The organism is Lysinibacillus sp. EB271-A1-10B (assembly GCF_058791335.1).
Window position 1 is genome coordinate 230,686 of the sequence record NZ_JBYTDL010000004.1, and the last position, 57,671, is coordinate 288,356.

53 protein-coding genes, 7 pseudogenes and 1 riboswitch (2 of these 61 only partly in view) are annotated in these 57,671 nt (G+C 36.9%); of the genes and pseudogenes, 6 read left to right on the forward strand and 54 right to left on the reverse strand.

The features are described from left to right. The 12 genes from spo0A to nusB all read right to left on the reverse strand — a co-directional run. Window positions 1-218 carry the beginning of a sporulation transcription factor Spo0A gene (gene spo0A / locus AC3WSK_RS08460; RefSeq protein ID WP_079561794.1) on the reverse strand. The gene continues 574 nt to the left of window position 1, outside the view, so 218 of the gene's 792 nt are visible here — the first part of the coding sequence; its start codon is at window positions 216-218; its stop codon lies off the left edge, out of view. A 340-nt stretch (window positions 219-558) separates the two neighbouring features. After that, window positions 559-1,506 (reverse strand): SpoIVB peptidase S55 domain-containing protein, encoded by a 948-nt coding sequence (locus AC3WSK_RS08465; RefSeq protein ID WP_079561795.1) that lies wholly within the window; start codon window positions 1,504-1,506, stop codon window positions 559-561. 121 nt (window positions 1,507-1,627) lie between these two features. Continuing rightward, window positions 1,628-3,319, reverse strand: a complete 1,692-nt coding sequence (recN, locus tag AC3WSK_RS08470) for a DNA repair protein RecN (RefSeq protein ID WP_427484164.1) — start codon at window positions 3,317-3,319, stop codon at window positions 1,628-1,630. 35 nt (window positions 3,320-3,354) lie between these two features. Then, window positions 3,355-3,804 (reverse strand): transcriptional regulator AhrC/ArgR, encoded by a 450-nt coding sequence (gene ahrC, locus AC3WSK_RS08475; protein ID WP_427484163.1) that lies wholly within the window; start codon window positions 3,802-3,804, stop codon window positions 3,355-3,357. A gap of 100 nt (window positions 3,805-3,904) precedes the next feature. Further along, entirely contained in the window at window positions 3,905-4,723 is an 819-nt protein-coding gene (locus tag AC3WSK_RS08480) for a TlyA family RNA methyltransferase (RefSeq protein WP_079561798.1), read from the reverse strand. Then, window positions 4,723-6,624, reverse strand: coding sequence for a 1-deoxy-D-xylulose-5-phosphate synthase (dxs, locus tag AC3WSK_RS08485; RefSeq protein WP_492412052.1), 1,902 nt, complete (start codon window positions 6,622-6,624; stop codon window positions 4,723-4,725). Before dxs ends, AC3WSK_RS08480 begins: the two co-directional genes overlap by 1 nt. Before the next feature lie 164 nt (window positions 6,625-6,788). Then, window positions 6,789-7,670: a polyprenyl synthetase family protein gene (locus AC3WSK_RS08490; protein ID WP_079561800.1), complete on the reverse strand. Its 882-nt coding sequence runs from the start codon at window positions 7,668-7,670 to the stop codon at window positions 6,789-6,791. A gap of 3 nt (window positions 7,671-7,673) precedes the next feature. After that, a complete protein-coding gene (gene xseB / locus AC3WSK_RS08495; RefSeq protein ID WP_427484160.1) occupies window positions 7,674-7,907 on the reverse strand; it encodes an exodeoxyribonuclease VII small subunit in 234 nt (77 codons plus the stop codon). Window positions 7,908-7,909: 2 nt separating this feature from the next. Continuing rightward, window positions 7,910-9,262 (reverse strand): exodeoxyribonuclease VII large subunit, encoded by a 1,353-nt coding sequence (gene xseA, locus AC3WSK_RS08500; RefSeq protein WP_427484159.1) that lies wholly within the window; start codon window positions 9,260-9,262, stop codon window positions 7,910-7,912. A 472-nt stretch (window positions 9,263-9,734) separates the two neighbouring features. Then, complete coding sequence (locus tag AC3WSK_RS08505; RefSeq protein ID WP_427484158.1) at window positions 9,735-10,550, reverse strand: undecaprenyl-diphosphate phosphatase; 816 nt, start codon at window positions 10,548-10,550, stop codon at window positions 9,735-9,737. Between the two features lie 139 nt (window positions 10,551-10,689). After that, window positions 10,690-11,556, reverse strand: a complete 867-nt coding sequence (gene folD, locus AC3WSK_RS08510) for a bifunctional methylenetetrahydrofolate dehydrogenase/methenyltetrahydrofolate cyclohydrolase FolD (RefSeq protein WP_492412049.1) — start codon at window positions 11,554-11,556, stop codon at window positions 10,690-10,692. Window positions 11,557-11,589: 33 nt separating this feature from the next. Further along, window positions 11,590-11,970 (reverse strand): transcription antitermination factor NusB, encoded by a 381-nt coding sequence (nusB, locus tag AC3WSK_RS08515; RefSeq protein ID WP_492412047.1) that lies wholly within the window; start codon window positions 11,968-11,970, stop codon window positions 11,590-11,592. A 668-nt stretch (window positions 11,971-12,638) separates the two neighbouring features. Between nusB and AC3WSK_RS08520 the strand changes: the two genes are divergently transcribed. Next, window positions 12,639-13,808 (forward strand): MFS transporter, encoded by a 1,170-nt coding sequence (locus AC3WSK_RS08520; RefSeq protein WP_079561805.1) that lies wholly within the window; start codon window positions 12,639-12,641, stop codon window positions 13,806-13,808. An 86-nt stretch (window positions 13,809-13,894) separates the two neighbouring features. Here the strand turns inward: AC3WSK_RS08520 and AC3WSK_RS08525 are convergent, their stop codons facing one another. The 18 genes from AC3WSK_RS08525 to AC3WSK_RS08610 form a co-directional block, all read right to left on the reverse strand. After that, on the reverse strand, window positions 13,895-14,305 hold the full coding sequence (locus tag AC3WSK_RS08525; RefSeq protein ID WP_079561806.1) for an Asp23/Gls24 family envelope stress response protein: 411 nt from the start codon (window positions 14,303-14,305) through the stop codon (window positions 13,895-13,897). Window positions 14,306-14,520: 215 nt separating this feature from the next. After that, window positions 14,521-14,721 (reverse strand): hypothetical protein, encoded by a 201-nt coding sequence (locus tag AC3WSK_RS08530; RefSeq protein ID WP_079561807.1) that lies wholly within the window; start codon window positions 14,719-14,721, stop codon window positions 14,521-14,523. A gap of 70 nt (window positions 14,722-14,791) precedes the next feature. After that, window positions 14,792-15,184, reverse strand: a complete 393-nt coding sequence (locus AC3WSK_RS08535) for a peptidylprolyl isomerase (RefSeq protein ID WP_492412044.1) — start codon at window positions 15,182-15,184, stop codon at window positions 14,792-14,794. A gap of 333 nt (window positions 15,185-15,517) precedes the next feature. After that, entirely contained in the window at window positions 15,518-15,676 is a 159-nt protein-coding gene (locus tag AC3WSK_RS08540) for a hypothetical protein (RefSeq protein ID WP_170938972.1), read from the reverse strand. Between the two features lie 190 nt (window positions 15,677-15,866). After that, complete coding sequence (locus tag AC3WSK_RS08545) at window positions 15,867-15,989, reverse strand: hypothetical protein (RefSeq protein WP_276207755.1); 123 nt, start codon at window positions 15,987-15,989, stop codon at window positions 15,867-15,869. Window positions 15,990-16,072: 83 nt separating this feature from the next. Continuing rightward, complete coding sequence (gene accC / locus AC3WSK_RS08550; RefSeq protein WP_427484155.1) at window positions 16,073-17,431, reverse strand: acetyl-CoA carboxylase biotin carboxylase subunit; 1,359 nt, start codon at window positions 17,429-17,431, stop codon at window positions 16,073-16,075. 13 nt (window positions 17,432-17,444) lie between these two features. Next, the gene (accB, locus tag AC3WSK_RS08555; protein WP_427484154.1) at window positions 17,445-17,945 is read right to left on the reverse strand and encodes an acetyl-CoA carboxylase biotin carboxyl carrier protein; all 501 of its coding nucleotides are present in this window, start codon (window positions 17,943-17,945) and stop codon (window positions 17,445-17,447) included. 202 nt (window positions 17,946-18,147) lie between these two features. Next, window positions 18,148-18,708, reverse strand: coding sequence for a SpoIIIAH-like family protein (locus AC3WSK_RS08560; protein ID WP_079561812.1), 561 nt, complete (start codon window positions 18,706-18,708; stop codon window positions 18,148-18,150). After that, window positions 18,709-19,170 (reverse strand): SpoIIIAG-related protein, encoded by a 462-nt coding sequence (locus AC3WSK_RS08565; protein WP_386827323.1) that lies wholly within the window; start codon window positions 19,168-19,170, stop codon window positions 18,709-18,711. A gap of 22 nt (window positions 19,171-19,192) precedes the next feature. Beyond that, window positions 19,193-19,336, reverse strand: coding sequence for a hypothetical protein (locus tag AC3WSK_RS08570; protein WP_170938973.1), 144 nt, complete (start codon window positions 19,334-19,336; stop codon window positions 19,193-19,195). Between the two features lies 1 nt (window position 19,337). Next, window positions 19,338-20,249, reverse strand: coding sequence for a stage III sporulation protein AE (locus tag AC3WSK_RS08575; RefSeq protein ID WP_079561814.1), 912 nt, complete (start codon window positions 20,247-20,249; stop codon window positions 19,338-19,340). Window positions 20,250-20,261: 12 nt separating this feature from the next. Further along, entirely contained in the window at window positions 20,262-20,639 is a 378-nt protein-coding gene (locus tag AC3WSK_RS08580) for a hypothetical protein (RefSeq protein WP_079561815.1), read from the reverse strand. 4 nt (window positions 20,640-20,643) lie between these two features. After that, window positions 20,644-20,853 carry a hypothetical protein gene (locus tag AC3WSK_RS08585; protein ID WP_012295089.1) on the reverse strand — a complete coding sequence of 70 codons (210 nt, stop codon included), beginning with the start codon at window positions 20,851-20,853 and terminating at the stop codon, window positions 20,644-20,646. A gap of 292 nt (window positions 20,854-21,145) precedes the next feature. Continuing rightward, the gene (locus AC3WSK_RS08590; protein WP_427484153.1) at window positions 21,146-22,150 is read right to left on the reverse strand and encodes an NAD(P)H-dependent flavin oxidoreductase; all 1,005 of its coding nucleotides are present in this window, start codon (window positions 22,148-22,150) and stop codon (window positions 21,146-21,148) included. Window positions 22,151-22,314: 164 nt separating this feature from the next. After that, window positions 22,315-22,872 (reverse strand): elongation factor P, encoded by a 558-nt coding sequence (gene efp, locus AC3WSK_RS08595; protein WP_079561818.1) that lies wholly within the window; start codon window positions 22,870-22,872, stop codon window positions 22,315-22,317. A 17-nt stretch (window positions 22,873-22,889) separates the two neighbouring features. Continuing rightward, on the reverse strand, window positions 22,890-23,951 hold the full coding sequence (locus tag AC3WSK_RS08600) for a M24 family metallopeptidase (RefSeq protein ID WP_492412040.1): 1,062 nt from the start codon (window positions 23,949-23,951) through the stop codon (window positions 22,890-22,892). A 2-nt stretch (window positions 23,952-23,953) separates the two neighbouring features. After that, a complete protein-coding gene (aroQ, locus tag AC3WSK_RS08605) occupies window positions 23,954-24,388 on the reverse strand; it encodes a type II 3-dehydroquinate dehydratase (RefSeq protein ID WP_079561820.1) in 435 nt (144 codons plus the stop codon). A 60-nt stretch (window positions 24,389-24,448) separates the two neighbouring features. Continuing rightward, window positions 24,449-24,874, reverse strand: a complete 426-nt coding sequence (locus AC3WSK_RS08610; RefSeq protein ID WP_079561821.1) for a hypothetical protein — start codon at window positions 24,872-24,874, stop codon at window positions 24,449-24,451. A 131-nt stretch (window positions 24,875-25,005) separates the two neighbouring features. Between AC3WSK_RS08610 and AC3WSK_RS08615 the strand changes: the two genes are divergently transcribed. Both AC3WSK_RS08615 and AC3WSK_RS08620 read left to right on the forward strand, forming a co-directional pair. Then, on the forward strand, window positions 25,006-25,977 hold the full coding sequence (locus tag AC3WSK_RS08615; RefSeq protein ID WP_170938974.1) for a DUF1385 domain-containing protein: 972 nt from the start codon (window positions 25,006-25,008) through the stop codon (window positions 25,975-25,977). 140 nt (window positions 25,978-26,117) lie between these two features. Continuing rightward, window positions 26,118-26,315, forward strand: a complete 198-nt coding sequence (locus AC3WSK_RS08620; protein WP_079561823.1) for a hypothetical protein — start codon at window positions 26,118-26,120, stop codon at window positions 26,313-26,315. Window positions 26,316-26,395: 80 nt separating this feature from the next. On the opposite strand, the gene AC3WSK_RS08625 is transcribed toward AC3WSK_RS08620, so the two are convergent. The 12 genes and pseudogenes from AC3WSK_RS08625 to AC3WSK_RS08680 form a co-directional block, all read right to left on the reverse strand. Beyond that, entirely contained in the window at window positions 26,396-27,304 is a 909-nt protein-coding gene (locus AC3WSK_RS08625; protein WP_079561824.1) for an NAD(P)H-dependent flavin oxidoreductase, read from the reverse strand. A gap of 70 nt (window positions 27,305-27,374) precedes the next feature. Beyond that, the gene (locus AC3WSK_RS08630) at window positions 27,375-27,686 is read right to left on the reverse strand and encodes a hypothetical protein (protein WP_492412037.1); all 312 of its coding nucleotides are present in this window, start codon (window positions 27,684-27,686) and stop codon (window positions 27,375-27,377) included. A gap of 202 nt (window positions 27,687-27,888) precedes the next feature. Beyond that, window positions 27,889-29,325: an Msr family ABC-F type ribosomal protection protein gene (locus AC3WSK_RS08635; protein ID WP_492412035.1), complete on the reverse strand. Its 1,437-nt coding sequence runs from the start codon at window positions 29,323-29,325 to the stop codon at window positions 27,889-27,891. A gap of 694 nt (window positions 29,326-30,019) precedes the next feature. Further along, window positions 30,020-30,763, reverse strand: coding sequence for a LytR/AlgR family response regulator transcription factor (locus AC3WSK_RS08640; protein WP_079561827.1), 744 nt, complete (start codon window positions 30,761-30,763; stop codon window positions 30,020-30,022). Between the two features lie 9 nt (window positions 30,764-30,772). Then, complete coding sequence (locus AC3WSK_RS08645) at window positions 30,773-32,074, reverse strand: sensor histidine kinase (protein WP_139376971.1); 1,302 nt, start codon at window positions 32,072-32,074, stop codon at window positions 30,773-30,775. A gap of 264 nt (window positions 32,075-32,338) precedes the next feature. Then, window positions 32,339-33,076, reverse strand: a complete 738-nt coding sequence (locus AC3WSK_RS08650; RefSeq protein ID WP_079561828.1) for an ABC transporter permease — start codon at window positions 33,074-33,076, stop codon at window positions 32,339-32,341. Window positions 33,077-33,088: 12 nt separating this feature from the next. Beyond that, window positions 33,089-33,814 carry an ABC transporter ATP-binding protein gene (locus AC3WSK_RS08655; RefSeq protein ID WP_079561829.1) on the reverse strand — a complete coding sequence of 242 codons (726 nt, stop codon included), beginning with the start codon at window positions 33,812-33,814 and terminating at the stop codon, window positions 33,089-33,091. Window positions 33,815-34,550: 736 nt separating this feature from the next. Then, window positions 34,551-35,369 (reverse strand): SPL family radical SAM protein, encoded by an 819-nt coding sequence (locus AC3WSK_RS08660; RefSeq protein WP_079561830.1) that lies wholly within the window; start codon window positions 35,367-35,369, stop codon window positions 34,551-34,553. A 31-nt stretch (window positions 35,370-35,400) separates the two neighbouring features. Further along, window positions 35,401-35,934 carry a methylated-DNA--[protein]-cysteine S-methyltransferase gene (gene adaB / locus AC3WSK_RS08665; RefSeq protein ID WP_079561831.1) on the reverse strand — a complete coding sequence of 178 codons (534 nt, stop codon included), beginning with the start codon at window positions 35,932-35,934 and terminating at the stop codon, window positions 35,401-35,403. Continuing rightward, the gene (locus AC3WSK_RS08670; RefSeq protein ID WP_079561832.1) at window positions 35,918-36,538 is read right to left on the reverse strand and encodes a bifunctional transcriptional activator/DNA repair enzyme AdaA; all 621 of its coding nucleotides are present in this window, start codon (window positions 36,536-36,538) and stop codon (window positions 35,918-35,920) included. Before AC3WSK_RS08670 ends, adaB begins: the two co-directional genes overlap by 17 nt. 89 nt (window positions 36,539-36,627) lie before the next feature. After that, window positions 36,628-36,909: pseudogene (locus tag AC3WSK_RS08675) on the reverse strand (2OG-Fe(II) oxygenase); the annotation flags it as partial. 190 nt (window positions 36,910-37,099) lie between these two features. Beyond that, window positions 37,100-37,531 (reverse strand): annotated as a pseudogene (locus AC3WSK_RS08680) (2OG-Fe(II) oxygenase); the annotation flags it as partial. 191 nt (window positions 37,532-37,722) lie between these two features. Between AC3WSK_RS08680 and AC3WSK_RS08685 the strand changes: the two are divergent. Then, entirely contained in the window at window positions 37,723-38,634 is a 912-nt protein-coding gene (locus AC3WSK_RS08685; RefSeq protein ID WP_079561833.1) for a DNA glycosylase, read from the forward strand. Window positions 38,635-38,792: 158 nt separating this feature from the next. On the opposite strand, the pseudogene AC3WSK_RS08690 reads toward AC3WSK_RS08685, so the two are convergent. The 5 genes and pseudogenes from AC3WSK_RS08690 to AC3WSK_RS08710 form a co-directional block, all read right to left on the reverse strand. Further along, window positions 38,793-39,920 (reverse strand): annotated as a pseudogene (locus AC3WSK_RS08690) (ribonucleotide reductase barrel domain-containing protein); the annotation flags it as partial. A gap of 61 nt (window positions 39,921-39,981) precedes the next feature. After that, complete coding sequence (locus AC3WSK_RS08695) at window positions 39,982-40,917, reverse strand: restriction endonuclease (RefSeq protein WP_492412031.1); 936 nt, start codon at window positions 40,915-40,917, stop codon at window positions 39,982-39,984. Between the two features lie 198 nt (window positions 40,918-41,115). Beyond that, window positions 41,116-41,763 (reverse strand): annotated as a pseudogene (locus AC3WSK_RS08700) (ribonucleotide reductase barrel domain-containing protein); the annotation flags it as partial. Between the two features lie 351 nt (window positions 41,764-42,114). Continuing rightward, window positions 42,115-42,906, reverse strand: a pseudogene (locus tag AC3WSK_RS08705) (ribonucleotide reductase barrel domain-containing protein); the annotation flags it as partial. A 202-nt stretch (window positions 42,907-43,108) separates the two neighbouring features. Continuing rightward, on the reverse strand, window positions 43,109-43,939 hold the full coding sequence (locus AC3WSK_RS08710) for a lipoate--protein ligase family protein (RefSeq protein WP_170939020.1): 831 nt from the start codon (window positions 43,937-43,939) through the stop codon (window positions 43,109-43,111). A gap of 613 nt (window positions 43,940-44,552) precedes the next feature. On the opposite strand from AC3WSK_RS08710, the gene AC3WSK_RS08715 reads away from it, so the two are divergent. Both AC3WSK_RS08715 and AC3WSK_RS08720 read left to right on the forward strand, forming a co-directional pair. Beyond that, entirely contained in the window at window positions 44,553-44,939 is a 387-nt protein-coding gene (locus tag AC3WSK_RS08715) for a rhodanese-like domain-containing protein (protein ID WP_079562970.1), read from the forward strand. A 533-nt stretch (window positions 44,940-45,472) separates the two neighbouring features. After that, window positions 45,473-45,549: riboswitch (glycine riboswitch) on the forward strand. Between the two features lie 161 nt (window positions 45,550-45,710). After that, window positions 45,711-47,051, forward strand: a complete 1,341-nt coding sequence (locus AC3WSK_RS08720; RefSeq protein ID WP_427484147.1) for an amino acid permease — start codon at window positions 45,711-45,713, stop codon at window positions 47,049-47,051. Between the two features lie 166 nt (window positions 47,052-47,217). Here the strand turns inward: AC3WSK_RS08720 and AC3WSK_RS08725 are convergent, their stop codons facing one another. From AC3WSK_RS08725 to AC3WSK_RS08755, 7 genes and pseudogenes are all read right to left on the reverse strand, one after another. After that, the gene (locus AC3WSK_RS08725) at window positions 47,218-48,189 is read right to left on the reverse strand and encodes a glutaminase (RefSeq protein ID WP_079562968.1); all 972 of its coding nucleotides are present in this window, start codon (window positions 48,187-48,189) and stop codon (window positions 47,218-47,220) included. A 140-nt stretch (window positions 48,190-48,329) separates the two neighbouring features. Beyond that, window positions 48,330-49,088: pseudogene (locus AC3WSK_RS08730) on the reverse strand (zinc-binding metallopeptidase family protein); the annotation flags it as partial. Window positions 49,089-50,027: 939 nt separating this feature from the next. Next, window positions 50,028-50,684: pseudogene (locus AC3WSK_RS08735) on the reverse strand (amidohydrolase); the annotation flags it as partial. A gap of 16 nt (window positions 50,685-50,700) precedes the next feature. Next, a complete protein-coding gene (locus AC3WSK_RS08740; RefSeq protein WP_492412028.1) occupies window positions 50,701-51,927 on the reverse strand; it encodes an MFS transporter in 1,227 nt (408 codons plus the stop codon). Between the two features lie 450 nt (window positions 51,928-52,377). After that, entirely contained in the window at window positions 52,378-53,682 is a 1,305-nt protein-coding gene (locus tag AC3WSK_RS08745; RefSeq protein ID WP_492412027.1) for a hypothetical protein, read from the reverse strand. A gap of 525 nt (window positions 53,683-54,207) precedes the next feature. Further along, the gene (locus AC3WSK_RS08750; RefSeq protein ID WP_492412026.1) at window positions 54,208-57,072 is read right to left on the reverse strand and encodes a hypothetical protein; all 2,865 of its coding nucleotides are present in this window, start codon (window positions 57,070-57,072) and stop codon (window positions 54,208-54,210) included. Window positions 57,073-57,296: 224 nt separating this feature from the next. Further along, window positions 57,297-57,671: the 3' portion of an SMI1/KNR4 family protein gene (locus AC3WSK_RS08755; RefSeq protein ID WP_492412277.1), read on the reverse strand. It continues 105 nt past the right edge of the window; the window shows 375 of its 480 coding nt (coding positions 106-480); the start codon falls outside the window, past its right edge; its stop codon occupies window positions 57,297-57,299.

The following is a 57,671-nucleotide window of genomic DNA, read 5'->3' on the forward strand; positions in this document are numbered from 1 at the left end:
TGATACATCGACTCTAAAACAGCTAACCCATCAAGATGTGGCATAATAATATCTAGCAGCAAAATATCTGGTGTGAATTCCTCAAGCATTTGTAAACAAACTTTCCCATTTGAAGCAGTTGCAATGATTTCAATTTCTGGATGTCCTTGAAAATACTGCTCCATCGTTTTTAATAACTCACGATTATCATCTGCAATTGCTACTTTAACCTTTGTCATTTAAAATTCCTCCTTCTGAACTGTGCTTCGAATATCCCGTTACCTACCCCAATGCTTTTTTTGCACACTGTGGAATTTTCGACATTATTGTTTTAAAAACCTTTTCAATTTCCAAAAATGAGTATGTAGTCCGATACTTTCATTTAATATCGACAAGTTATGATAAATAACTGACAAAGCTTCGAATGCTTATACCATTTATTTTAGTGAAAAAATGGAGATAAAACTACAGTTTTTCTTAAGTATCGCTAATCGCTTCATAAATAAACGAAATACTTGATGAACATTATATTTTTATGAAGGAATGAAGAATGGAGCCACCTCTTGGCAGCTCCTTCGTTTAAGATGATTTTTTTAACATTTCCGCTACAGTTATTGCTGCTCCTTTTTTCGGCTCCTCCACAAACATATGCGTAACGGCACCTACAAAACGACCGTCTTGAATGATAGGACTGCCACTCATCCCCTGCAAAATACCACCTGTTTTTTCAATGAGCTTTTTGTCAGTGACTATGAATTCAAGGCGTTCATTTTCAACCTTTGTAATTTCAATTGAAAAAGTTTCCACCTTACTGCCCTTGATCGCCGTAGAGATTTCCGCTTTTCCTGTTTTTATATCCTTTTCATGCATAATTTCAATTGCTTTAGGCAAACTTTGTTGATAACCGTCTTCCCAACGGCCAAAAATTCCATAAACTGTATTTTTATCTATACTCCCTAATCGATCCTGATGTTTTTCAATGGAGGATATTTTATAGCCAGGTTGCCCAGGTATACTTTTACGAATTTGTTGAATCGAAGCTAAAAAAATGGAGCCAGCATGGAAATTAGGGGCTTCTTGTAAAGTTGAATCAACGATTTGGTGGCCTAACGCACCGTAATTTTTTGTCTCTGGATCAATGTATGTCAATGTTCCTACTCCATCTGTTTCATCTTTTAGAAAGGAAATAACATGTTCAGCTTCTTGCTCCTGTAACTCAAGTGTCACTTCTTTTCCTTCATTTTTTATCGTCCATTTCTGTTGTCCTTGTCGAGCAACAGCTTTTTTGGCATCTGCAAGTGTTTTTACTGTAATATCATTTATTTTTTCAATCACAGCGCCTCCTTTCATCCACTGATTGGAAGCTAATAGCACATCATGTGCTACAAATACATGTGATAGCTGAAGTTGAATACCAATTGCTTCGCCCATCGGAATTAGCTTTTTTGCGGCAAAAGCCTTTACGGGCATGAATAATAAAACGATGAGCATAGGCAAAATGACAAATTGACGCCAACGACGATTCATACGACACCTCCTTTTTATTTTTGTCTTTATACTATGTGTTGTTGTGGCGTTCTTATAAGCGGTAAATATTTGTGCAAAAAGAAAAAACCCAGAAACAACGAGCTGTTTCTGGATTCTTTTGCTATCTCATTTGTTTTTTTCGTTCATTCGCCATTTTTAGAAGCTCTGTTGCGTGCTGCAATGTTAAATCTGTAATTTCCGCTCCAGATATCATGCGACTGACTTCTTCGATACGAGCATTCGTATCTATTTCCAGCAATGACGTAAATGTTCGATCATGCTCGACTTCTTTTTTAATAAAATAATGATGATCAGCCATCGCAGCTACTTGTGGTAAATGCGAAATACATAAAACTTGAGAGTTAATGGATACTGCTGCAATTTTTTCTGCGATTGCTTGCGCTACGCGACCACTTACACCTGTATCTACTTCATCAAAAATAATAGATGTAATGCCATTTGACGATGAGAAAATCGTCTTTAACGCAAGCATCATACGCGATAATTCTCCCCCAGAAGCAATTTTCGGCAAAGATTTTGGTGGCTCGCCTACATTCGTAGAAATATAAAAAATTACTTGATCTTTTCCGTTTGCATCAAAGAAAGATAATTCATCAAAATTAACAATAAATTTTGCTTTTTCCATATGTAATTCACGCAGCTCGGCCATAATAGCTTCACTTAAATTATGTGCAGCTTCTTTTCGAACAGTAGAAAGTTCTGCAGCAAGCTCCTCAAGTACCGTCTCCATTTCCAGCACTTTTCGTTCTTTCACTTGCAAAATTTCGTCTCGATTTAATAGTTCATTTAGCTCTGTTTTAATTTTATCGTAATACGCTAAAATCTCTTCAACTGTTGAGCCATATTTGCGCTTCAAATTTTGTAATAAGGCTAAACGTTGCTCAACCTCATTTAAACGGGCAGGATCGAATTCTAATTCGTCCAACACATTTTTAACCTGATACGCAGCATCTTGTAACGCATAAAATGCAGTAGTAACAGATTCGGATGCCTCTTTAAATTGTTCGTCAATAGTGGCAGCATCCTCTAAGGCTCCCATTGCATTGCCAATCCAGTCAAGGCCTTTCGATTCACCTTGAATGGCTTCATAAGCTGCACTGGAGCGTTCAAAAATCTTATTGAAATTCATTAGACGACGGCGTTCATCAAGAAGCTCATCTTCCTCGCCAAGCTTTAAATTGGCATCCTCCAGCTCTTTCATTTGGAATTGATACAAATCAATACGTTGCGCCATTAACTGCTCATCAATCGAAATCGAAGCTAATTCTTTTTTTAGTGAACGATATTCATCATATTGAGAACTGTATGCCTCTTGAATTGGTGTAAGTTGTTCCTCGGCAAAATGATCAAGTAAAGAGATATGCTGCTTCTCATCCATTAATTCTTGATTTTCATGCTGACCATGAATATCGATAAGGCTAGCCCCAATATCACGTAAAACAGATAATGGCACAAGTTTACCGTTTACTCGACAAACACTTTTTCCAGAATCATTTAAATCACGGCGTAAAATAATGGTATCTTCTTCAATTTCAATGCCTGCCTCTTCAAGTTTCTTATGAACAGGATGCCCAGAACTTGAAATTTGAAATAAACCACCTAATTCTGCCTTTTTAGCTCCATGACGAATAAATTCGGTATTTCCTCGTCCGCCAGCAAGTAAATGCACTGCATCGATAATAATGGATTTCCCTGCTCCTGTTTCACCTGTTAAAACAGTTAAACCACCTGAAAAACTAACAGTTAAATCCTCGATGATGGCAAAGTTTCTTATACTTAGCTCTCTTAACACAAAATGTCACCTCTGTATCAAATTACCCTGCTATTTTATAGCATTTCTAATAAGCGATTTTTAGTATTTTCACGCTCATCTTCATTACGACAAATAATTAATATAGTATCGTCTCCAGAAATAGTCCCTAAAATTTCAGGCCAATCTAAATGGTCTAGTAATGATGCAATAGCATTGGCATTACCAGGAAGAGCCTTCATAACTAAAAAGTGTGTTGCACCGTCAATACTGACAAAAGCATCAGCTAACGCACGATGTAATTTTTGTATAGGATTGAATCGTTGGTCTGCGGGTAGGCTATATTTATAGCGTCCATCTTGTAAAGGTACTTTAACAAGATGAAGTTCTTTAATATCACGTGATACTGTTGCTTGTGTCACATTATAGCCTGCATCTTTTAAAAAATCGACTAAATCATCTTGCGTTTCGATTTCATGATTGGCAATAATATCCCGAATTCGTATATGTCGTTGTCCTTTGTTCATCTCGGTCACCTCTTATAAATAGTTGAATATTTGTATATTTACACTACCATTTTAAACATAAAAGCACAAGAAAAAACACGGCTCTGTAAACGAGCACGTGTTATTTTAGTGCACTATGCGCTTCTTCAACGAGTGTATTAAAAGCTGTATATGCAGAGACATCTTCATCACCAATAGGATTCACTAAATGGAATAAAAATTCAATATTCCCCTCGCCTCCTGTAATTGGCGAAAACGAAGCATCCTTAACGACAAAGCCAACCTCTGTCGCCATTGCAGCTGTCTTTTCTAAAACATCTAAATGTACTTTTTTATCACGAACAATACCTTTTTTACCGACATTCTCTTTCCCAGCCTCAAACTGAGGCTTTACAAGTGCCATTACATCGCCACCTGGCATTAACAATGTTTTTAAGACAGGTAAAATAAGTGATAATGAAATAAAGCTGACATCAATTGTTGCAAAGTCTGGTAAGCCCTCTGTTAAATCTGGCGCTGTCGTATAACGGAAATTTGTTTTTTCCATGACAGTTACACGTTCATCAGAACGGATTTTCCATGCTAGTTGGTTGGAACCAACGTCCAATGCATAGCAATGTCTTGCACCATTTTGTAATGCACAATCGGTAAATCCTCCTGTAGAGGAGCCAATATCTAGCATTAGCTTCCCCTCTACAGACATATCAAAAATTTGTAGCGCTTTTTCTAGCTTCAAGCCGCCACGGCTAACATATTTTAAATCAGAGCCTTTTACTTGTAGCGGTGCATCAATAGCGATTTTTTCCCCCGCCTTATCGATACGAATTTCATTAGAAAAAACAAGCCCTGCCATAATAGAGCGCTTTGCTTTTTCTCGCGTTTCGCAAAGCCCACGCTCTACAAGTAAAATGTCTACACGTTCTTTTGGATGTTTTGTCATTATTTATTCAAACCTACTTGCTGTTTTTGTTGAAGTAACACATGCATTCGTGCCACTGTATCTTCAGCCGTCATATGAATTTCAGCGAGAAGCTGGTCTACATTACCATGCTCAATAAAATGATCCGGTATACCCATACGATCGATCAGTGCAGTTAAATAGCCATGGTCATGGGCAAATTCTAATACACCACTACCAAAACCACCTTTTAGAACCGCCTCTTCAATCGTTAATATTGGTTTACGGCTTGATAATATACGATGAAGCATATCCTCATCCATTGGTTTAATGAAGCGAGCATTGACTACTTCTATCTCTACACCTTGCTGTGCTAAAATACCGGCTGCTTCCATTGCCATTGGAATCGTTGTACCAAAGGTTAAGATCGTAGCATCCTTACCTTCACGTAACACTTCCCAGCTACCAATTGGTAACGTCTTAAGCTCATCGTCTAACGGAACGCCTATGCCATTACCTCGTGGATAACGTAACGCAATTGGACCACCATCATATTCAATGGCTGTTTTCACCATATGTTGGCCTTCATTTTCATCTTTTGGCATCATAATTGCCATATTTGGAATATGACGAAGGAATGCAATATCAAATACACCTTGATGGGTTTCACCGTCTGCGCCAACTAAGCCTGCACGGTCAATTCCTATAAAGACATTTAAGTTTGGACGTGCGATATCATGTAATACTTGGTCATAGGCACGTTGAAGGAACGTTGAGTAAATGGCTAAAAATGGTTTCATTTTTTGCGTCGCTAGACCTGCTGCCATCGTGGCTGCATGTTGTTCGGCAATCCCCACATCAAAGAAACGCTCTGGGAAATCCTTTTGGATACCTTGTAGTTTCGAGCCCACCGGCATTGCAGGTGTAATTGTGACAATTCGTTTATCTTCATGTGCAATTTTACGAACAGTCTCGGCAACCAAACTACTCCAAGCTGGACCTTTCGTCTCTGATTTTACAAAGGCACCATTTTCAATTTTATAAGGGCCTGTCCCATGCCAATTACCGATTGTATCATCTTCAGCTGGTTTATAACCTTTGCCCTTTTTCGTAATCACATGAACAAGCACTGGACCTTTTACTTTTTTAGCTTGTGATAAAGTTGCCTCAAGAGCTTCGAAATCATGTCCATCAATCGGCCCTAGATATTTAAAGCCTAACTCCTCAAAGAACACACCTGATACCACTAAATATTTTAAGCTATCCTTTAAGCGTTCAGCAGTTGAAGCAAGCTTACCGCCTAGCACAGGAATCTTATTCATAAGGGATTCCAGTTCTTCTTTTGCTTTTGAATATTCCTTGGCTGTACGAAGACGTCCCAGTACATTGTGTAACGCTCCGACGTTTGGAGCGATTGACATTTCATTATCATTTAAAATGACAATCATATTCGTTTCAGCATGACCGATATGGTTTAATGCCTCTAGTGCCATACCACCTGTTAAAGCTCCATCTCCAATAATTGGTATCACGAAGTTCTTTTCATTTTTAATATCACGTGCTGCAGCCATACCCATAGCTGCTGACAAAGATGTCGAGCTATGACCCGTCTCCCACTCATCATGTTCACTCTCCACATGCTTCGGAAAACCACAAAGTCCTTTGAACTGACGTAATGTGTCAAATTGACTTGCACGACCTGTCAAAATTTTGTGCACGTAAGCTTGGTGGCCAACATCCCATAAAAACTTATCTTGTGGACTGTCAAACATTTTATGGAGCATAATCGTTAACTCCACAACACCCAGGTTCGGCCCGATATGACCACCTGTGACAGAACATTTTTCGATTAAGAAGGCACGAATTTCTTGTGCAAGTCGCTCAAGCTCCTTCTTATCTAAGTTTTTTAAAAAGGCTGGACTAGTTATCTTATTTAAATCCACCTTTCTCACACACCTTTTCAATAAATTATTCACCGTAATTGTGTTTCCACCATTATAACAGTGTTATCAATATGCTAAAAGTACGAACACTTTATTGTTTGCACATTGGCAAACGCCCTCACCTATTCTAGCATACTCTATGCCTTTAACGCCTCGTTTTTATCCTAGTTTTTACGATGAACAATATAGGCTGCAAAATCACGTAATAAGCTGGCATCCACTTGCAATTTATCTAGTGCGTTATTGGCATGCTGATAATGCTCAGCAAGCTTTTCCTTTGCCCCATCTAAAGTTAGCAGAGCTGGGTATGTGCTTTTATCACTTGCTACATCTTTACCTGCAGTTTTCCCTAGTTCTTCTGTAGTTCCCTCAATATCTAAAATATCGTCTTGAATTTGGAAGGCAAGGCCGATATGATGCGCATATTCTTTTAAAGTTTCGCGCTCTTCTTGCGATACATCAGCTAACACCGCTCCCGCTTCAATACTAAATCGTAGTAAAGCACCCGTTTTATTAATATGGACATGCTCAAGCTCAGCTAAGTTCAGCTGACGCTTTTCACCTTCTATATCGAGTACTTGACCCCCAACCATACCTTCTGCACCAGCTGCTTTACTTAACAGACCGACAAGTTCAATACGTTTTTCAGCTGATACTTCCATGCGTGCTAAAATGCCAAACGCAAGTGTATTCAATGCATCACCTGCAAGTGTCGCTAATGCATCGCCATAAACTTTATGGTTTGTCGGCTTACCTCGACGGAAATCGTCATTATCCATACTTGGTAAATCATCATGGATTAACGAATACGTATGGATGATTTCAATGACTGATCCTACAGTTAAACCATTCTTTAAATTTTGTTTGTATAGTTCAAGAACAGCCAAAACGAAAAGAGGGCGAATACGTTTACCTCCAGCTTTTAATGAATAAAGCATTGACTCTTTTAAATTGGCTGGTGCGTCAATTTTCTCAACTAGTGTAAACATTTCAGCTTCAACTTGTGGTATGTTGCTTTCAATAAAATGCTTTAATTGCTCGTTCATTTCTTATTTCTCTCCCTTTAGTGGATCAAATGCTGTCGTTTCACCTGTCTCTTGGACAATTGAAATTAACTGCTCTTCAGCATTTTGTAGCTTGCTATGGCAAAATTGCGAAAGCTCCATGCCTTGTTTATATAAATCAATCGCATTTTCTAGCGGCACATCACCTTGCTCTAGCTGGCGGACAATTTCCTCAAGTGCCGTCATTGCTTCTGCGAAAGTTTGTTGTTTCTCTGCCACAATTATTCCCCCTCATTTTTAGGCAAGATCTTTACCACATCAGCAATTACCTTTCCATCATGGAAAGAAAGTGTTAATTGATCCTGTGGCTTAACATCAGCTGCTGATTTCAACATTTGTTGATCTTTATAAGCTACCGTAAAGCCCCTTGTTAATATGGCAAGCGGATTCAATGCTTCTAAAGTTCTGACGGTTGCCTCAAATTGTTGTTTTTGCTTCGTTACATAATGTGTTGTAGCACGAGTTAATTGTTGGACATGTGCTTCTAGCTCTCGTTGATGGAAAGCTAATGCTTTTTTCGGTGAGTGCTGCTCTACTGCACTACGTAATTGTTGAAACTGCGCTGTTTTCTTCATTAAATCGACCTGCATTGCTTTTTGCAATCCCGACTCAAGTTGTGCTAGCCTTTCCGTAAATGGTCGATATAGACGTTCTGGCATTGACAGCGGATAAGACTGTTGGAGCTTATTTAGACGTTGCCGTTCTGCAATAAGTTGCGCTCTTACAATTTGGTGGAGCTGTGATTTTTGTGTAAGTACCCGCTGAAATAAATCCTGTTGATCAGGTACAGCCATCTCAGCCGCTGCTGTTGGTGTCGGTGCACGCAAATCAGCTACATAATCCGCTATAGTTGTATCTGTTTCATGACCTACTGCACTAATAATAGGGATACGACTTTCAAAAATCGCTCTTGCGACAACTTCCTCATTAAATGCCCATAAATCCTCAATCGATCCTCCACCACGCCCAACAATCAGTACATCACAACTCGCATCAATATTTGCGCTCTCAATATTGCGAACAATATTTGGCGCTGCTTGCGCTCCCTGTACAAGGGTAGGATAAATAAAAATTTCAGCAAGTGGATAACGTCTCTTTAATGTTGTACAGATATCTCGAATGGCTGCACCTGTTGTCGACGTTAAAACCCCGATTTTTTCAGGAAATCTCGGAATTGGTTGTTTCCATTCAGGTTTAAAAAGCCCTTCTTTTTGTAACTGCTCTTTCAGCTGGTTAAAGGCAACAAACAAGCTACCGATTCCATCTGGTTGCATTTCCTGTACATATAGTTGATATGTACCGTAGCCTTCGTAAACGTTTACATCTCCACGAATAAATACTTGCATACCTTCCTTAGGTTCAAACGCCAACTTTCCGGCTGCTGATTTAAACATTGTAGCCGCAATCCGTGCTCCATCATCCTTTAATGTAAAGTAAATATGCCCCGATTGATGAATCTTGACATTGGATAACTCTCCCTTTACATAGACTTCACGTAAATGCGGATCAGCATCAAATTTCCGTTTAATATATTTTGTTAATGCTTTTACAGTTAAATAAGAAGCAGATGTCATTTTTCCGGCTCCTTTACTAAAATCAAGTTTTTCACAAAACTACACCTATCATAACATTTTTTATTGTGCCTGACGTGCCAAAATACAGTTTCGCTTGAAAAAACGACTGTCTTTTATAGAAATGAAAACCTTACTATAACATATCTTAAGATCTCGTATTAGATAAAGTATGTCTTTTCGACGAAATAAGGGGTGGAGTTGCGTTTCTACTGAGTGCTTTGCTGGGGAGCGAATAGAAGAGTCCGAGTGACGGTAAGAAGACGGAGTGAGGGAAAAAACAGCTTCGACGACGGATAAAACAGGCGAAGTGACGGATTGAAACGACGGATAAAACTGGCCTAGTGACGGTATGAACCGCCAGAACGACGGATAGAATCGTCGAAATGATGGATAGAAGTCAAAAACCTACCATTTCATTTTTTCAACTAACAAGAAAACCTCATAACTATTTAAAGTTATGAGGCATTTTAAATTAATAAAATATTAAAAGAAGCGTACCTACAAGAAAGCAATAATATGTAAAGTAGCTAAGCTTGCCACTTTTCATGATTCCCATAAACCAACGCATTGCAAAATAAGTCATAAATAATGTCGCAATAAATGTCGCAGCATAAGGAATTGCTAATGCACTTTTATTTGGCTCATCTAAAAAATCTGAAATTCCAAGGACAACCCCTCCAAGACTTACAGGAATATAAAGCATGAAGGAAAATCGTAAAGCGGTTTCCTGTTTCATACCAACTGCAATGGCTGAAATAATCGTTGCTCCTGAACGACTAATACCAGGAGTTAATGCTACAGCTTGACCAAGACCTACGATGATGGCGTCTTTCGCAGTCAAATCCGCATCCCTTTTCGTACCACGCATATTACGAATTAGCCATAGGGCAATACCTGTCACAAATAGCATAAGTGCAATCGTTGTCATACTAACATTATCCGCAATAACATCACTTAATAAAACACCTAAAATGCCCGCTGGAATAGAACCAATCACAATGAATATGGAAAAACGAAAATCCGCTTTATAACGATTCTCTCCTGTTTTAAGATAAAGGAAAAAATTTGTGATGAGTCGGATAATATCCTTTCGATAAATATAGACAATAGCTAGTAAAGATGCTGTGTTCGTTAAAATAGCAAAAGTAAATCCTTGCTCACCAAGACCAAGAATTTCACTTGCAATCATAACATGCCCGCTTGATGATACAGGAATTGGCTCGGTAAATCCTTGGACAAGACCGATAATAATATGTTTGATAATCAGTATTAAATCTATGTTTTCCATAAAAACCTCCCTATTCATATGTATGACCCAAACGTTATATTAGACGTTAAAAACAACGTGAAAGTTCTCGAAATACTTAATCATACAAAAAAGCTATCTCAAAAAATTGAGATAGCTTTTTATAAAGAGTCATTCAAAATTATAGCTTAACTGTATGTTCAAGCTTATTTTCTGCTGCTTGAACAGTGTTGAATAGTAACATCGTAATTGTCATTGGTCCTACACCGCCTGGTACAGGTGTTATATGAGACGCAATTCCATCAACCTCATTGAAGTTTACGTCACCACAAAGCTTGTTGTTTTCATCACGATTGATTCCAACATCTATCACAACTGCGCCTTCTTTAACATGCTCTTTTGTAATAAAGTTCGCACGTCCAACTGCCGCAATTAAAATATCTGCTTGTTTAGTGAACGAAGGTAAATTTGGTGTTTTGGAATGCGTATATGTCACAGTTGCATCCTTTTGTAGTAGAAGTTGTCCCATTGGCTTCCCAACGATATGACTACGCCCTACGATGACCGCATGCTTTCCTGCTATTTCGATTCCTGAAAATTCAAGAAGCTTCATTACGCCAAACGGTGTACAAGGCAAAAATGTTTCTTGGCCAAGCATCATTTTCCCAACACTTACCGGTGAGAAGCCATCAACGTCTTTTTCAACAGCAATTGTGGCAATAACAATATCCTCATCAATATGTTTTGGGAGTGGTAATTGTACTAAAATACCATGAATATCTTCACGATTATTTAATAATTCAATTTGTGCTAATAATGATTCTTGTGTAGTTTCTTCTGGTAGTTTGATTAGCTCTGAAAACATACCGATGGCTTCACAAGATTTTTGCTTATTTCTCACATATGTAGCTGAGGCTTGGTTGTCTCCAACTAAAACAACCGCTAAGCCTGGTGTTAATCCTTGCTCTTTTAAACGCGTTACTCGCTCTGCTACTGAATTACGAATTTCTTGACCAATTTCTTTACCATTAATAATTGCACTTGACATAGACCTTAGTTACTCCTTCCAATTCAACACATGTTATTGTTCTGTAAATTTAGAAAGTACGCCATTAACAAATTTAGACGAACCATTGTCGCCAAATGTTTTGCATAACTCGATTGCTTCATTAAGTACTACTCTTTTTGGTGTTTCTGGCATGTATAAAATTTCGTATACAGCTAGACGTAAAACCGTTCTTTCAATTTTAGGTAAACGGGCAAGCGACCACTTTTCAAGATGCTGTTCTAAAGCAGCATCGATTTCCTCCAAATGTTCAACTGTTCCAGTAACAATCTTTTCATAGAAGACATTTGTTGGTTGGCCTTTAATATGACCCATTGCTTCTTCTACTGTTAGATCGGTATTGTCTAGCTGAAACAAAACTTGCAACGCTTTTTCGCGTGCTTCATGTCGTTTCATGTAAAGCTCTCCTTCTTAAGTGGCATTAAGGTTTATAATAGCATAAATTCGTAAGAGAAACACGAATTCAAGCAAGTTTTCAATAATCTGATACCTTTTTCAAGCAACTTTTTGCTTATTTTAACACCCTGCAATTAACTTTACTAAGAAATATATTGAAATTAAAAAATCATCCTTTATTATTTAAATACCAAGAATGTTATAATTAAGGAAATTAATTATCATCTTTTGAGGTGTTTATTACATGTACAAGCTACAAAAGAACTTTCAAAGTATATGAAGGGGAGGAACAATATAAACAATTCAAAGAACGCAAATCGCACCTATTTTATTGCGATGATTGTAAACATAAAATTCGTTTTGATGCGATACGAAACTTCTTTAGCTCTTACTAGTAAAGGCATTTTATGAATGAACTTAGAAAAATAACTATGCCTGCCCCATTACCTTCGGAGCATTATAGAAATATAAAACACTTTGTATAACCGCGACGAATACTTCCACACTATAAAAATCAATTAAGCATAGGCATAATTGTGTCCGTAACAGGCCGAAAGAAGTTAAAACAAATCTTTTGACCCTATAGTTACTATAGGGTTTATTGTATTACGTGGAAATATTCTAGTAGATTTTGATTCATGTATCGTGAAAGATTGAAGGAGAACAATATGAATAAGAAACAACTTTTAACCTTAAGTATTTTATTATCGAATTTATTCATTGCCTTTTTAGGTATTGGTTTAGTTATACCTGTGCTACCGACACTCATGAATGAGCTGAAAATTTCAGGCTCTGTCGTTGGCTATATGGTGGCCGCATTTGCTATCACTCAGCTTATCTTCTCACCGATTTCTGGTAAAATGGTGGATAACATTGGCCGTAAAATTATGATCGTTGCGGGTCTATTTATATTTGGTTTTTCAGAGCTATTATTTGGTCTTGGACGCTCAGTTGAAATACTCTTTATCTCACGTATGTTAGGCGGTATCAGTGCTGCTTTCATCATGCCTGCGGTAACTGCATATATCGCTGATATTACAACCTTGTCACAACGTCCAAAGGCTTTGGGTTATATGAGTGCAGCGATTAGTACGGGCTTCATTATCGGACCTGGTATCGGTGGATTTTTAGCCGAATTCGGAACGCGCATACCATTTTATGCTGCTGGTATACTCGGATTTTTAGCAGCGCTCTTGTCATTTATTTTACTAAAAGAACCGACACGTGCTGATGATGATGAACAGTCTGCACCATCAATTTTAGGCAGCATGAAGCGTATTTTTAGCCCACTATACCTTATTCCATTCGTGCTTATTTTCGTACTATCATTTGGTTTAGCTGCATTTGAATCGTTATTTAGTTTATTTGTAGATCATAAATTCGCATTTACACCTTCAGATATCGCGATTATTATTACGGGAAGCGGAGTAGTTGGGGCTCTTGCTCAGCTAATATTATTTGATTGGCTGACAAAGAAAATGGGCGAGATTAATCTTATCCGTTATTCACTCGTCCTATCTGCTGTTTTAACATTGGCTATGACATTTGTAAGCCACTATTTCGCAATATTATTTGTCACATTCTTTATTTTCGTCGGCTTCGATTTAATTCGTCCTGCCGTTACCTCTTATTTATCTAAAATTGCTGGTAATGAACAAGGATTCGTTGGTGGCATGAACTCCATGTTTACAAGTCTCGGAAATATATTCGGTCCTATTTTAGGTGGGGTATTATTCGATATCAATTTGAACTATCCGTATTACTTTGCAACAATTGTTTTAACACTCGGCGTTATCCTTGCTTTGTTCTGGAGAAAGCCAAAGCATATTGAAATATAATAAAGTAGCTATACTTAATCACTGCTAAACAATTTCCGTAAACAACGTAAAAAGAAGGATTGCCCTGTATAAGGCAACCCTTCTTTTTATTCTTGTACAGCTACTTCTTCTTTTTCAAAGAGAATGCCAGTAATATGGACATTCACTTCAGCTGTTTCAAGTGCAGTCATATTAAAAATCGCTTGGCGAATTTGAGTTTGAACTTCCTTCGCCACTTTTGGGATTGTATAGCCGTATTTTACAGAGCAAAATACATCAATGGCAATCTCACCAGTTTCAGTAACACCCGATTTAATGCCTTTATTGTGAACTTTTTTACCGAAGCGTTCAACTACGCCCGTAGCAATATTACCGCGAGTTGCAGCAACCCCTTCTACCTCGTTCACTGCGATTCCAGCAACAACCTCGATTACTTCAGCTGCTACTTCAATTTTCCCAAGTTCTTCTTTACCAGAAGGCGTTGGTTGTACGAAAGATTGTCCTACTTTCTCTGCCATACAAATATCATCCTTTCCCTTACACATCACAAACAAATGCTGTACTTACGCTTATTATACTATAAAAAGGAAGGTTTGGCTTCGTAAAGACGCTTTAATTTATTTGGATCTGGTTTATGTCGATAAATTCAAGAAGTTAGGCGTTAAATCAAATAACCTCTCAATAAAAACAAAAAGCGAAGATATCTATGAAGATTTCTTCGCCATCTTATATATTATTTGCGTTTCTTTTTAGAATAAATCACAAACCAGACAAAGTATAAGATTGTAACTAGTGATAAACCTAATGAAACAAATCTACTTTGCTCATTAGGCAAAACAATATTAAGGACAATAGTTAAAATAATTGCTGGTAGCATCGTACAAAACCAAACTCGTACTGCTTTATTTTTAAATGAAAGTTCAAATCCCTCCATACAATCACCCTATTCATTATTTGTAAACGGCTCTTTATGTGAGATGGCTATTGAAAAGTCATTAATCGCCTTATTTTATCCCTGTTACATTATCAATAGGGGTAGATTTACCATTGATGTGAATATCAATCGTATCAAGGTCCGGATCTAACGTTAATTTATAAACATGTTGTTTTATTGCATTATCCTGTTGATTCGTAACATCTAACTTTATTATCAATGTATCACCTTGCGTTTCAAGGTCTGATGTAACTGTGCCTTTTGACCGAAAAACCACATAAGAAAAATCCTTATCTACTACATTGATTTTTTGAAGTGTATATTTTTCATCTATTACCTTTTGCACTTTATCTGGAACTATCTCAATTTCACTAATACTCAACGTCGATGAATTACATGCTGTTAAAATTAACATTGTCAAAAGCACTAAAAATAACAATTTTTTCAATACTTTTTCACCCACCCTTCAAATACCTGAAAATTCAATCTACAAAATATTGTAACATAGAAAATCATGGATTGGTGAAGGAAAGGGAATTGCTCAACAAATGAAATTGACTGCAGAAGTAATCTAAGCACAAAAAGCCATCAACTTTACCATAACGCTAATTAATTTCAGACAAGTAAAAAACCCCCTGACAGTAAAGTCAGAAGGTTTAAGTTATGGCACTATTAAATAAGCAGATCTATAATCGACTTACATTTATTAAACACCCAAATAGTTGAATAAGCGAGAGTCTACATGTCCACGCTTCTCCCTTGATTAACTTATATCAATTATCGTGAATATGTAGCGTTACTGTCTCTTTTCAACAAATAACAAAATTAGTGTTGCAAATGGACCTAATACAAGAGAAAGTAAAAACCAATTTAACCCTGTTCTATTCTTCCCTTGTGCAAGTGCAGCATTTATCAACGCCAATGTACCCCAACCGACGAAATATTCGTTATTCATCATCTGCCCCCTATCTCTTTTTAACAACACCGATAGTGTACATTTCTCCATAAATTTAATTATAACATATCCAAATGATGTGCTTCTAAAAGGGGTCGAAACTCTTAAGCTCTTATACCGAAGAATGCCGGAAACAAAAAATACCCACCCCATTTGAGATAAATACTTCTTATTTTTTTCTACTCCCATTTCAAAGCACATCTACCACAATACTTTCCCATGATAGCATCTTCCTCTTTAAACATACCCCCAAAACTTGGTAGCTGTATACATCCTCTAAATCAAAAACTGTACGCTGACCTTTTCTAGCCAAATAAAAAACCTCCTAACTAATAAAAGTTAGAAGGTATTTTTATTGGATATTTGGAATGTGTTCTATTCCTTAAATCAAATCAATTACTTGCTTGTCCCCAATACATCATTCTCTTCAAGGAACTTCGTATTGAATTGTGCTGATTTGAAAACATCATTGTTCATCAATGCTTGGTGGAATGGAATTGTTGTATTGATCCCAGGACCAGATACTTCGAATTCGCTAAGCGCACGATTCATTTTCGCAATCGCTTCTTCACGTGTATTTGCATGAACAATTAGTTTTGCAACCATAGAATCATAATATGGCGGGATTGTATAACCAGCATAAACTGCAGAGTCAATACGTACACCGTAGCCACCTGGAGTTACATAAGTATCTACAGTACCAGCTGATGGCATGAAGTTTTTATAAGCATTTTCTGCGTTAATACGGCATTCAATTGCCCATCCATTTAATTGAATATCATCTTGAGTGAAAGGAAGTTTTTCACCAGATGCAATTTTTAATTGTTGTTGCACAAGATCAACACCAGAAATCATTTCTGTTACTGGGTGTTCTACTTGGATACGAGTATTCATTTCCATGAAGTAGAATTTATCTTCTCTATAGTCATAAATAAACTCGATTGTTCCAGCACCTTCATAGTTACAAGCTTGTGCAGCTTTAACGGCAGCCGCACCCATCTCAGCACGACGCTCTGAAGATAGTGCTGGAGACGGAGCTTCCTCTACTAATTTCTGCATACGACGTTGAACTGTACAGTCACGTTCACCTAAATGTACAACGTTACCATAGCCATCCGCTAATACTTGGATTTCACAGTGACGGAAGTACTCGATGAATTTTTCTAAATATACGCCAGGGTTACCGAATGCTGCAGCAGCCTCTTTTTGCGTAATTTCAATGCCTTTTACAAGGTCTTCTTCTGTACGTGCTACACGGATACCTTTACCGCCACCACCAGCAGTTGCTTTGATGATAACTGGGTACCCAATTTTAGCAGCCCATTCTTTACCTGTTTCGATATCTGGAACAATACCAGTACCCGGAACAAGTGGAACATCTGCTGCTTCCATTGTTGTACGTGCAACATCTTTAATACCCATAATTTTAATTGAATCTGATGAAGGTCCAATGAATTTAATGCCTGCGTTTTCACAAGCTTCAGCGAAGTCAGCGTTTTCAGATACGAAACCGTAACCTGGATGGATACCGTCTGCACCTGTTTTTTCTGCTACGCTCAGTAAAGCTGGGAAGCTAAGATATGAATCCTTTGATAACTTTGGTCCGATGCAATATGCTTCGTCTGCTAATTTCACATGTAATGCGTCTGCGTCTGCTTCTGAATATACGGCAACAGATTGAATGCCTAACTCTTTACAAGCACGAATGATACGCACAGCGATTTCGCCGCGGTTTGCAATTAAAACTTTTTTCATAGTTGTGCACTCCTTACTCAGCTTTTACAAGGAATAATGGTTGTCCGTATTCTACTAATTCACCGTCTTTAACAAGTACTTCAACGATTTCCCCTTGAACTTCTGCTTCAATTTCGTTGAAAAGTTTCATAGCTTCTACGATACATACGATTGTTTCATTACCAACTTTGTCCCCCACTTTAACGTAAGCTGGTGAATCTGGGTTTGGAGATTGATAAAAAGTACCGACCATCGGAGATACAATTTTATGTAACGATGGGTCGTTATTTACTGGTGCTGCAGCTGGTGCTTCTTCAGCTTTTGCTGGAGCAGCTGGTGCTACAGGAGCCGCTGCTGGTGCAGATTGTTGTACAACAGGTGCCACTACTTCTTTTTTAGGTGCTACAGTTTCAGTAACAACAACACCATTCTTTTTTAATTTAACTTTTGCCCCATCTGCTTCATAAACGAACTCGTCAATTGAAGAAGAATCTACCAATTTAATGATTTCACGAATTTCTTGAATTTTGAACATTTTCCTAACTCTCCTTATGAAATAAAATCTACTACAAGCACTATTCTATATTTTTTTCGAACAATTTGAAATACTTTAATGCAAATTAAGTAAATATGAACAAAACAAAAGGCTTTCTTTTACTAAACGAAAGCCTTTTCATGATACTGATATATAACAACGATTTCAAATAAACAGAATATTAGTATTTTTCTTGTTATTTTTAATTGTTACTATTTGCACTGAATTTTACTAGGACGTCATTCGCGCCTTCCATTTCTGTTCTCACTAAATAAATAATTTCATTCGCTTGAGCTTTTGATAGCTCCTCCGCCATAACAGTTACCTGTACTTTATCACCGTCTGCTCGTACAAATGCATCGGAGTATCCTAAAGATTTAATAAGCATCTCTAACATTGCTTCAGAGGATTCTTGTTTTATAAGGCTATCCATCTCATTATAAGCTTTACTTTTATCTTCTGCTGAATAATCTTGTGAACCGATTTTCTGCTCTAATTGCGAACGAAGCTGGCTTCTTTCATCACTAACTTGCATGCGCATCTCTTCAAATAAATGGCTTGGAGAAGATACTTCCTTCGTCTCTCCCTCTTTCGTTGCTTCTTGATCAGTCACACCTGATACTGCAGTTTGCTGTAATGCGTCATCTGTGAAAATAGTTAGTCCATTAAATTGTTTTGCTGGATCAACCAAATAATACACTGAAATAACCGCTACTAGACTTAATAATGTCATAAACCAAACTGTTCTTCTACGTACGCGCATTTACTTTTCCTCCTTATTTTCCATTGGAACGATAATAATTCGATGAATCGGTAATTGCATTACTTGACTAACAACCGCACGAATTTCATTTTTAACAAAGATATCTGATGCTCCTTTTGAAACAATTAGTATCCCTGTTACTTCTTTCGTGCCTTGTTCAGTTCCTCGAAAATATTGACTGAAAAGTTGATTGTCATCCTTCTCATCTGTCATATCTCCGTAATAAAAATAGACTTTTACCTCCCCAACACCTTTCATAGCCTTCAATGTCTGTTCAAGTTTTTCTTCATTGGTTTTCGGTGATACTTGCCCATTCGTTGTATTCGTTTGATACATTGGTAAAATGATGAAAATTCCCACGGAGGCAGCGATCAGCATTAAGACTAAAAATGACGTTGTTTTTTTTGGTTTCTTTTCCACATCACTTGTACATTGCCTCCTTTCATCTCTTCTCTTTTTCAAGTGTATGTACGCTTGTTTCCTCCTATGAATTGATAAATGGAATCTTTAATAGCAATTGCAAAAATACTAACGTAATGACAAGCTTTGTAAGTAAAATTATTTCTTTATCGTCTGTTAGAAACACGAATATCTGACAGATAAAGAGAATTGCTAATAAAAGAATCAATTTATCTCCCTCCAGCCATAACTTGCACAAAAACAATGAGGAATAAACAAGAAAACATAAACGAAAAAGCAATTAGAAATGATACAGCACATAATGTAAATAGAGATTTACTAACATGATCTAGAAGTCTACAAATATCATCAAAGGCGATTGGCTCTAAAATAGCAGCTAACATTTTCAACGAATAGGCAGCAACAACAAGCTGCACTGTAGGAATGAACGACACGGTAATAACCGCTATAAACGCAGTAATACTACTAATAGAAGAAGCAAATTGTGTCATATGCTGGAACATTGAAAAACTATCTACTATAAAGGAACCGACAACTGGAATATTTTCCTCTATTAATTTTTTCACAGGCTCTGCAACAGCTGCGTTGACACTAAAAGCAGCAACACCACTCGCCGACATTAAAATGATGTAACAAATAACTGATGCAGAGACGATACTCATAATGGTAAAACGAATCAATTCAGCAATTCTCGTAAACGAAATTTCTTTAACGATGACACTGCAAACATCAAAAACAATGGCAAGAAGCACTCCCGGAATAAGCCATTTACTACTAATAATCGTTAATACTTGTACAAAAAAAAGTAAAAAAGGCTGCCAAGAAGCAATCGCTGTAATGCTGCTTGATAAAAGAAAACTTGAAGTAAGAATGGGATAAAATGCAGTAAAAATATGAGCAAGTCCCTTTGCGATATCGTCTATTAAATTAAATGAATTCACAACGACAGGTCCTATTGTTGCAAGGACTATAAGAAAAAAAAGTATCCTTGTCCCTTTTTCAAATTCTGGTAAAATCATATTGATAATCAAAATAATAATGACATAGCCACATAAAATAAGCGTCATCTTCAGCAATAGAAAGAATGGATCAATTAAAAACGAAAATATTTGCTCTAGCAATGTCTTCGCCCCTTAGTTTAGCCGTTGTAAAATGGCCGACACCTCCTGTAAAACAGCCAAAAACTCCTTAAACCAGTACAACAAAATAACAATTTTGACGCCATCATAGACGATGTGCCCGAGTACTTTATAGTTTTGTTCTACCAGTAACATCGACACCCATTGCCCGATATAAAAAAGGCTAGCACTTACCACAATGGCTTTTGCATAAGGCAAAAATGCTAATGTCTCAAGTAATTGCTTGATGAATGGCAATAAGAGTGTCGAAAACAACATACCGAAAAGCAAAAACGAAAACATTACACTAATTAGCGCATGGAGTGGCTGTATGACTTCTTTTATAAGCAATAATAAAAGCAGCATGACAACAGCAACGATGACAATTTCCATTTACCTACCCTGATGAGGTCAGCCATTGAAAGAATGTGAGGATCTCATTAAAAAATAGACGTAAAAATCGCAGTAATTCCGCTGTCATATATAAATAGGCAATGAAAAATAGGAAAAATGAAAATTCTTTCTTTCCTGTTTGATCAAAGAAGACATGAAGAAGCGCAACTACTAGTCCCACTCCAGCGACTCTTAATACGTCTTGTAATTCCATTTCATACGCCCCCTCGTGTACAGCAATATATGTCGCTACCACACAAAAAAGACCTCCATACTTACGTATAGAGATCTTAGTATTTTTATGAAATTAATGACGCCTCGGCATCATTGCGTTCGGGGTCGGCTTTGCGCAGCCCAAAGCCCCCTTCTTGCTTGCGTAACGCCGGGAGCTGAACTTCTTTCAGTGGATGTTAGACACCTTGCATTTGCTACCACCTATAGTTTCGCTACGAAAACAATTGTAGCTGACGCCTCGCTTTCACTACGAAAACAATTGCTGAAAGAAGTTAAAGTAGCTTTTCAATGATGCTTTTCACAGTACCTGGTTGTTTCACTAAATAACTCTTTTCGCCCATCCACATCGATAAATAGTCGGCTTTACCCTGTTTTGCGCCTTCTTTACGAATAGTTGTAGTTAGATCATTTTGCAATGGATAAGGGGCTACAGTAGCATTCTTCATACGTTCGGTAAAACCATTTGCTAAGCCTCTTGCTGGTTTCCCAGAAAAAGCACGTGTAATCGTCGTTTGTTGTGCTTCCGATTGAAGCAAGGCATTTTTATAAAGAGGTGAAATTTCACACTCATCTGCTACAAGTAAGGCTGTACCAATTTGAACCGCTTGTGCACCCATTGCTAGTGCTTTGCTTACATCTTCCTTTGTAACAATGCCTCCAGCAGCAATAATTGGTATGGAAATTTGCCCTACAACCTGCTGCAGTAAATCATGCAAATCAATTAATTGCATAGGTTCCGTGAAGGAACCACGATGACCACCAGCTTCGCCACCCTGAAGAACAACCGCTTGCATCCCTGCTTGTTCTACACGCTTCGCTTCCTCTAGTGTAGTAGCTGTACCAATAACATAAACTTGGTTGTCCTTTAAACGATGAATGACATCTGCTGAAGGAATACCAAATGTAAAGGAACAAATGGCTACGTTTTCATCAAGAACAGCTTGTACTTGTTCTTCAAATACTTCCTTGGACATGACACTTTGTACAGGTGATAGTCCAAGTTCATCATAAAACGGCTGTAGAGCCATTCGAGCTTTTTGAAGAACATCTATATCAATTCGTGGTTCTTCTTGTACAAATAAATTAATCGCAAATGGCTTTTTCGTTAGCTTTTTAACTTCCTGAATAAAGCTTTTTGTTTGCTCACCATCTAAATAGCCCGCTCCAATCGAGCCTAAAACACCTTGTTCTACACAGGCAGCCACAAATTTTGGCGTAGTTACACCAGCCATTGGCGCCTGTATTATTGGATATGATATTTCAAAAGTTTGTAGCATAGCATTCACTCCTTACTATTATTGTAAACAAATCTTCCAATTATGACCACATTTTAAATAATAGAAACAAATTTTTCTATTAGTAAAAAAGGGAGCTATCTGTACTTTATATGTAAAATAAAAAACCTACCCTTAAAAAAGAGTAGGTCGGATATTTTTATTCATTACCCACGAGAAACGTAAGAACCTTCTTCAGTATTGATAATTAACATGTCACCTTGGTTTACGAAGAATGGCACTTGTACAATAAGACCTGTTTCAAGAGTTGCAGGTTTTGTACCACCTGAAGCTGTATCACCTTTAATACCAGGCTCTGTTTCTGTTACTTCTAGCGTAACAGTGTTTGGTAATTCAACACCTAACATTTCACTTTGGTATGATTGAATATGAACTTCCATGTTTTCTTTTAAGAATTTTAATTCATATTCAATGGCAGCTGAAGCAAGTTCAGTTTGCTCATATGATTCTAAGTCCATGAAAACATGCTCATCACCTTGTGCATAAAGGTATTGCATTTTACGGTTATCGATTTGTGCTTTTTCAACTTTCTCACCAGCACGGAAAGTTTTTTCATTTACTGAACCGTTACGTAGGTTACGTAATTTAGAGCGTACGAACGCAGCACCTTTACCTGGTTTAACGTGTTGGAAATCTAACACGCGATATAATTGGCCATCTACAATAATAGTTAGGCCTGTACGGAAATCGTTTACTGAAATCATTTGTGTTCCTCCATAGTTTACAAAATAATAAGTTCTTTTGACGAATGAGTTAGCAGTTCATTACCTGTCTCTGTGATTAAAATATCGTCCTCGATACGAACACCACCGATTCCTGGTAAATACATTCCTGGTTCAATCGTTACGGCCATACCTGGCTCTAGCACCGCTTCTGAACGCATTGATAAGCCAGGGCCTTCATGTACTTCAAGACCAATCCCATGTCCTAATGAATGACCAAATGCCTCGCCATATCCCTTTTCTTTTAAGTAGTTACGTGCAATCGCATCTGCTTGGATCCCTGTTAAGCCAGGGCCAACCTTTTCAAGTGCTAAAAGCTGGGAAGCAAGTACTGCGTTGTACATATCCACTAATTTTTCAGATGGCTCGCCTACTGCAACAGTACGTGTAATATCCGAGATATAGCCATTGTACAGTGCTCCATAGTCTAATGTGACAAAGTCGCCTTTTTCAATCACTTTATTCGTTGCTACACCATGTGGTAAGGCTGAGCGAAGACCAGACGCAACAATTGTATCAAACGAGGACTGAGTTGCTCCTTGTTTACGCATGAAAAATTCTAATTCATTCGAAACCTCAAGCTCTGTTTTACCTGGCTTGATGAAGTTTAAGATATGTGTAAATGCGTGATCAGCAATTTCACACGCAACCTTAATAATATTAATCTCTTGTTGCGTCTTAATCAAGCGAATTTTTTCAATTAGCCCAGAAATCGGTACTAAATCAGCTTGAATATTATTTTTATATAGCTCATATGTGCCATAGCTAACAGTATCTTTCTCAAAGCCCAATAATTTGATACCCATGTTTTTTACTTGCGTTGCAATTTCTTCAATGATTGTCGCCTCATGTTTGACAATGTGGAAATCCTGTATTTGCGCGGCTGCTTGCTCTGTGTAACGAAAATCCGTGATAAACACAGCATCATTTTGAGACACGATTGCTACGCCCGCTGTCCCTGTAAAACCAGTCATATAACGACGGTTGTATCCGTTCGTAATTAAAATGCCATCGAGATTTTGTTCTTGAAGTGTCTTACGTAGCTTTTGCAATTTCAACATAATCAATTCTCCCTCTCAATAAATGTGCGTAGTGCCAGTTCATAGCCTTTCGTACCTAGTCCAGAGATTTGACCAAGGCATGCCGGAGCGAGATAAGAATGATGACGGAAAGCCTCACGTTTATGGATATTTGAAATATGTACTTCTATGACCGGCACAGAAATCCCTGCAATTGCATCATGTAAAGCTATGCTTGTATGGGTATATGCACCGGGATTAAAGATAATACCATCATATTTTCCATCCTCCGCCTCATGCACCCAATCAACAAGTACCCCTTCATGATTAGATTGACGAAACTCGACAGTAGCACCTAAAGACGCCGCAAGATTCTGAATATTGTTTTTCACATCTTCCAACGTCTCATAACCATAAATATGTGGCTCTCTTTTACCTAGTCGATTTAAGTTAGGTCCATTCAAACATAATAACTTCACGCATATTCGCCTCTTTCTATGTACTTGCCATTATTTTATCATACAAGGAGCATACAGCAACTAATTTCCTTTTTGTGCTGTATGCTCCTTCTGATGAAAGTTTGCAGTTTCAAGCAAGAAACGTAATAGACAAATAACAATGACCATAAAAGGAATCGATAATTTTTTAAAGGAAGAAGATTGTAAAGGTAAATCAAGAACAATCCATTCTAATGTGATTGACACGATAAGGCCGAGCATAAAAGATGAAAGCACAGCTGGGATAATATAAACATATCTCAACGTAATGTATAATAAAAACCCAATCATGAATAAGACTAAAATGAAAAAGCTCCATTGAAATAGTTTTGAACTGCCTTCGAATAAATCCCACTTCTTATAAAAACCTATTGGATTCCATTTAATAAGATGAAAGTAATGAAGCCCCTTTAAACACAATGCTAAAACAAGCGCACCGACTAGCGATGTTATACTAGCTACTCTCAAGTAAAATCCTCCTAACTTGTACTACGAGTTAATTTTTAAACGTTAATCATTCCCTAAACTGTACGATTAGTGTATCCATATAGAAATTTTACTATGCGTAACTCTAGAGGTTTTTCACTAAATTTAGTACAATGGTACAGTTGAAATATATAAAGAGAGTGGTGTTAGCCTTGAGCAATTCACCTGTATACGGGGGACAAGCACAATTAGAGGGTGTAATGTTCGGAGGAAAGGAACATACGATTACTGCCATTCGCCGTAACGATGATTCCATCGATTATTATCATTTTAAAAAAGTTCAAAACCCTATTTTACAAAAGCTTAAAAAAATTCCATTGATACGAGGCGTAGTAGCACTGATTGAATCAGCTGGTTTAGGCTCTCGTCATATGCAATTTTCAGGGGACCGTTACGACGTTACACCTGGCGAAGAAGAAGAGCATAAAGAGGAAGGCTCAAGATTGCAAATGATTTTAGGGGTTGCAGTTGTAGGTATCCTTTCCTTTTTATTTGGTAAATTTGCCTTTACTTTAATTCCAGTATTTATTGCAGATTTTTTCTCTAAATGGATTGAAGGAAAAACTGGCCAAATTTTACTTGAAAGTGGCATAAAGCTACTTCTACTACTTACCTATTTATATTTTATATCTTTAACACCACTTATTAAACGCGTATTCCAATATCATGGTGCAGAACATAAAGTGATTAACTGCTATGAAGCTGGTATGGAAATTACAGTGGAAAATGTACAAGCACAATCACGCTTACACTATCGTTGCGGTAGTAGTTTTATGCTGTTTACCGTGTTTGTCGGCATGTTTTTATATTTCTTCGTGCCAACTGATCCACTTTGGTTACGCATTTTGGACCGTATTCTATTAATTCCAGTAGTTCTTGGGATTTCATTTGAAGTACTTCAAGCTACAAATGCGTGCCGCAATATTCCCGTGTTACGCTTCCTTGGCTATCCAGGCTTATGGCTACAATTACTGACAACACGTGAGCCGAAAGACGACCAAGTAGAAGTAGCCATCGCATCATTCAATATGCTACTTCAAGTAGAGCAACAACCAGAAATCGCAGCTACTTTGAATCATGATTAACAAATCAATTATGCCTCGGAATAATTGATTCTGGAATCGGCTTTGTGCTTAGGCCTGCAGATGTTTTTTGTGCGAAAGCGCAGTGCTAACGTAGCGTCAGCAACATGTTTTTGTTTGTGCGGAAGCGAAGCGTCAGCAACATGTTTTTGTTTGCGAAAGCGAAGCGTCAGCAACATGTTTTTGTCTGTGCGAAAGCGGAGCGACAGCAACATGTTATTGTCTGTGTGAAAGCGAAGCGACAGCAACAACACGAGGGCCGACACGAAGTCGGTCATTTCGGTAATGCCACAGGACGTGGCGCTTTTAGACTGAGTTCCTCTATTTCAGCGGATGTTTGAACAACCGCTGAAAGAAGTTAAAGGGCAAGTCCAACAGATATTTTTCGTTGGACTTGCCCTTTTATGTTAGAGATTCGTTATTATAATGGTTGTACAGAAATTATTTGTTGCTTTGCTTTCTCGTACTCCGCCTCCAATGTTATGAGTATTTCACGAACGGACTCTCGTTTGTCAATATTGGTAATGCCATGTCCAGCTGACCAAATATCTCGCCATGCCTTGATATTAACAAGATGTGTTAAATCAACATCTTCTCTTGGCTTCAATGTCGCTGGATCAATTCCCTCCTTTAATAAGGATGGAATTAACACATTGACATGGACACCGCTAAAAGCATCGGTATATAAAATATCTGAAGTGCCACTTTCAATTACCATGTTTTTGTACGCCTCAGGTGCATCTCCTTCATCACAAGCTAAAAATCGAGTACCCATATAGGCATAGTCTGCTCCCATTATTTGAGTAGCTAGTACGTCCGCACCGCTAGAGATGGAGCCAGATAAAATGATCGTTCCCGTAAAGAATTTCTTAACCGCAGATACAAAGCCAAATGGATTTAGTTGCCCACCATGACCGCCAGCACCTGCACATACAAGAATTAGACCATCTACACCCGTTGCAGCAGACTTTTCGGCATGCTTGACGTTCGCAACATCTGCATAGACCTTCCCACCATAGCCGTGCACAATGTCCATAACTCTCTTTGGATTACCGAGTGAAGTAATGACAATTGGTGGCTGAAATTGTTCAATTAACTGTAAATCTTCTTCAAAACGTGTATTCGCTACAGGATGACAAATAAAATTGACTGCCCATAGCTCAGCAGGTAGCGCCTTTTTTATTTCTTCAAGCCACTCTGCACAAGTTGAAGCCGGTCTTGCATTTAATAACGGAAATGAACCGATAGCCCCTGCTCTACTAGCCTCAATAACCATCTTAGGATTAGAAACTAAAAACATCGGAGCAACCATAATTGGTAAACTAGACATACACCCTCCCCCTTTATACTTATAATATTTCGAGAGATTTCCTGAAAATCCTACTATTTAAATTCAAATTTCAGATTTGACCTCGCATCTTCCGTTGAAATAACAGAGTAGCGATCATAAAAATAATGACCGTATACCCTAAAACGATAGCAAGTGGCACGAAAACATCTGAATATGCTCCACCTAGTACTGCACACGCCGCATGAACAGCATGGACAAATGGCAAAAATTGCGTGATAGATTGAAATGTACCACCTATCATGTCAGGCTTAAACCACGTACCACTAAACCAAGTTGATAAATTGACAAATAGCGCAAAGATACCCCCTACCTGTTTGTCCGTAAAAATCGTGCCTAGTAATAAACCAAAACCAATATACAATTTGGGACCCCTCCTCTCAAAGAGGGCAGCAGTTTTCTAAATGAAGAAAAAATTGCCTACCTATCTTTATAACGAGATAAATGTAACCTTCAAATAAAGTTTGATCATTTTCTAGCTATTAATCTTCAATAATTACAGCCAATCGTCGAAAGTCATTTCAACTAATTAAAAAACCGCCGAAATCCGGCGGCTTATTTATTATTCAATTTTGTATCAATTTTTTCTCATGAATATTCAATTGCAAATTTGCTACATTTTTTATAAATTGTTGATCATGTGAAACAAATAGAATAGTGCCTTCATATCCAGTAATAAAGGTTTCTAATGCTTCTATAGCATAAATATCTAAGAAATTAGTTGGTTCATCTAACAATAGAATATTATATTCACCTAAGAATAGCAGACATAGTTGGAGTCGAATAGCTTCTCCTCCACTTAAAGACTTTACACTTTTTTGTAAATCTGTACCAACAAACTGCATTGAATGTAAAACACTTCGTACAAATGGTTCATCGTATCCTGAACGATTTTTTACGAATTGCATAACTGTTGCATCATTCGTGAAATGGTAACTCATTTGCTTGAAGTACGAAATTATTAGATTATCATCCTTCTTTGCAATAAAGTCTAGCAATGTACTTTTCCCACTGCCATTGCTACCTGTAATCGCAATTTTTTTACCAAGTGGCAGTTGGAAACTAACATCTTCTAATAATAGTTTATTTTCAACTTGAAGTGTAAATCGCTCAACCATAATCGGGAACTTGTTATACAATTCTGTAGCTTTAGATTGACGGAAAACAATAGGTTTATTTTCTCTTACAGCTTCGACTTCCAGAAGTTTTTCCATTCGATTTTTAATAGCTTTAGCAGCACGTTGCATCGCTTTTGCACTCGTACCTTTGGACTTCGTCATAAACGACTTGTTCGGTAAGGCATTCGCTTCCCTTTTAGACATCCGCCCTGCTTGAGCAACCTTTTGAGCTTTTTTCATTTTTTCTTGCGCTGTTTTTTCGAGCCGGCTCTTTTCTTTCACGAACTGTTCATGGGCTTGCTGTTGTTGCTCACGTTCTAACTGCTTTTGAACCACATATTCACTATAATTCCCTAAATAAACTCGGACCTTGCCTTCATGAATTTCCCAAATTGTCGTGACTAGTTCGTCTAATACAGCACGGTCATGACTAATTAATATTAGCGCTCCATAATAATACCGAATTTCCTCTAATAAAAAGGAAATCCCCTCTTGATCCAAATGCGTTGTCGGCTCATCAATTAGTAATGCATCGTAATAGTTGGTAAACAACTGAGCAAACTTCATCCTTGTCTGCTCGCCGCCACTTAAATGAACTGAATCTTTTGGTATATCTAATTTTCCAAGTAATACCGGGTCGGCTCCAAGAGATGTTGGTGCTTCAAGTTGTTCAAAACACCCGGACTCAACATGACGATACACTTTCCCTTTAGTTGGTTGAACCTTACCTGACAATAATTTTAATAGTGTACTTTTTCCTGCACCATTACTACCAACAATCCCAATACGGTCAAATTGGTGAATGGCTAACCGGTCGATCTTTAAGATTTCCTTATCTAAATAGGCTACTTCAACATTTTCTAATTCAAAACAGATTTTTTCCATATTCGCTACCTCCGAAATTTTTATCATTTCGTATCGATAGCAAGGATCGATACGAGCTTGTAAACTAAGCTCGTATCAATAAAAAAGTAGCATACCCATTCAAAATCCCTCCTACATTTAAATAAAATAAAAAATCACAGACGTCCTGTCTGTGATTTAGAGTAAAAGGAATTGCCTATCTTCATGAAAGTAGAGGCTTGAAGGTAACTGTCACCAAATAAGCCTCTCTCTTAGTAAAGGAAAATTACACAAAAATAAAGAAAGGCAGAATAATCCCTTTCTTCAAATTAGATAATTATATTTAAAATGAAGATCATAAAAAAAGGACAGACTTATCCCGCTTACTCTGTGTTATACAAACAGAGTCTTTGACCGTATTGAATTACTGGTTCAAAGTTAGGGACCATAGTCTAGGTATCATTTTTAATAATCCTCCTTACATTTTTAAAGGTACGCTATTTATCGTATAGAGACTTTGAAAAAAAGTCAATGGGAAATTACAGTTACCCACCTTTATTTAAAGTTTGATTGTATTCCACTCTAAATACTTGATTGTACCGCATTAAAAAATGCTATCGTTTTGAATATAGATTGATCAAAACGATAGCTTTCTTTTATTTATAGTTCATACTAAACTTTCCATTTCCTTTTTTGATACATTTTTAACACTTGGGATATTATGAAGATCATACTATTATTCAATAACATTCATTTCTAATTTTTTCTGTACAGCTTTAATCATTCGAGCAGAACCATAGCAAGTTTCTCCATTTTCCATTAGAATTTCTTTCTTTTTTAAGTCCACTTCCTGAATATTGTCGATATTTACTACGTAAGAATTATGGCAACGAATGAAGCCTTCATACTCTTTTTCTATGTCTTTCAGCTTCCCATAAAACTCCACTTGACGATTATCCAAATGTAAAACAACTTTATGTAATGGGGAGGATTCAAAAAACATGATATCATCATAATTGACACTAATAATTTTATCTGCAACTCTTTGAACGAATTTTTTATTGGATGTCTTGTTCATTACTTGCTTTCTTTCATTTGTCACCTTCAAACAGCTAACAATCTTGCTCTGTACAGAATCGACATCATCTTTAATAATAAAATCCATCGCAGCTACTTTATAGATGAAATTTAAATATGTAAGTTCTGAGTGGGTTGTGATAAAAACAATATCACCTATTGGATCAACTTTTCTGATTTCCGCGCCAAGTGTGATACCATTCATCTCATGATTCAAGTCGATATCAAGAAAATATAAACCAGGTCGATTACTCTCCTTAATATAGGCTACTATTTCTTCTGGATCTGCAGTTGTTAGTATCAGTTGCATATCAAGGTTTTCAATCATTATGTAATTTGAAACATACCTGGCTATCTTTTCTCTTTGTTCCTTCTGATCTTCACAAATAAAAACATCTATCATCTCAATCCCTCACTTTAAAATTACAATTTCCTGCTTAAAAAATTCATCCTCTATAACTGTATCCAATTGTGTGTTATTTTCTTGCTCAACCATTTTCTTCAGGCTAGTTAGCCCCAAGCCTCGATTTTCTCCTTTTGTTGAGAAACCTTTTTCGAAATATTGAAAGAGCTTATGTCCAGTATCTCTAAACGTATTCCAAACGACAAAGGACACGGATTGTTCAAACTCCACAAACCCCACTCGAACCGTACCTTTTTCTACTTCTTCTGCTGCTTCAATGGCATTGTCTAAAATAATTCCAATACAGCGGCACAACAGTACACTATCCATATTTAGATAATGAATTTCATTAGGACACTCAAAAACCACATCTATCCCCTTTTCCTGTGCTGTAATCAGTTTGGAGGATACTAAACCTTTCACTTCCGGGATCTTAATTTGGGATAATCCCCTCATTTTAAAATTATTGTCACGAATCTTTTGACTGACGCGCATAATATTGTCATTAAAATAGCTTTCTAAAGCAGTCATATCACGATTGGTGATGTATTCGGACATAGAAGAAAGGATATTGATGTAATCATGGCGGAAAGTTCGCATTTCATTATAGTTTTTTTCCAGCTGTTCGGTATACATTTGTAGACTGTTTAGCTCAATTTCCTTTTCCCTCATCTCAAACTGCTTTCTAAAGGTATACACTAGGAACGACAAACTAACAGCAAAAATAATAAAGTAGATTAATAAGTACAGCGTATTCATCAATACAAGCTTATTTTGATTTCCTGTTAATCGTACATAAACAATTATTGTAAAATAAATCGCATATGTAAAAAGACCGAAGAATGCCGCAATTCGCGTTAAATTCCTATCATCTGCATCCTTCTCAAAAATTCGGATAGTCACTTTTTTCCAAAAGGCTATAAATATAAAGCCAATAATCAGTGTAATAAATTGATGAAGTAATGTCGCTGAAGAAATGACTCCGTTTGTTTCTATAAAGGTAGTACTAATCCCAAAGATTTTTACCATAATGAAAGTTGTTATATGATCAATTAGAATCGTAGCAATCATTATTGTTGATGCGTAGTACAATGCCGGTATCCACTTTAGATATGTATATTTAAACATAGCAAGAACAAACGCAAATATTAATAACGAACCAAAAATATCTAAATACGAATATAGCCCAGCCATAATTAAACTAAACAATATGACCGCAATAATATATTCCTTTCGAAAAAAACGTTTACCTATAACGAAACTTACCAAAATACAATAAAATAAAACCTGAATGAATGCTAATATAGCCACTCACTGACCCTCTTTTCTATATAGTAACTCCACTATAAAGTATACTATAGATAAGTAAATAAAAGGAATCAGAGAAGGCGTGTTAGCGGAAGATAGGAAATTAAAAGAAAGACAAAACCTGACCAAAATTCAAGTTTTATTCCAGCTCTTATATCACTTTTACAAAGCTCTTTCAAAAAATTCATTTAAAACAACAACTCATTATCAAATGGCGTAGAAGACAATATCTACTTATAACGATTCTCACCAAATCGTTGGAACTCATTAAAATCTTTTTTTGAGCTTAATAACAACTAATGAAATAATTAGAAGAAACGATGTGTACCCGATTGAAATCAGCATATCTTGGTTGAATTCAAATGTCTGATTCCAAATTGAAATATACATTTTATTTAAATGATAGAATGGATTCACATAGGATACATATTTCACAAAATTCGGAAGACTCTCCACAGGTACAGAAAATCCGCCAGTGAACATAACAATTTGAAATAAAACAATTGACATAATTAGTGCTGTTTTTACTTCATTGAAGTTTGAATAAATCGCATGAGAATAAACTAACATTATCGCATTAATAAGCAACAAACTTAAATATGAAACTAAGAAATTAACTATAGAAAGTTGCAAATCATAAATAAGTATGCCAATCAATGTTATGAAGACAAACCCTGCAGTTGCAATAATAAATGACTTGGCAATACTGGACATCAGAAGAATTTTATCCGTTATAGGCGTAATGAAAAGTCTTTTTTCAATTCCTTCTGCGCGATTCATTACCTGATCAAAACCAAAGGCAAAAAATACTACTGAAAAACTAATTAGGACAATAAACGATGGTGTATACATTTGAACATAGTTCATTCCTCCGCTATAGGTTGCATTACTGAACATTTGTCCCATTAAAATATATGTCACTGGCGGTACAACAACTGTGAAAACTAAATAAAATAACTCTCTAAAAAACATGATTAAGTCATATTTAATTTGTGTTAATAACATCTTTTCTTCCCCTTATTTAGAAATTTTATCAAGATAAAAACTATTAATAGACTTATAACCTGATTTCAGTATATTTTCTGGCGTATCATATACTTCGGTTACACCATCGTTAATGAATAGAACTTTATCACAGTAGAGTTCGATTTCGTCCATATAATGAGTCGATAAAATCACTGTACTGTCATTTTTTTTTATATATCCTGTGATACTTTCCCATAATACGTTTCGCATATGAGGATCCAGACCGGTAGTCGGTTCATCCAAAATAATCAAACGCGGTTTTGAAGAAAAAGCAATTGCTAAGCTAACCTTTTGCTTCCAACCTCCAGATAAATTATCAAAAAACGTATTTAGATGCTCCTGCAATTCAAATTCTTCGATAATTTCATTTAAATCTACTTTGCTACCATAATAGGCACGAAAAAGATCTAGTAATTCTTTTACTTTTAATTTTTTATAAAACTGTGTAGGCTGAAGTACAGCAGATATATTACTTTTGATTTCTTCTAGCTTAGCTTGATCAACTTCCTTCAAGTTATTACCAAAAACAGCTACCTTGCCGTCATTATAATCTTTGATCGTCATTAAAATTTCCAAGAACGTCGATTTCCCAGCGCCATTTTTACCGATAACACCAATAATTTCTCCTTTTTTAGCAGTAAAGTCTATTCCTTTCAGAACAGCTTTTTTCCCATAGTTCTTTGTTAATTTTTCTACCTTTACGTTGTAATCCTGCATGGTTCACCCTCCTAATTTACATACAAACTATAACTCGAGAATTCTACTGTTTTTCATTCCATGCATACAATCTACTCCTCTATACTTAGATGTCTAAAGTATTTGATTTAGGTGTTCTATTTTTATTCCTAACTGTCAACAAGATTCCCTGTGGCAGCTATTTGAACAGGTAGACTGCTTTATGATTAGGAAATTACCTTCTCCTTTAAGTGTTCTGTAAAACTCTAATAAACCATCTACTTTTCACAAAGAGGTTATGAAGGGATACTTCACGTTTCTGTCAGACCTCCACAGATAAGCACATACACTTTCACACCATCTACCCACCTTATTTATCCTATACGGTTTTCAAAAGAAAGCGCTTTGTTTTATCGAGCTTACTCAATCGGATCAAGCCTTATATATGTAGTAGTGTTCCTCGGACAGGTGTGTTACTTCCTTCAGAGATTGGAACCTGCACCCTAAAGTTCATGCGCAAGCTACGCACATCACTAAAAAAAGCACCAACAAGATGCTGATACTTAGGTCTGTTAAATGCATAATCAAATGGTTTTTTATTAAATTGATAGAAATTCATGCTGTCTATTTGTTTTAAAATCTTTAAACGAGCGGACCTTCCTAACTATGAAACATCCTGAAGTTTTGCTGCGGCATATAATCCGTATCCACTTTATAATCGTGCCTGATCATGAAAGTAGTAGGGATTTGTCATATTGAGGGCCGAAAACAAATTTTTTCACGGCTCAAACCCAGCCTGGCTCACATAAACGTTATTTTCCGGAAAGATTTCAATGAATCGGTTATATGCTTTTTTAATCACATGTGGTCCATACCATTCTTCTAAACCAAGCTGGGCATATTTTTTTTCAAGACCTAGTTTTCTTGTGCGTTTGCCACCACTACCATCGCCCATGAAGTAGTCATCAATACAAATCCGATCGACGAATGGCTTCAATTTCATAGGGAAATATTCTCCACTCGGTAAGATGGGGGCTATAGCAACTTGCGTCGGTATTTCAGCAGCCGCTAATTGTTCCAATGTCTTAAAGCGTGCCGGGATTGGAGGTGCCTTTGGCGTAAAATGTTTACGGATTGTTTCCGAATCTGTCTCAATAGTCATACTTACTCGAACTCTATCTTTAAAATGTTGCAGCAAATCGATATCTCGGCTTACAAGTGGGCTTCTAGTCTGTACTAATAGGAAGTCAGGAGGATCTTCTACCATAACTTCTAGTAAAGATCGCGTCACTTTCTCCTTATGCTCTATTGGTTGATACGGGTCTGTACTTGATGACATAAAAATGGATACATTCCCTTTGGCTTTGGCGCGACGAAGCTCCTTTTTTAATAAATTCGCAGCTCCGTTTTTAACATCGACCCAATTTCCCCATTCCCCTTCTCGAAAAAGAGATACAGGCATTTCGCGTACATAACAATAGGAACACCCAAATGAACAGCCTGTATAAGGATTTAGTGAATGCGTATATCCTGAAAGGAAGCCAGTTCCTTTATTCAGAATCGTTTTCGGATTTTTATAGAATAATTCACTTTTCATGACGAAACCTCCATTCATTGTAGGGCAATAATTACTCATTGCTTGACGAAGCTTGCTTTTCTAGATCCAGTAGCAATGTCTTCATTTCTATTCCGCCCCGATAGCCGGTTAATGAGCCATTCTTCCCTATTACACGATGACACGGTACAGTAATTAATACCGGATTAGCCCCAATAGCCGCTCCTACAGCACGAACAGCTGCTGGTTTATTTATATCATGTGCAATGTCGGAATAAGATTTCGTCTGTCCATAAGGAATTTCACAAAGTGCATTCCAGACTGCTAGCTGAAATTGCGTACCTACGTACTCAAATGGAACAGTAAAGGTTTTCTGCTTCCCTTCTAGATACTGAGTGATTTCAACGACATAGGGTTCAAGCTTTGCATCATCTTCAACAAGAGGACTTCCTGGAAGGCGTTTCTTAGCCCATTCGAACAATTCCTCGAATGGTTTGTTCTGTGAACCTACAAACACAAGCCCCTTTGAAGTTGAAGCAATATAAAAATTCCAATCCTTAAACTTTAGTAAAGACCAATAAAGGGTTGGTTTATTCTTTGTTTCCATAGCACTTTTCCTCCATTTTACTCATTTGACGAAATTGCGCTGGTGTCTGTCCAGTTTTCTTTTTAAATAAAGTTATAAAATAAGGTGTGTTAGTCATACCCACACATATGGCGATATCTCCAATCGCTTTATTTGTCTGAATCAAATACTTTTTAGCCGCGTGTACTCTAACTTGTTGTATATACTCAACCGGCGTAATCCCTTTAATCCTTTTAAATGTTCGATGCAAATGATACGGACTCCCATGACAAATAGTTGCTATCGATTCTAGCGTTAATTTTTCTGTGAAATTTTTATCAATGTATTCAGTAATTAAATCAACCCACTCGCTATCAGGTAGATTTTCATTAGTGGGTTTGCAACGTTTACAAGGACGAAAATTTGCGCGGAGAGCTTGTTCTGCGTTTGCAAAAATGCATACATTTTCTTTTTTCGGAACGCGAGATTTACAGGATGGTTTACAAAATATTCCTGTTGATTTTACAGCGTAGAAAAATTGATTATTGAACGTTGCATCATTATTTATAATTGCTTGCCACTTTTCATCTGTTATCATTTCTACATCATTTGAAATTCTATGTCCGTTATTAATACTTTCCGGCATTGAGCTCACCTCTCCTTACAATATACTCCCTATAAATTCAGAATGTATAGTTCTGGGAATGGAATAGCAATATATTGAAGTTTATTTTTTTATTTAGAATCGTGAAAAATAATTCCAAGACCGTATCGTTCTCCAGAAGTAACCGTGCTTATTCCGTGACGAACCGTATTTTTATAATATCCTTTTTTACCTAGAACAGGTCTATAGTTAGTAGTAAAAATCAGCGCACTACCTTGTTCTAAAGTAATGACATGTCCCCTACTCTGAGCACGAGGAATTTGTTCCACTAACAGAGATTCTCCACGGCAAAAGTCCTTTTCACGTTGATTTAATACAAATACTACTTGAAACGGGAAAAATATGTCTCCATATCAATTACGCTTGGCGTAATTGCGTCCGGATTTTGAATTGTGCCATCACAATTCATTCCTTTGAAAATCCGTGACATCCGCCGGAGGCATTTATCTTTATTCAGTAGGTGTTTGGACACCCACTGAATAGGTACCAAAATCGCATTTATCTCACCACCTATAGAGGTGGGAGTATTCTGCTGAATAAAGATAAATCTTGATGCAAACAATTAAACCCGCCTGTTTCATACTTTAATAGTAAAGGTGTCGGTCTAGTTTGATCATATTTTTCACAGGTGTTCAAAAAATCTTGAAGATGATCTGGAAACTGTTCTGTTTTCTTTAAATAACCTAACCAGCGATTAGCTGTTTTGGCCAACTCTACATAAAAGGACTCTCTTAAACTTTGGAGGATTTCAGGTAATGGATAGGAAAAATATTTGTACTCCCCATTTCCAAAGCGATATCTCGTCATATTGATTGTCGTTCTGTATGGCTCTTCCTCACAATACAATCCTTTGAAGAATTCACATTCCTCTTTCGTTAAAATCACTGGAAGCTTTGCAAATCCTTGCTCATCTAATTCACGTTGAATTGAATCCCAATTTAAGCTCTCGACACGTGTTTTTATATGTTGGACCATTTTTATCAACTCCTATTTTGCATTCTTGATAACTAACACTATAACCTCATAAATAAAAAAAAATAAGGTGTTTAGAATGTAATAGCAAGATAACAAAATTAGGGAAGATTATTATGTGATAAAGTAAAATTACAGTCAGTGTGAGTTTTCTACAGTATAAAAAAATCGGAATAAGATGAGGAGAATGAAAAGTGATATGGCATGAAATCAATGATGTTATTGTAATTGCATTACCTGAAAACTTCGACATGAATGCTAACGTAGGCTATCTAACAAGAGAAAAAAATGAATGCATGTATGAAATAGAGAACGATATCATTACAAAAGTTATAGCCATTGGGGAAATTCGATCCTTAGTACAGGTAAGCGTAATCAATAATAAACAAATGGTTGTTCAATTCCTAAATGATACGAGACCTATTGAAAAGTGGAAACGGGAAGAGATTGTAAAATATATTTATGAATGGTTTGATCTTGATAACGATTTAACGCCATTTTATGAAATGGCGAAAGTAGACCCATTACTTAAAATGCCTGCCAAAAAATTCTATGGATTGCGAGTTATCGGCATTCCCGATTTATTTGAAGCTTTATGTTGGGGCGTTTTAGGGCAACAAATTAACTTAGCCTTCGCGTACTCCTTAAAGAAGCAATTTGTAGAAAGATTTGGCGATTCCATCGATTGGAATGGTAAAAAGTATTGGGTGTTCCCAACGTACGAACGAATTGCACAATTAACACCTACCGACCTAGCACATATTAAAATGACGGTAAAAAAAAGTGAATATATTATTGGAATTGCTAAATTAATGGCAAGTGGAGAATTATCGAGGGAAAAACTAATAAAAATGAACTTTAAAGATGCTGAAAAAAACTTAATTAAAATACGAGGAATCGGTCCTTGGACAGCCAATTATGTTTTAATGCGCTGCCTCAGGTTCCAGACAGCTTTTCCAATCGATGATGTAGGCCTTATTAATTCGATAAAAATATTACGTAATATGGAGCGCAAGCCTACGAAAGATGAAATCTTAGAATTATCGCTTCCATGGGAAAACTGGGAATCATACGCTACCTTTTATTTATGGCGTGTCCTCTACTGATCTTTAATTTTAAACCAAGGTGGATCATCTGCCCTACTGCCTGTTCCTTGACCCTCTTTAAACCAACTCGACACAAAAACGCCCCTTTAGATAATCATATCCAAAGGGGCAAAGCTTCGCGAGTTTATTTTAAACACCGCATCTTTTTTATAAACGGTTTATAGGCCACATTTTAACTGTGCTGCACAGTTTGTACATGTATTACAGCCACCGATTTCTTCTACAGTTCCTTTACGGCATACAGGACAAGTATTCCCTACATCCGAACCAATAACTGTTGTCGATTCTAATGCTTGAATCGTATCTACTAATACAACTGGACGCTTCGTTGGTACTTCTACTAAATCTTCCTCAAATGACAGTTGATCCATATCATTTTCTTCAGCCTTTAGTGTCAGTACTTGTGAATCACGGCTACCATCTACATAGACCGTACCACCTTTAGCGCCACCATTATATAAACGCTCGTATACTTTTTCAACCTGTTGTACTGTATAACCTTTTGGTGCGTTTACAGTTTTTGAAATAGATGAATCAATCCATTTTTGGATGATACATTGTACATCAGCATGTGCCTCTGGTTTTAACTCCATCGCCGTAACGAACCAATCAGGAAGGTTATTCTCATCTACTTCCGGATGACGTTCTAAATATTCATGTACGATTTCTGCTTTTACCTCGATGAATTTACCTAGGCGACCAGAACGGTAATAGGTGAATGAGAAGTATGGCTCAAGACCTGTTGCCACGCCAACCATTGTACCAGTCGAACCAGTTGGAGCTACTGTTAGTAAATGTGAGTTGCGAATACCTGTTGCTAAAATTTGCTCTTTAATATGCGCAGGCATTTTTTGCATAAAGCCAGTTTCAGTGAATGCTTTACGTAAACGTGCTGTCTCTTCCTCTGTTGCTCCTACAAGGAATGGAAAGCTGCCGCGTTCTTTAGCAAGTTCTGTGGAAGCTTCATAAGCAGTCTCAGCAATCGTTTTAAAGATTTCATCAACTAGCTCATTACCTGCTTCTGAGCCATATTCTTTCTCACAATAAATTAGTAAGTCCGCTAAGCCCATTACGCCTAAGCCAACACGACGCTCTCCTAGAGCTTGTACACGGTTTTCTTCTAAGAAGTATGGTGTAGCATCAATTACATTATCTTGCATACGAACACCAACACGAACTGTTTCACGAAGTGCTTCGAAATCAATCGTTTGATCTTCTTTATTCGCAAACTGCGCTAAGTTCACAGCTGCTAAGTTACACACAGAATATGGTGCGAGTGGTTGTTCCAATTATTGTTATCCTAAAGGCTTTTTATCCTCTAGTTCTTACAGTTCAATTCCTGTAAGTTCAGCATACATTTTCATTACACACTTTTTTCATAAACCTAAGTAGTTCTTTTCTTCCTCTATCTCCCCCAAAGATTGATTTCGAAATTACTCTAAAATCTTTAACTCCAAATTCTTGATAAATGCTTTCGATTAATGGTTGGAGAGTTGATTTTATTTGATTAAAGGGGGTTGCAGTTATAATTTCTTGATTGTCGATTGCCCATTTAATTACTGTCTGTTTAATTTCTTGATGAATTTTTGCTCGCTTTTCAACATAAGTTTGTGTGGCAACTTGAATATTTGAACTTCCAGCGCATGATTGAGTACAAAACCATTTGGATGAAGAAACAATAACTTCAAACTTGCTCCCACAACTTTTACAGATTCTTTGTTCCCTAGGTTTCTTTTGCTTACCCTTTTGAGCCAAGCCAGATTTTCTTAAACCTTCAATCATTCTTGCTTTCGCCGGACTATTAGATTCCCACAATCGCTTTGTATGCTGTCCAATTATTTTTTTAGTATGCTCATTATGTTGTTGATTGAAATGAGCATTGAACTTACCATAATTAGCTTTGTTTATTGTTGTATTTTTTGATTCTATCCATTCTGTTATCGTTGAAGTTAACGAAAATGGTACAAGTTTATACATTTCGAGCAATTCTTCATAAGAAATTAATTCGCAATTAATATCATAAGTTGTCTCAATAACCTTTAAAGCTTCTAGAGCTTTTTCTTTCGCCGTAATATCGCGAGACTTAATTTCAACAATCTTTATAATATCACCGTTATCATTATAGAAGAAAAAATCAGGTTTATAAAATTTGAATCCAATATTAAATACTTTGTCTTCATAGCCCCAAGAAATTGAATGATAATCTAGAAATTTGGCATATGCACACTCATATGAACTTCTTAAATAGTATGATTTATAAAAACCTGCATAACCTCTGTTCATTTGATTACAGCCTTTCTCTAATTAGGCCAGTCTATTGTTATGTGTAATGTTGCGGTCTCGTGCCCGGGTTATAGTCTACTAAGTAGGATCACCGGGTATGCGTTGCCCCTGACTGAAGTTTTACCTTTAGCCTTCGGTTCGGATTAGCATCTCAGCCTTCCCGCTTTATCCCGCAATTTTTAACGTGAGGCGAAGTCCACCACACGGATTAGTCGCTACAACGCTTTGACCATAAGCTTTTGCGTTAGTCATGTCATTGGCGTTGTCGATGAAGAAAATACCTGGCTCTGCAGAGTACGTTGCACAAACGTTGATTAAATTCCATAATTCCTGCGCTTTAATCGTACGGTATGTGCGTACTTTATAGCCCATTTTCTCCCATTCGCGCACGTCTCCAACTTTATGCCACTCACTGTTGTAAATAGCCATTTCTTCTTTTGTATATTCTTCAACAGCTGGGAAACGAAGCTCGAATTCAGCGTCATTTTCAACTGCTTCCATAAATTCTTTTGTTAATGTTACAGAAATATTTGCACCAGTTAAAAACTCTGGATTGTGAACAGTATAAGTACCGCCATCGCGTAGTTTGTTTTCCGCTTCGCGAATAATAGCTGTATCAAAACCACCTAAGCCTTCGATACCTTTATAGTTAACAATACCTTGGTACATAGCTTCCTCTTGAGTTGAAAGAGGTTTAAAGTTTAATTTTTCTTTTGCTAGACGAATAATTGTTTTATCCGTTGTATTTTCGATTAGGTATCGTAGAATACGTGGATTTTGCATTTTCGAAATAATAAATTCCACGATATCAGGATGCCAATCTGCCAGCATAATCATTTGTGCTCCCATTTTTTGTTACAGAAAAATAATGAATTTAATTTTTCTGGTATGGTCATTTCTGCCATACTCTTATGCTTTCACATAAGATCAGACTATATCATCAAAGAATACTGTTCTTTGTCTCGTGCCTCATAAGAGCGTCACCGCCTAATATGATTTACTTCTTTCATACTTTGCCAAGCTTAGAAAGTTTCAATAGTCGTTGAACGTTCATCTACGTTTCCATAGACGCTTCGCTGCTGATTGCCCAATCTTTTCTTTTTTCAAGCATTCACACCTAACTTCACAGTTTACGTTGTAGCAAGAAAAGCTCTCAGGGTGTTCCAGCAATTCACGAGATTACGTCGCCGAGTCTTAACGACGGGAACCACCTTGTTCGACAAGATGAGTCAGTTTCGCAATATCATCTAACCATGATACAGAGCCAGATGATTTACCATTTACACCACGAGCTAAAGTGTTACGTGGACGCAATGTTGAACCATTTGTCCCTACACCACCACCGCGGCTCATAATTTCCATCACTTGCTTACGGTGATCACTTATTCCTTCACGTGAATCTGCTACAAATGGCATTACGTAACAGTTGAAGAAAGTTACATCCGTTTCAGATCCAGCTCCATAAATAACTCGTCCAGCTGGAATGAATTTTAATGAAACTAGTTGCTCATAAAACTTCTCAAACCATTCTTGGCGTTTCTCTTGTGTTTTTTCAACAGCAGCAAGCCCTGTTGCATTTCGTTTTGCGATTTGTTCATAAAATATTTCAAGAGGCTTTTCTAGCACGTCAATTGAACGCGTAATCACACCCGTTTCTTGCTCTTTCGGATCATCTATAGCACTACGGTAATCTTCCTCAATCAAAATTTCTGCTGTTTTTGTAGACATATCAAGCTTTTGGATTGTCCCTAAACCACGTGCAGGGAATTTTGGATCTGCCTTCACTGTTAATACGACGAAATCACCGGCTTTTAACGTTTTCTTTTCCGTATCTTTAAACGAGTAGCGATCGATCATTACAAGTCTTGATACACCTTTATGCGTAATGTGCATATCAGGTGTTACGGGATGAACCTGTGGAAATTGTTCAATATCTTTGTTTAACTGTTCAAATTTGTTTACTTCGGGTTGATGATTTGTGAGTACCATCGTTTTGCCTCCCTTATTTTCTGCTTTACAAATATAAATACACAATATCATGTGTCGTTAAACACTACATATTGTGTATGTTTCTTAAAAAAAGATACTATATCTAGTTTTTTAATTCAACTCTTGCAATTTCGAACAGAATGCGAACTGCTTGTTACTACAAGGGTTGAACGCTAAAAAAATATTTTTCTTATACCATTTTTTATTTTTTGAAGTTCCAATCATCACATGCATATTTTTTTTCTTCTAGTGCATGTACATATTCTAATTGCTCCTCAGAAAGTGTAAATGGTTTTAAATCAATTTGCAACGATTTTGCAAAACCATCTCTAAAAGCTGTCACACATTGTGCAATAGTCACAGGTTCTTTAACAAGGTTATTGATAGCAACCGCTTTTTCAGGCATCTTTCTACGCATACGCGCCTTCGCCTCTTCACTTGAAAAATTGAAGACAGATAATAATTTTTCTTGATCTAAATCAAGTAAAATAGCTCCATGCTGTAAAATAACACCTTTTTGACGAGTTTGTGCACTACCTGCCACTTTTTTACCTTCTACTACAAGCTCATACCAGCTTGGCGCATCAAAGCAAACTGCACTTTTAGGTTTCTTTAAGTCCGCTCTTTGTTCTTCAGTATTAGGAACACTAAAATAAGCATCCATGCCTAGATTATGAAACCCTTGCAATATCCCTTCACTTAACACTCTATATGCCTCTGTCACTGATTCAGGCATATCTGGATAGCTTTCAGAAACAATGACACTATATGTCAATTCATGTTCATGTAAAACGGCTCTACCACCTGTTGGACGACGAACAAAGCCTAGCCCTTGTTCTCGCACCGCTTCTAGATTAATATCTCTTTTCGCTTGTTGAAAATAGCCAATCGAAAGAGTTGCTGGCTCCCACTCATAAAAACGAATAACCGGTGGAATTAAACCTTCACTATGCCAATCAAGTAATGCTTCGTCTAATGCCATATTGAAAGATGGGCTACATTTCCCTGAATTTAGAAAATACCAAGTTGTCATATTTTCATCTCCTACAATTAATCATTTATGCCTCGGCATAAATGCGTCGGGAATCGGCTTTGTGCTTGCACAAAGAAATCCTTTTCGATTCCGTGACATCAGCCGGAGGCTTTACCTTTTGCGAATGTGTACAAAATAAGGCTCATCCCTATAGCGAGTGGTTGATTTCCGTTCCGGCCGGGCTCTTTCTCTGGGGACGACCGATGAGCCGCTTGGGCCAACAGGATGTTGGTCACGAAGGCGTTATCACAGGATGTGATGCTCTTAGCCTTCGTTCCCCTATCGCTAATCCCCGAGGAGTCGCCCTGCCTTCACTCCAATCAACCTATATATCGCATACGTTTTAGCAAATGCCATCCTACTCATGGTGATGAGCCAAAAATTAATGTTTCTCAAAATTTTGACACTCTGCGTTTAGTTCTATTCTTTATTGAAGTATCATCCACCCAAATCTAAAAATGGAGTAGCATGATTCTGTGACATTTCACTAATAACATCCATACATATAGATAGATTAATTCTAGCCACAATCTAATTAATTTTATCAAACTCATTGGACTATCGCTAGCGCATCTTTTATAATAATAAAGAAGATAGAAAGGGGTAAGAAATTTTGTTAAACATACTTATCACAATCGGTGTTATTTTAGTAGTCGTAATTGCATATATCGGTATCAATGCCCTACGACTAAAAAAAGCCGTAACAAACCTAACACAAGAACAATTTATTGAAGGCTATCGTAAAGCGCAGCTTATCGACGTACGTGAGCAAAAAGAATTTGATGCAGGTCACATTCTTGGTGCACGTAATGTTCCTTCAACAACTCTACGTCAACGTCACAAAGAAATTCGCCCAGATTTACCAGTATATTTATACTGTCAAAATACAGGCCGTAGCGCACGTGCTGCTCTATTTCTTAAAAAACGTGGCTACAACCAAATTTACCAACTTCAAGGCGGCTTCCGTACTTGGACAGGTAAAATAAAGTCTAAAAAATAATTTCAAAAAGTCGTTAAGGCATAAGTGACTACTATAAATAAATATACTCGCGAAATCTAAGGTAATTTATTTATATATACCTATCTCACTTTGTTTTAAACAGGAAGAAACCATCTCAAATGACTATGAGATGGTTTACTTTTTGCAAAAAATTCTGAGTTTCTACTATATTATATTTATTGTTTAACGTCTGACAACTTATTGAACAGAAAAAAGTAGCGCGTGCGGCAATATACTGCTCACATCACATTCAACTTCCTTTATCAAAGTTCTAGCTGCTTCCCTCACTCGTCCCTCGCCTTTTTTAACCTTTATACCAAACATTAAATATTATCCCTATTTTAACGTATGTCTAAAAATACTATTTTTCGTGTAATTTTTACCTAGACGAACTCCAATCTTCTTTTTTTCTGAAAAAGACAGAAATTTACCCTTGAATATTTATGGTAGCACTGATAGGATGTATAATATCTTAAAATAATGTCATCAAGACATACAATACAAGCTATGAATGCTATGGATAAAACTATAGCAGGAGCAGTTCTGGAGAGAGCGCATTTTGCGTCGCCGAAGGGTTCACTATCTCAGGCAAAAGGACAGAGGAGTAATATTAACTTTCATCATGAAAGCTATACCACACGAATGTTTTCTTTTTTACATACAACATTCGCTATGGGTATTTGTTATTCTGTCGTTTACGAGACTAGTGTCACTACTAGTCTCTTTTTTATTTCCAGTCATAGTTATTACGTATCTTTGAGGGGGAGCAACGTGGAACAACAACAACAATTAAAACGCGAATTAAAAAATCGCCATGTGCAGCTCATTGCGATTGGCGGAACAATCGGTACTGGTTTATTTTTAGGCTCCGGTAAAGCCATTGCTTTAGCAGGACCTTCCATCATCTTCGCCTATCTAATTGTCGGAACTGCCTTATTTTTCGTCATGCGGGCGTTAGGTGAACTGTTATTATCGAATGCTGGCTATACATCATTTACTGATTTTGCATCCGAATACATAGGACCTTGGGCAGGTTACATTACCGGTTGGACATACTGGTTCTGCTGGATTATGACCGCTATGGCAGATATTATTGCTGTCGGCGTTTATGTACAATATTGGTTTGACATTCCACAATGGGTGCCTGCAATTGGCTGTTTAGTCCTGTTGCTAATGTTGAATCTATTAACTGTAAAACTATTTGGCGAACTAGAATTTTGGTTTGCACTTATAAAAGTCATTACAATTGTTGCACTGATTGTGATTGGACTATTCATGATATTTACAGGCTTTCAAACAGGCGCTGGCACAGTTTCCGTTGAAAATCTTTGGGCATATGGCGGGTTATTCCCGAATGGTCTACACGGGTTCCTAATGGCATTCCAAATGGTTGTTTTCGCTTTTGTTGGTGTCGAGCTAGTAGGGGTTTCCGCTGCTGAAACGGCCGATCCTAAAAAGAATATTCCTTCTGCCATTAACAAAATTCCATTACGCATTTTATTATTCTACGTAGGGGCGCTATTTGTTATTTTATGCATTAATCCTTGGCATGAAATGTCTGCCTCTAGTAGTCCATTTGTACAAGTATTTACACTAGCTGGTATTCCAATTGCTGCAGGGATTATTAATTTTGTCGTTCTAACATCTGCTGCCTCGGCTGGTAATAGTGGTTTATTTTCTACAAGCCGCATGCTCTTTAATCTTGGAAACAACAAGCAAGCTTCACCAACATTTGCAAAGCTCAATAAAAACAGTGTACCAAGTAACGCACTTGTTGTATCTGCAATTGTTGTATCCGTAGGTGCATTACTAAGTAAATTAATGCCTGAAAACGCCTTTAGTGTTGTGACAACGATTAGTGCCATTTGCTTTATCTGGGTATGGAGTATTATATTAATCTCTCATATCATCTATAAACGTAAAAATCGTGCTCTTCATGAAGCATCAATTTTCAAGGCACCTTTCACACCGTTCGTGAACTATTTAGTACTTGCCTTCTTTGCATTTCTATTAGTAGTAATGTTCATTTCAGAGGCAACTCGTACGGCATTACTATTGACACCAATTTGGTTTATATTGCTGCTAATTCTTTATAAGAAAAAAAGAAAGTAATACGCTAAATTATATTGTCCTGGATAGTGACACTTTAAGCAAAGTGAAGCTATTCAGGGCTTTTTTTATTACAAATTAACGGCATTTTCTTGGCGGATGTTTAGAAAGCCGCGGAAAGAAGTAAAAAAGATGACTTCATTTACTGAAGTCATCTTTCTTTTATTGATTAAAAAATATTCATATTCCATTCGGTAGCGATATGCTTAAGTAAATTCACGCCAGCTACGCTGTTCCCGATGTCATCAATTGCTGGTCCATATATGCCAATACCGCTCCCAGCAGGAAAAGGTGAATCTAAGCCTGCATGACTTGGTACAGCCGCCAATATCGCTCCGGAAACACCACTTTTAGCGGGTAACCCGATAAATGCAGCAAATTTACCAGAAGCATTATACATACCACAAGTAACCATCAATGCCTTTGCTAATTTTGCTACTTGCTTAGGAAAAAGTTGTGTTTTTGTTAGAGGATGATAGCCATCATTGGCAATTACTAAACCAATCATTGCTAAATCTGAAACATTTACTTCAATCGCACATTGTTTTAAATAAACCTCCAATGCTTCCTCTACAGGACAGTCTAAAAAGCCAGAATCCATTAAATAATAGGCTAATGACCGATTTCGATTTGCTGTTTGCCACTCAGATTGATAAACCTCTTCATTCACCTTTAATTCCTTGCCAACCATTTGCTCTAAAAAATTAAGGATTTTTGAAACCTTTTCTTGCGGAGAATTTCCGTCAAGCATAGAGGATACTGTAATGGCTCCAGCATTAATCATTGGATTAAAAGGTTTCCCAGGCTGATGGCTTTCTAGACGAATGATTGAATTGAAGGTGTCACCTGTAGGTTCAACATCAACTCGTTCTAAAACATAAGGTAATCCTCGTTCCATACACGCTAAAATAAATGTAACGACCTTTGAAACACTCTGCAGCGTAAATAGTTCAGTTGTCTCTCCGGCTTTCATTTCGTCATTATTAGTACCGATAATCGAAATCGCCAATTGATTTGGATCTTTTTCAGCTAAAGCAGGAATATAACTTGCACATTGCCCCTCTTTAGCAAAAGGACGAAACTGTTCCACCCATTCTGCCGCAAGTTGATTATTATTATGATTGTTATGTTCTGTCGGCATTTTCTAATCTCCTTTCAAAAAACGGCATTTTACGCCAATAACTACTCAATAAGTACACTTAACTAAGAAAAAACTTAATAATAGGCAAAAACAGAGTCTCCATAGTTTACCCTACGAAGACTCTTTTTGGTATAACTTTTTTAAAATTTTGGAGGCATTTTACCTTCTGGAATTAGTGAAACATAAGTCTCCCCATCCAGACGTTCCTTCCATTCTTTTTTAGCTTCTTCAATCAGTGCTGGATTATCAATTAGATCCACAGCAGTGCAAGCCATAATTTTTGCTGCCTGCAACATCCCCTTATGTGCTATTGGCATAACACCCTGTGATACAACCTGCCAAGTATGAAGTGGTGTACCTAGTGCCATACATACAGTTGTACATTGAACAGTTGGGACATTCCAGCTTACATCTCCAACGTCCGTTGATCCACCTAATATAAATTCAGGTAGGACACTTGGGATGTGGTCAGCAATAACTTTACCTTGTAACTGCATAGCATCATCTTTTTTTAGACCTACTAATGCTGATGCCTGAATTTCAGGCGTAAATGTATTAAAAATAGCTTGGGCATGCTGTTCATCTTCTCCTGTATAAGTAGGCATTCCTAAATCAATTATTTGTTTTTGCATCGCACCATAAAGTGTTTTATTTGGAATAAGATTGGACGCTGCTCCCTCAAAGGCGATTTCTAACGATGTTTCAGTCATCAATGTTGCACCTTTAGCAATATTTTCAACACGTTGATAAATCTCTTGTACCTGATGCTTTTTAGGTGCTCTAATTAAGTATGTCACCTCTGCATACGGTTGAACGACATTTGGAGATGATCCCCCTGTGTTTGTAACCGCATAATGCACACGCGCTTCTGGAATGATATGTTCGCGTAAATAGTTCACCCGATACGAAAAACATATACATTTCTAAAAAATGTAAACAGCTCTACTGTGACACAACTTATATCTTTCGAATTTCGTTTTGTGTCTTCCTTATTCCCCGAGTCTGGTTTCGCAAAAAAGCTACTGCCATTTGGTATGACTCTCCAAAGGCTTAAATTCCGCAGTATCGTTGCGTACACATCTAAGGTTTAGTTTTTAGTTAAACTCCTTAGATTGAATAATTTGCTAAATTAATGCTTGCATTCAAATCTTTATCCAGATCATTGTTTTTCATCTTGACATGGTGTACTGACTCGACAATAACCAATTACCAACTTTTGTTTAGCAAATTTCTCAATGGACATTAACTCCATGTGTACCACCACTCTTTCACTATGATAAAATCACATTACCCTGTTTAGAGAGGTTGTTAACATTTTTATAGTTGTATATATTTTTCTTGTTCACACGAAGGCGCAACCCTTCATGCAGTCTTTCTCTCACGAGTAGACCTCTTATGCTTTCACATAAGCGCAGACTATATCTTCATCTTATCTTCTAATAAGAGCCACATTTTTCTTCCGCCATTCGCTTGCGGTTTTACTCTCCCTCAAGGAGATAGTCGTTGAACGTCTTCCGTGTCTCATGAGAGATTTAGGACTTTCGCTGCTAAACATCCATTGCCAAAGCACTTAGCGCCACCGTTTTCCGTTGTCACGATGATCCTTTACGGACACTGAGTGATTTTTTTCAGCTTATGCTATCCTTGTTGTTTTTTCTGCTTTCGCACCGTTACGTCTGCCGTTTCCAGCTCCGCGTTGGTCACAAGGCTTTAGGAGTTAAAAGCAATTAACGTGGAGTTCGCACCAATTGCTTGATACGAAGGGTATTCTGTTATAAATTTATGCTTCTATACAGATTTGTATAGTTTTGTCTGAATTTATCGTAACAGTTTAGTTACCCAACATTCATAAGTTCAACTGCATCTAATGCACTTCGTCCTAAATGTGGCGCTGCTGCTGCATGTGCACTTTTTCCCGTAAATTTAAACGTAACTGCATAGTTTGCAAGAGAGGTGCAAGTCATTACAGTCGTAAAAGTACCAGGATGCCAAGATATTGCAATATCGACATCATCAAAAATACCAGCCTTCGCCATATAAGCTTTCCCTGAACCATTCTCCTCTGCAGGACAACCGTAGAAACGAATTGTCGCTGATTGATTATTTTGCTCTAAATAATCTTTCACCGCAACAGCCGCGGAGAACGCTCCTGTACCTAATAAGTTATGCCCACAACCATGGCCACTTTCTCCGTCCTCTAATGGTTCGAAATGAGTAGCCCCACCTTTTTGACTCAAACCAGGCAGTGCATCATATTCACCGAGAAAGGCAATAACCGGCTTTCCAGATCCATACGTTCCTACTAGTGCTGTATCAAGGCCTGCAATGCCAAGTTCTGTTGCAAAGCCCTCTTTTTCTAAAGCTGCCTTCATATATTGAACAGATTTCTTTTCTTGAAAGTGAAGTTCAGGTACTGCCCAAATAGCATCACTTAATTGAATACTAGCATCCCTTTTTGACTCGACTAATGAAGAAATTTTTTCATGTACACTCATCTTTTTATACCCCCTATTATGAATTCAAAAGACTTCCTTTTTGATCATTTAACGTTAAAAGCGAAATAATACAAATAACTGCAAATCCAATTAACATCCAAAATGCTGCATCGAAGGAACCGTTAAAAGCATCTACCATAAAGCCGATTGCCATCGGTGTTACAAATCCAGCTAATTGCCCGCCTGTATTAGCAACTCCCATTGCGGAACCTGTAATAGAAGAAGGTAATTTCTTTAACACAATGGCAGGTAGTAATGTAATAACAAATGCAATAAATAAAGTAACGACCGTTTGATAAGTAATAAACATCGTTACCGACTCCGCTGTAAACATGAAGTACAATAAAATACCAATTAATCCACAAGAAATTGAACCTAAGATTTTGTCCATTCCTCGTGGTAACTTATCAATGAGATAACCACTTCCATAAATACCGATAATAGTAGTGATAGCTGGAATTGTTTGCGCCCAACCAATCGACATTAAATCGAGTCCACGATTTTTTTGAAGGTATGTTGGAATCCAAGAAACTAATCCCCAGTTCACCGCATAAATACAGAAATAAGCAATCATTAAATTCCACATAAGCGGCGTCTTAAAAAGTTCCTTAAAGTTTACTTTCGTAGAAGTATTTTCTTTACCATAACTACTTTCCACTACTTCCTCTTGTGGAAGTTTTATATATTTCCAATATAAAAATGCAATAATGGCTCCGATCGCACCAATGACAACAAACATCGTACGCCAGCCAATTGTTCCTAATAAATAAGCTGCGAGTAAAGGTACGATTAACGAAACAATGCCTCCAGAGGAAAGCATAATTGACATCGCTCGCCCTCGTTCTTCCCTCGGATAAATCGTCGCAATAATTTTAGAGCTCGATGGTTGGAATCCACCTTCCCCAATACCAAATAAAAATCGAATGATAATCATCGCAACTAAAGACCAAGCTATTGCCGTCAAACCTGTGAATATCGACCACATAATTACTGAAAAAAGTAAGATCTTTTTAGCCCCAAATTTATCAGCCAACCAGCCGCCAGGTATTTGCATAATCGCATAACCTAAAAAGAAAGCACTTAAAATAATTCCAGTGGAAGAAGCATCTAAATTTAAATCACCCGTAATCGATACCACTGCATAGTTCATGATGTAACGATCTAGATTTCCTAATGACCATCCTAAAAATAAGAGTGCAAGGATTAAATTTCTGGATTTTTTGGTTACTTCATTCGTTGTCATTACTATCCCTCCCATGTTTAAACTGCGTTGCTGCAATTGATCGTATTAAAGGAAAAAGACATTCAGTTACTTACTCGAATATTGCGACAACTAAAACTCTTATTCTTCCATCTCGATACCTATTGCAACTTTCCTATACTACTTTTTATCTCTCCCTATTAAAATCGGCCCCTATATATAGCGACATTTTCGTTATATATTCGTATAATAATCGACTTTTTATGAATTGACAATATTATTTTGAAAATTTTTAATAAATAATCGCACAAAAAAAGGTGTCTAACATACGTCATAGAAACTTGGAAACTGTTGATTTATCTACACTTTTTAAACATTCATCAAAAGCAAATAATAACTAAAAAAATTCTGTATTTTCTATTTCGCAAATTTCCGCCAAACAAAAAATGCCCTTAAACCATTCATTGGTTTAGGACATTTTATACGCTTGACCTACATCACAAGCCGGTATATTTTTATTGGTCTACCACGTGTATGCTGTAATTCTTCTCCACAAATTTCCGCTAAACCTACACTACATAAATCTGCCACAATGCGCTGTGCATTTCGTTCACTCATTTGAAGCTGTGCGGCTAAATCCTTTGTCGTAAAATGCTTCCAACTCATTTTTTGAACTAGCGCTTGTATTCTTGTATAGTTTTTAATACTAACATTGCCTTTTTTTAATTTTTCAAGGATAGTAGGATCATCAGCTCGATAGGAATATGATAGCTCCTCGCTATTTCCGACAGATTCAATCATTGTACCATCATCTTGAATCATGACAATATCAATCGATTCATGTTCTTTCGTTTGACGTAAAGCTCTATGCGCATTTACTTCGGCATTAAATACCGTTTGCGCAAAGCCTATTCCTGCTGTAACCTTTGCCTCCATTTCAATGGACAGCTGGTACATCTTTTCCTTGATGAATTGAATCTGCCCTTCGATTGCTCCCCTCGTACTGAAAATAGTATATCTCCCATTCCCTTCCTCGATTAAGGAACCATCAATCTGTTCGCATAATTGCAGTAAGTTTTCCTTCATGCGCAATTCTAAATATTGAATACGATATCCTTGTTTCATTCTTTCCTTCAATGAATCGAATTCTTTTATTTCGAGCATGACAGCACCTATTTGCGTTTCTTTATAATACGACGTTTTAATTTTTTCGGTAAATAGCTGAACGGTATGGTAAATTTCTGTTTTTGTAGGGGATACCCAATAGGAGGGAACTCCCCTCTTTTTCAGCTCTTCATCGACAGACGGGTAACATGTGATCGCAAAATCGATTTTCCCCTTCAGCCATAGGTCATAATGGAAATCAAATAATTCTTTCGGATCAATGGCCACATCAAATTCCTTTACATACATGTCCCTTACATTTTTCTCGATCTCTGCTACCCCTTCTAACAACATTTGTGCAGGTGATGAAACAATATCAATACTGACATTCTCAATAACTTTCCCTACTTTATAGGATTGCTCAAAAAAGCCTTTGTAAATAGCCGCCTCAGAAAAGATGATATGTGCCAGCTTATCCTGTGAAACACTTGTCTGGCTAGCAATTTTATAAGGTATGTATCCCGAAAATAGCCAAAAATCAACATCTTGATTGTAGGTTTCCACAAGATGTTGCGTTTCTGTAGCAATCGTATAAATATATGGGATAAACTCCATATCCTCTTCGATTTCATGTGCTAATTCGATAATTTTTTTTACGGATTTTATTGGGCCAACAACACCTATTTTATACATCTTTAGTACCTACCTTCTATGTCAAACTACTTTCGTTATGACAAACAATTCTTAATTATTATACAGATTAACTATAAATAGTATATCGAAGAATTGATATTCTACACAAATAAATAAGATAAATTTAACCAGTGGACTTTATATCAATGAATTAAGTGTGTCAAATTAAGCGGGTTGCTTTTGTGGGGCGTTGGGCGGCAGATGTTTTTTTGCGCGAAAGCGTAGCGGTAGTGGCAGATGGTTTTTGCCCGAAGCGTAGCGGTAGCAAACATTTTTACGTTTCGTCATCCAACTTTTAATTTTATCGGAATACTTTCATATTTTATCTCCCAACTTTTGATTTTTATCGATAAACTTTCACGTTTTATCGCCCAACTTTTGATTTTTATCGATAAACTTTCACGTTTTATCGCCTAACTTTTGATTTTTATCGATAAACTTTTATGCTTTATCACCTAACTAAGCCAATCGCGCATACTAAAACCCCGAATAATTTCGTTATTCGGGGTTTAGGCTTAAACAGTTTTATAAATCGTTTACATACATTTTATTATATAAAATTTCTAATTTTTTCGAGAGCTTACCGTACGCAGTTTGCCAAGCTTTACGAGCTGCTGCATTATCGTCTGTCGAAGGTACGTAAAGCGCATGTACATCAGCTACCTTTTTCAAGTCACTCTCGGCCTGTGTTAGTTTAGAATAATTTTTCACGACACTCTTTTCTGAAGAACTAAGGGCATCATATGCTGTACGAATTTCTTTTACTTTCGTTTCCAAGTCATCAATATATTCACCATTTACGAGCAGTGAATTAATTGATTCAACTAATTTCAAAGCACTTTCATTAGACTGTTGTTGACCTTTATCCTTATCGATAATGGATTGTCGTATTTCTGGACTAACTAAACTCATTTGTTTTGAAGTTAGCTTATTAAAAGCTTTAATAACAGTTGTTGGGTTACTCGTAAATGATTTGTCATACGTCTTCATAAATGATTCTACTTTTTTCACATCAGAAACCGCTGTTGTTAAGATCGACGCATTCGTAATACGTTTTTTATCACTAGAGCTCAGCTTTTTATATTCAATTGAAAGCTCATTAATCTTTTCTATTGAAACTGTATACGTCTCATTATCATTTGAGACAATTTTTGCAATCTCATTATTTAATGTTGTGACATCTGGTGCGTCTTCTAGACGATTATTGAGCAAATCTTCATATTGCTGTTTGGCTAAATGCTGTTGATTTGCTGGTAGCTTAGCATATGCAGTTTGTACGGTTTGAATTTTTTTCGCTTGTTTCGCAGCATCTGTTTCTTGTCGTGCTGCTTGCACTTTTTTATGGAATGACTTAACACCAGAAAGATCTTTACTGGCGGCTGTTAATAAATAATAGTTTGTAACATACTTTCGTCCACCCGAAGATAGGTTTTTATATTTTGTTGTTGCTACATTTACAGCACTTTCGAATTGTGCAAATGTATATTTCGTTACATTAGCAAGCTTCTCAACTTCGGCTTTTAAAGCCAATGCAGCCGCTTTATCAGCAGGTTCCTTACCATTTACGTTAACTGTAATTGTTGGCGTATTTAATAAAAAATCGTTTGCATTATAAACAAGTGACTGTTGTAAACTAGTTAACTTATTATAAGCTTTCAATACATTTGTGTAGTTCGTTTTTAACTTACTCTCAGCTACCCCCGGTGTTTCTGAAAGCTTTTGGTAAGCGTCCATGTCTTTAATAATTTTTTCAGCTGCTTTAAAATCCTTTTGTAAAGTTATCAAGCTATCATACCCGACAATTTTAGCCGCTGAATTTTTCGTTAAACCTTTATACTCATTAATAATACGGTTTACATTATTGACATGTCCTTGCCAAGAATCTTTTGATGGATCTATTGGGTAACTGTCATCCACATCGCCTACATAACTGTCAATCTCTCTATTTAAGTTGTCTATTTGATTGTTTTCTGCGTTTTCAGCTTGAAGTAATGTATGCTTATATTCCGTTGGTACTAGTTGTAGCTGTTTATAAGTTAGTTTTTCATAAGCCGTACGTATTGATTTTGCTGTAGTCACCTGTTTGCTAGGTGACTCTTTAGGTGACAGCTTATCGAAAAGTTTAATAAATTGTTCGACCTTTTTGATATCCGATTTAGCATCACTTAAAATCACTTGATTTTGAACAGTTGCTCGGTAATTTTGAGATAATTTTGCTATATCCTTTTCTATTGTTTCTACTGCTGATTTTAAAGATTCGATGCTAGTAGGTACATACGTAACAAAAGAACTTTTATAGTCTAATAATGCAACAATTGCCTGATTTAGTCTTCTAACTTCTTTAAATTCTTCGATATCTGTAGGATCTTTCAAAATGTTTTTAATGCTATTGTATAAGGCATCGTTTAGATCTAAGCTGCGTTGTAATAAATCCAACTTGTCATAGGCCTCATCGATTTCTTTTAAATACTTCGGTAGGTCTTTTTCATTAATCTCTTTTACCTTATCTACTTTCTCATTTAACTTGCTTATTACATCTACATCTACAGCAGCTCTCTTTAATACATCATAATTTTTCACATTCGCCTTTGCTGCAGCCGATAGTGCCTCATATTTACTTTCTAATTCCGTTACTTTAGCCTTAAAAGATTCTAAACTTGTTACATTATATGTGTTGTCATTTACTAATAAAGTTTTAATTTCTTCAATCATTGAATCGGATGGTTCATTAGATATTGTTATCACATCAGACTCGGCAGATTCTACCAAAGAAGTGCCTACCTTTGCCTGGACTTTGACCATTATATCTGTAATGCCATCTGTTAAAGCATTATTAGGAATTCTGTATGTGTCTTTAGTAGCTCCATCAATTATTGTGAAGGATTCACCAACTTTATAAAACCATTGATAGCTATATGTAATTTGATTGCTTTGTAACTTTGCCCCAGCATCATCGGTTACAATTGCTCCTCCTACTTGTACCGATTCACCAGGTACTGCATATTTTGAACTACTTTCAATTCTAGGTTTAGTTATTGAAAGTTTTAGTTCATTAATCGAACGGGGTTCACTCTTATACTTATTGCCTTCTGTTGTAGTCGCTTCCACGAAAACTGCTTTGCCTGCTGCTTCTACTGGTACTGTAAATGACGCTGTTGTGGCACCAGAGATTGGTTTATTCGTTGAATCATTAGAGCCACCTACATAGTACCATTGATAACCTTTAACAATTGAACTTGCTGGTAAGTTTTCGATAGAAGCTTTTAACGTTTCATTTACTGTATTTTTCCCTGTAACTGTAACTGTATCGGTTCCCGCCGCTCCTGCAACTGTTGGTACAAATAGAGCCGCTGGAATAGCTGCTGCTGTAAAAAGTAATTTTTTATTCAAATTTCCATACCTCCTCTATCATCTATTGAATTATATCGGCTACATTTTTAATAATTCTCTTCATTTTATAGATTAATTCTAAAAAGTGTATTTCCTCCTATTCCAAAACAGAAAATAATACTATTTTGATTTCACATTGATTTTCACACTATTTATTTCACTCTCTATATACTGAAGAATCTATTGCCGCTTCATCAACTGAATCATCGTCGTTTATCTCCTTATTAAATATCAGAATCATTTTTTTCATTTAAACAGATTTCTATAAATTCAAAAAGACCCTTTGCCTCAATTGTTCGATTTCCCCAATCATGCCAAAAATACAAGACCTGACCCACTACTCCTTCTTTTGTTGGATCTGTATCAAGACAAAGATAATCACCTCCACCATTTTCAGCAATCGGAATCCATTTTTTATTCCAAAGCGTTGGTTTAACCTCAACACCATACTCTATATCTGGAAACAAATCATCTGGATCAATCTCCTCCTGTAGAAACTCCCAATTATCAATAATTTCAGAAATAGGAGAAAGTGTTAAATTTCTAGCAAAGGGCAGTACTCCTTGCGACCAGTCTTGCCCATTAAATATACTATAAAA

Bases quoted from the DNA above. Each gene is read 5' to 3' on its own strand.
- AC3WSK_RS08465 (WP_079561795.1), bottom strand. From the start codon at position 1,506: ATGAATCGTCGTTGGCGTCAATTTGTCATTTTGCCTATGCTCATCGTT.
- ahrC (WP_427484163.1), bottom strand. From the start codon at position 3,804: ATGAACAAAGGACAACGACATATACGAATTCGGGATATTATTGCCAAT.
- AC3WSK_RS08480 (WP_079561798.1), bottom strand. From the start codon at position 4,723: ATGACAAAACATCCAAAAGAACGTGTAGACATTTTACTTGTAGAGCGT.
- AC3WSK_RS08490 (WP_079561800.1), bottom strand. From the start codon at position 7,670: ATGAACGAGCAATTAAAGCATTTTATTGAAAGCAACATACCACAAGTT.
- xseA (WP_427484159.1), bottom strand. From the start codon at position 9,262: ATGACATCTGCTTCTTATTTAACTGTAAAAGCATTAACAAAATATATT.
- AC3WSK_RS08505 (WP_427484158.1), bottom strand. From the start codon at position 10,550: ATGGAAAACATAGATTTAATACTGATTATCAAACATATTATTATCGGT.
- folD (WP_492412049.1), bottom strand. From the start codon at position 11,556: ATGTCAAGTGCAATTATTAATGGTAAAGAAATTGGTCAAGAAATTCGT.
- nusB (WP_492412047.1), bottom strand. From the start codon at position 11,970: ATGAAACGACATGAAGCACGCGAAAAAGCGTTGCAAGTTTTGTTTCAG.
- AC3WSK_RS08520 (WP_079561805.1), top strand. From the start codon at position 12,639: ATGAATAAGAAACAACTTTTAACCTTAAGTATTTTATTATCGAATTTA.
- AC3WSK_RS08525 (WP_079561806.1), bottom strand. From the start codon at position 14,305: ATGGCAGAGAAAGTAGGACAATCTTTCGTACAACCAACGCCTTCTGGT.
- AC3WSK_RS08530 (WP_079561807.1), bottom strand. From the start codon at position 14,721: ATGGAGGGATTTGAACTTTCATTTAAAAATAAAGCAGTACGAGTTTGG.
- AC3WSK_RS08540 (WP_170938972.1), bottom strand. From the start codon at position 15,676: ATGAATAACGAATATTTCGTCGGTTGGGGTACATTGGCGTTGATAAAT.
- accC (WP_427484155.1), bottom strand. From the start codon at position 17,431: ATGAAAAAAGTTTTAATTGCAAACCGCGGCGAAATCGCTGTGCGTATC.
- accB (WP_427484154.1), bottom strand. From the start codon at position 17,945: ATGTTCAAAATTCAAGAAATTCGTGAAATCATTAAATTGGTAGATTCT.
- AC3WSK_RS08560 (WP_079561812.1), bottom strand. From the start codon at position 18,708: ATGCGCGTACGTAGAAGAACAGTTTGGTTTATGACATTATTAAGTCTA.
- AC3WSK_RS08580 (WP_079561815.1), bottom strand. From the start codon at position 20,639: ATGGAAATTGTCATCGTTGCTGTTGTCATGCTGCTTTTATTATTGCTT.
- AC3WSK_RS08585 (WP_012295089.1), bottom strand. From the start codon at position 20,853: ATGGAATTACAAGACGTATTAAGAGTCGCTGGAGTGGGACTAGTAGTT.
- AC3WSK_RS08590 (WP_427484153.1), bottom strand. From the start codon at position 22,150: ATGCTACAAACTTTTGAAATATCATATCCAATAATACAGGCGCCAATG.
- efp (WP_079561818.1), bottom strand. From the start codon at position 22,872: ATGATTTCAGTAAACGATTTCCGTACAGGCCTAACTATTATTGTAGAT.
- AC3WSK_RS08600 (WP_492412040.1), bottom strand. From the start codon at position 23,951: ATGTTGAAATTGCAAAAGCTACGTAAGACACTTCAAGAACAAAATCTC.
- AC3WSK_RS08615 (WP_170938974.1), top strand. From the start codon at position 25,006: ATGGTACAGTTGAAATATATAAAGAGAGTGGTGTTAGCCTTGAGCAAT.
- AC3WSK_RS08620 (WP_079561823.1), top strand. From the start codon at position 26,118: ATGTTTTTGTTTGCGAAAGCGAAGCGTCAGCAACATGTTTTTGTCTGT.
- AC3WSK_RS08625 (WP_079561824.1), bottom strand. From the start codon at position 27,304: ATGTCTAGTTTACCAATTATGGTTGCTCCGATGTTTTTAGTTTCTAAT.
- AC3WSK_RS08635 (WP_492412035.1), bottom strand. From the start codon at position 29,325: ATGGAAAAAATCTGTTTTGAATTAGAAAATGTTGAAGTAGCCTATTTA.
- AC3WSK_RS08640 (WP_079561827.1), bottom strand. From the start codon at position 30,763: ATGATAGATGTTTTTATTTGTGAAGATCAGAAGGAACAAAGAGAAAAG.
- AC3WSK_RS08650 (WP_079561828.1), bottom strand. From the start codon at position 33,076: ATGTTATTAACACAAATTAAATATGACTTAATCATGTTTTTTAGAGAG.
- AC3WSK_RS08655 (WP_079561829.1), bottom strand. From the start codon at position 33,814: ATGCAGGATTACAACGTAAAGGTAGAAAAATTAACAAAGAACTATGGG.
- AC3WSK_RS08660 (WP_079561830.1), bottom strand. From the start codon at position 35,369: ATGAAAAGTGAATTATTCTATAAAAATCCGAAAACGATTCTGAATAAA.
- adaB (WP_079561831.1), bottom strand. From the start codon at position 35,934: ATGGAAACAAAGAATAAACCAACCCTTTATTGGTCTTTACTAAAGTTT.
- AC3WSK_RS08670 (WP_079561832.1), bottom strand. From the start codon at position 36,538: ATGCCGGAAAGTATTAATAACGGACATAGAATTTCAAATGATGTAGAA.
- AC3WSK_RS08695 (WP_492412031.1), bottom strand. From the start codon at position 40,917: ATGAACAGAGGTTATGCAGGTTTTTATAAATCATACTATTTAAGAAGT.
- AC3WSK_RS08710 (WP_170939020.1), bottom strand. From the start codon at position 43,939: ATGACAACTTGGTATTTTCTAAATTCAGGGAAATGTAGCCCATCTTTC.
- AC3WSK_RS08725 (WP_079562968.1), bottom strand. From the start codon at position 48,189: ATGCCGACAGAACATAACAATCATAATAATAATCAACTTGCGGCAGAA.
- AC3WSK_RS08740 (WP_492412028.1), bottom strand. From the start codon at position 51,927: ATGACAACGAATGAAGTAACCAAAAAATCCAGAAATTTAATCCTTGCA.
- AC3WSK_RS08745 (WP_492412027.1), bottom strand. From the start codon at position 53,682: ATGTATAAAATAGGTGTTGTTGGCCCAATAAAATCCGTAAAAAAAATT.